Consider the following 54,674-nt stretch of genomic DNA (forward strand, 5'->3'; position numbering starts at 1 on the left):
TCTCGCGCCGGGCACTTTTACTACGTTACCCGCCGGTTTCCGCCCTGTCAAACCGGACCCTCCCGATCTGACCCGCTTCCACCCGAATCACGGGCGCCACGGAACCAATGCGGCTGTCGCCGTATCCATTCCATGACTTCCGGTAGGCCGGCCGCCGCGGTAGCCCGCAGCTCGCCCGGTTCCCCACCGGCGATGAACCATACCCGGTCGGCTCCGCCCCACCAAATCCGCCCTCCGGCAGATCCGGGGCCCCGCCCGGCACGGACTCGCGAGGAGATACAACCCCCGCGGCCCGAAGCTCATTCCCGCGCCCGGCCTTCAGGGATTCGCCCTGATTCGTCCGTTCCGCGCTGGCAGAGGAAAAGTTACGCCCCCGCCGGATTGATCGTCAAATCCGGCGGGGGCGTCCCGCGTCACACGTCTGCGTACGCCACTATCGGCGCAGCTCCACCCCGGCGAAGGACTTCTTGCCGCGGCGCAGCACCAGGTACCGGCCGTGCAGCAGGTCCTCCGGGCCCACCGTCGCGTCGACCTCGGCGATCCGCCGGTTGTTCACGTACGCGCCGCCCTCGGCGATGACCCGCCGGGCCTCCTTCGTGCTCGGCACCAGGCCCGACTCCTTCAGCAGGCCGGCCACGTCGGGCAGCTCGGCGAGGTGGACCAGGCCGGCCTCGGTGAGGGCGGCCCGCAGCGTCTCCGGGGAGAGGTCGTCCAGCGACCCGCGGCCGAACAGCGCCTGGCTGGCGACGACCGCCTGGGCCATCTCACGCTCGCCGTGCACCAGCGAGGTCAGCTCCTCGGCGAGGGCCCGCTGGGCGAGCCGGGCCTGCGGCCGTTCCGCGGTCTCCTTCTCCAGCTGCTCGATCTCCTGCCGGGAGCGGAAGCTGAAGTAGCGCAGGTAGCGGGTCACGTCCCGGTCGTCGGCGTTGAGCCAGAACTGGTAGAACGCGTACGGGCTGGTCAGCTCCGGGTCGAGCCAGACGGCGCCGCCCTCGGTCTTGCCGAACTTCGTGCCGTCGGCCTTGGTCACCAGCGGGGTGACGAAGGCTTGCACGGGCCCGGCCCCCCGGCGGCGGACGTAGTCCACGCCGGCGGTGATGTTGCCCCACTGGTCGGAGCCGCCGAACTGGAGCTGACAGCCGTGCCGGCGGTGCAGCTCGTAGAAGTCGTTGGCCTGGAGCAGTTGGTAGCTGAACTCGGTGAAGCTGATGCCGCTCTCCAACCGGGCCTTCACCACCTCCCGGGCCAGCATCTTGTTCACCGGGAAGTGCTTGCCGACGTCCCGGAGGAACTCGACCACCGACATCTCGCCGGTCCAGTCCAGGTTGTTCACCAGTTGCGCGGCGTTGTCCCCCGCGTACGAGACGAAGGGGGCGAGCTGCTCGCGGATGCGGGCCACCCAGCCGGCGACCACCTCGGGCGGGTTGAGCGACCGCTCGGCGCTCTCCTTCGGGTCACCGATCTGCCCGGTGGCCCCGCCCACGAGCAGCAGCGGCCGGTGCCCCGCGAGCTGGAGCCGGCGGGCGGTGATGACCTGCATGAGGTGGCCGACGTGCAGGCTGGCCGCCGTCGGGTCGAAGCCCACGTAGAAGGTGGCGGCAGGGCCGTCGAGCAGCGCGCGCAGCTCGTCGGGGCCGGTCGAGTCCTGGATCAGGCCTCGCCACTGCAGGTCTTCGGTCAGGGAGTCCCGCCCGGACGGCGGGAGGCTGCTGTCGGTCACGGTCACCGATTCTCCCCCATCCCCCGGGGCCCGCCGCACCCGGTTTCGCGCTGATCACTGCCGTTAGGCTGGGCCCGCTGCGCGGATGCGAGGAGGAGCGTCGTGGAGATGCCGGACCTGACCGGTGGTTTCGTGGCCCTGCTCGGCCTGGAGTTCGGCGAGGTGAGCGGGCACAAGGTCGTGATCCGGTGGCGGGTCCGCCCGGAGCTGCACCAGCCGCACGGGATCCAGCACGGCGGGGTGTACTGCGCGGTGGTGGAGACGGCGGCGAGCGTCGGTGGGTCGCACTGGCTCGGCGACAAGGGCCGGGTGGTGGGCGTGTCCAACCAGACGGACTTCCTGCGCGCGGTCCGCGAGGGGGAGCTGACCGCCGTCGGCACCCCGGTGCACCGGGGCCGCAGCCAGCAGCTGTGGCAGGTGGAGATCACCGACGAGGCGGGCCGGCTGGTGTCGCGCGGACAGGTCCGGTTGCAGAACCTCCCGCCCGCCTGAGCCGTCCGCCAATGCCCGGTTCAGGGCGAAAGTAGCGGTTTCGCCGGTTAGGGTCGCGGCGATGAGACGACCCGAATCGCGTCCGGCGTGAGGAGGCTTTTCGCCGCCACGCTCGGCATCCTCTCCGCCGTCGGCGGCTTCGTGGACGTCGGCGACCTGGTGGCGGCGAGTCAGGCGGGCGCCCGCTTCGGCATGGCGCACGCCTGGGTGCTGCTGCTCGGGGTGGCCGGCATCTGCGCGTACGCGGAGATGGCCGGACGGATCGCGGCGGTCAGCGGGCGGGCGGTGTTCGACCTGGTACGGGAGCGGCTGGGCCCACGGGTGGCGCTGCTCAACCTGGTGGCGTCGTACCTGGTGACCGTGCTGACGCTGGCGGCGGAGCTCGGCGGCGTGGCGCTGGCCCTGCAACTGGCGTCGGGGCTGAGCTACCTGGCGTGGGTGCCGGTGGCCGCCCTCGCGGTCTGGCTCGTGCTGTGGCGGGTGGGGTTCCAGGTGATGGAGCGGGTGTTCGGGCTCGCCGGGCTGGCGCTGGTGGTGTTCGCCGTGGCGCTGCTCTGGCTGCCGACCGACTGGGCGGCGCTGGGCCGGGGGGTGGTGCACGGCGGCGCGGCGGGGCACGGCTGGGGGGCGTACTGGTTCGTCGCGGTGGCGTTGTTCGCCTCCACCGTCAGCCCGTACGAGGTGTTCTTCTTCTCCTCCGGCGGGGTGGAGGAGCGCTGGGGCAGCGCGGACCTGGCCAACGCCCGGTCCAGCGTGCTGATCGGCTTCCCGGTCGGCGGGTTCCTCGCCCTGTCGCTGATCGCCACCGCGGCGGTGGTGTTCCATCCGGCGGGGGTGACGCTGGACTCCCTCGAACAGGTGGCGCACCCGGTGGTGCTGGCGTTCGGGGGCGTGGGCCTGGCGGTGGCGGTGGTGGCGTTCTTCGCGGTGACCTTCGGCGCGGCCCTGGAGACCGGGCTGTCGGCGGCGTACGCGGCGGCGCAGTACTTCGGCTGGCAGTGGGGCAAGTGGGTCCGGCCGCGGGAGGCGGCCCGGTTCCACGCCGTGCTGCTCGTCAGCGTGCTGCTCGGGGTGCTGATGCTGCTCACCACCGTCGACCCGATCCGGCTCACCGAGTACATGCTGGTGCTCAGCGCGGTGGTGTTGCCCCTGACGTACCTGCCGATCCTGATCGTGGCGAACGACCGGACGTACCTGGGCGACCGGGTCAACGGGCGGCTGGTGAACCTGCTCGGGTCGGTGTTCCTGCTGGTGATCGTCGCCGCGTCGGTGGCGGCGATCCCGCTGGCGGTGGCGACCGGGATGGGCCGGTGAGGCTCCAGCTCAACGGGCGGCTGCTCGACCGGCAGATCGTGGACCGGGACGGGCGGCTGGTCGGCAAGGTCGACGACGTCGAGTTCGCCTCCGACGCCGACGGCGTGCCGTACGTGCACGCCCTGCTGACCGGGCAGGTGGCGCTGGGGCAGCGGATCGGCGGGCGGGTCGGACGGCTGCTGGTGGCGGTGGCCCAGCAGTTCGTCGAGGACCTGCCGGCGGCCCCGGTGCGCATCCCGTACGGGCTGGTGGAGCGGGTGGACAGCGCGGTGCGGCTGCGGGTGCCGCTGGACGAGTTGCCCCCCTCCCCCGTCGAGGCCTGGCTGCGCCGGCACCTGATCGACCGGATTCCGGGGGCCGGGCGTGCGAGCGGGTGAGCTGCTCGGCCGCACGGCGTACGACCTGCACGGCCGGCGGCTGGGGCGGGTGGTGGACCTGGTGGTGCGCGGCGGCCCGGACGGGCGGCTGCGGCTGACGGACCTGGTGGTCGCCCGGCACTGGTACGGCGGGATGAGCGGCCGGCTGATCGGGCCGGAGCGGCACCCGTCCGGGCCGTGGCTGATCCGCGGCGTGGCGCGGCTGCTCAGCCGGGGCAGCCGGCAGGTGCCGGCGGACGTGGTCCGGTTGGTCCCTTCGGTGCCCGGCTTCCCGTTCGGTGAGCCGGGCGGCGGCCGGGGCTGAGCGTCCCGCCGGCCGCCGGGCCGTCCCGCGCCGCTCGCGGCGAGGTTCAGCCGTGGGGCCGGGTCGAGGACCGGGGCGGCGTAGGGCTGTAGGTGCCCCGCGGGCGCGCCGGCGAATCCTCCCGGCCGGGGCGCCGGTCAGGCCGGCGTGGGCCGTGGCAGGTCCAGCACGTACGAGCCGCCCTCGGGGCGGAAGCCGAGCCGGTGGTAGTAGGGGGCGATCATGCCGGGCGGGCTGACCACCCGGCGGTAGCCGCGTTCGGTGAACAGGCTGCTGCGCCGGTAGACGAACTCGCCGGGGGTGAAGTCGCGGAACCGTTGGGTCACGTAGTCCAGGTCGACCTGGACGACGTCGCCCTCGGCGTGGGCGAGGACCACCCCGACGACCTCGTCGGTACGCAGGACGAGGAACGCGGAGCGCCCGCCGGTGTGCGCGTCGAACTCGTCGAAGCGGAAGCCGGGGTTGAACCGGGCGATGTCGGCGGCGTGCACCCGCAGGGTGTGGGCGAGGAACTGGTCGTCGACGCCGACCTCGACCACCTGGTACGTCCGCGCGTCGTGCCGGGTGGCGAGCATTCCCCGCAGGTACCACAGGTTGATCACGGCGAGGACGACGTTCAGCCCGACCATCGGCCAGACCTCGAGGGCGGCGTTGTAGCCGATCAGCACGAAGCAGCCGACGAGGTTCAGCGCGCGCAGCCGGAGGATGCGCGCCTGCAGCAGGGACCAGACCAGCAGTGCGGAGCCGGTCCAGCCGATCATGTCCAGCCAGTTCACCCCGCGAGAGTAGTGCGCACCAGTTCAGCGCGCCTCCGCCGGCCGGATGCCCACGACGGGACGGCCGGCGCGGCAGGCCGGGTGAAACGGCCGGCGGGTCACCGGCCGGCGAGTTCGAGGACGTACTCCTCGACCTCGGTGCCGCGGCCGTTGGCGTACCCCTTGTCCTCGCCGCACACGACGAAGCCGCACTTGCGCAGGACGGCGAGGGAGGCGGCGTTGTCCTTGGCGGCGCGGGCGTGCACCGGGCGCTGGGGCAGCTCGGCCAGCAGCGCGGCCAGGGCCCGGGTGGCGTAGCCGCGGCCCCAGCGGGTGCCGTCGATCCAGTAGCTGACCTCGGTCCGCTCGTCGACGGGGAACGCGGCGACGTGGCCGACGACCGCGCCGTCGACGGTGATCGTGCGGTTGACGATCCTCGGGTCGGCGCGGATGCGCCGCCAGTGCGCGTCGAACGCCGCCCGGTCCGTCGGGTCGGCGGGGCCGAAGGCGGCCATCCAGTTGGCCTCCGGGTCCTGCTCGAAGGCGAAGAAGTGCGGCAGGTCGTCGTCGCGCACCGGGCGCAGGCGCAGGTCCTCGGTCACCGCCGCAGGCTACCGGTTGGCGCCCTGCCGCCGCCGCACCCCGGCGGCGTTGACGTCGCCCGCCCCGGCGGGTTGATCAAGAGGTTTGCGTCGGATTCCGGCCGGGCGGTGACGCGAACCTCTTGGTCGTCGAGCGTGGCGGGGCCGGCAGCAGGGCGATGATGGCCGGGAGTGCGTGGGCCAGTTACTAATGGTGCATGGCGCCCATCCCATCCCGCCCCGAGAACCTCGACCGGACCGCCGCCCTGGCCCGTGCGGTGGTGGCCCGGCTCGCCCCCGACGAGCTGCCGTCCTTCGACCTGCTAGCCGGCCCGTACCTGTCCGGGGTGGACGCCTCGGTCGAGGGTGGGCGACTGGAGTTCGGGGTGACGGAGGCCGTGGCCACCGTCACCCCGGTGGTCACCCTGGTCTGCGCCACCGTGACGGCCGCGCTGCTGCGGGGCGCCGAGGGGGAGCTGGAGCAGCTCGGCGGCGGGGCCACCCGGCGGCTGCTCGCGGCGTTCCGGCGCCGCCCGGCGCAGGCGCCGGCGCCGGAGGGGGCGCCGGAGGCGGCCCGGCCGCGGTGGTCGCGGGACCAGCTCGCCGAGGTGCGGGCGGTGGCCGCCGACCGGGCCGCCGCGCTGGGCGTCGAGCCGGCCCTGGCCGGGGCCATCGCCGACGCGGTGGTGGGCGCGCTGGCGCTCGCCGGGAAGCCGGAGACGTGAGCGGTCCGACGGGTGCGGACCCGTCCGGACGGATGCCCGGCGACGGCGACGAGACCGACGGGGAGGCGGGCTCGCTGAGCGACCGGCCCGACGTGGATCCGGCGTCGCTGTACGGCCGGCCCGCCGACACCGGCTTCCTACTGGCGCCGCTCGCGGTGCTGGTGTTCACCACGGCGGCGCTGCTCGCCACGACCTTCGGGCTGACCGTGCTGGTGCCGCCGGGGTGCGGGCTGAGCAACGTCTTCGACTACCCGTGCTCCGGCATGCTGCCGCGGATGTCGAACTTCTTCAACCTGCTCGTCGTGCCCGGGGCCGCGCTGTTCCTCTGGCAGAGCCGGCTGCACCGACGCCGCACCCGGCCGCTGGTGCCGGGGATGTTCCCCGCCGCCGAGGCGGTGATCGCCCGGATGCTCGCCTCCGTCGCGCTGCCCCGGCCGGTGCCCGTGGTGCTCGGCCCGAGGCTCGGCCGGCGGGCGTTCACCGGCGGAACCGGGGCGAAGCCGTACGTGGCGTGCGGCCCGGAGCTGCTGGCCCTGCCCGGCAAGGGCGCGGCGGGGCGGCAGGTCTTCGAGGCCGTGCTGCGGCACGAGCTGGCCCACGTCCAGAACCGGGACCTGCTGCGGCACCACTTCGCCAGCTCCCTGCGGATTTCCACCCGGACGGCGGCGCTACTGACCGGCCTGCTGCTTGTCGCCGAGCTGGCGTGGGCGGAGCGACCGCTGAGCCCGGGCGCCGTGGTCGGGGTGCTCGTACGGGCCGCGCTGCTGGCGGTCGCCGCCGAGCTGGTCGCCCGGGCGTTCTTCCGGACCCGGGAGCACCAGGCCGACGTGCGGGCGGCGGGCGGCGACCCGGCCGGCATCCGGGCGGCCCTGCACGGCGGCCGGGAACGCCGCCGCGGCCTGCGGGAGCACCTGCTGAGCCGGCATCCGACGGTGGCGGCCCGGCTCGCGGAGATCGACGGCGGCGCCACCGTGCTGGCGTTCCCTCTCGGCCAGGTCCTGGCGGGCGGGGTTTTCACCGCCGTCGGGCTGACCAACGTGCAGGCCTTCCTCGATCTGCTCGTGTACCAGGAGGTGCTGGAGCCGCCGGGCCCGTCGGACGCGGTGTCCTGGATCCCGCTGCTGGCCCTGCTGGGGGCGGCCGGGCTGCCCACCGGGCTGTTCCTGGCCCTGGGGGTGTCGCGGGACGCCCGGGGCCGACGGCTCACCGGCCGTCCGGTCCGGCCGTGGCGGATCGGACTGGTGTTCGCGGTCGGGCTGGTCGCCGGGCTGTTCCTGGCGCCGTACGCGCCGCTGCTGTACCGGACCGCGCCGGCGGGTCCACCGCCGCTGGCGGGCCTGGCCCTGGCCGCCGCGGCCGGGGTGGCGCTGTGCCACTGGCTGACGGCCACCGTCCGACCGCTCCGGTCGACGGGGCGGGTCCCCGGCGTCCTGCTCGTGGCGGCGCTGCCGGTCGCGGCCGGCGCCCTGGTGCTGTTCTGGGAGACGCTGCTGCGGTACCGGACCAACGAGGTCGGCTGCGAGCACCTGGCCGGATGCGGGCCGTGGGGCCTGTTCCGGATCGCGGTCGCCGGCCTGGCCTCCCCGTGGGTGGCCGCCATGCTGGTGCTGGCGACGGTGACCCTGCTGACCGTCGCGGTACGTCGGACCCGGCCGTCCCGGGCGGTGCTGCGTACGGCCGGGACGGTCACGCTCGCCGGCGCGCTGCTGGCGGCGCTGCCGCTGCTGCCCGGGGCCGACGCGCTCGCGGCGGACTGGTCCCGGCTGGACCCCCGGCTGAGCACCGGGTCGGCGCTGGTGCTCCAGGCGGCCCTGCTGGTCGCCGTGGCGGTGGCCGCCACGGCCCCGGTCGGCCTGGCCGGCCCGCTGGCGGGCGGCGCCGCGCTGGCCGTCGCCACGGCGGGGCTGATCTTCCGGCTGATCGATGCCGCCCGCGAGCCCGTGGCGCTGGGCGTGGAGAACCTGCGCTACCAGTCCGGCGTCCTGCTGGGCGAGGTGCTGGCCCTCGCGCTGCTGGCCGCGGTGGCCACGCTGGGCGTCCGCGCGCTGGCGGCCCGGCTGCGCTCCGGCCGGACCGGCCGGCCGCCGCTCCGGCCCCGGCAACGGGTCGCCGCCGGCCGCCCGGTCCGGCTCGACGCCGGGCCGGTCAGCCCGTCGGGGGCAGGGCCGTCGGGTAGCCGTACAGGTCGAGCAGGCGCACCCGGGCCGCCTGGAGACGGTCCACCACCACGCTCATGAAGCGGGTGGTGAGCTGCCGGCCGAACGCGTCGTCGGACTCCATCAGTCGGCGTACCCCGGCGGCGGTGAACTCGACGGCGGTGCTGCGCTGCACGGCGACCGCCCCGAACTGCCACCGGTACGGCGGGAACAGCCACGACCAGCCCAGCACGCCCCCGGGGCCGATCGCCTCGATCCCGACGTCGCCCCGGCCGGGCACGGGCACGTCCAGCGCCACCTCCCCGCCGCGGACCAGCCAGAACCGCTCGGCGGGCTGGCCGGCGCGGAACAGCCGGTGGCCGGGGTGCCAGACGACCGGGCGGGCGTATCCGGTCAGCCGGATCAGCCAGGGCTCCGGCACGCCGGCGAGGAACGGGTGGGCGCGGAGCATGTCGAGCGGGGTCATCATGGCGTCTTCCTCCGTCGGCGTGGCCCGGTGCGGCGCCGGCCGGCGCCGCGTCCCGCCCCTCTCACGGTGCCCGTTTCCGCCCCTGTTGTCGAGGGTCCCGACTCCTATCCGACCCGGCCACGGCGCGGCTTCTCCGGCCGCCGATCGGGCCGGTCAGCGGGTCGGGGGCGGGGCGGTCGGGTAGGCGTACAGGTATCAGGCCGAGTGGACGTGCACAATGATGACCTGGACGTCCTTCGAGCCGTCGTAACGAAGGTCGTACGTGATGCCTTGTAGTCCGTCAGGGACTCGGCCGTGAGGAAGTAGGTGACCTCGCGGAAGTCCGGCTTGGTGTTCATGCCGTTCAGGCGCAGCCGGTCCGTCCTGGCGCTGATCGTCCCGGTGGGCCCTTCGATGTCCAGCGCCATGACTCCGTCGGTGATGTGGACGTCCGGCGCCTGGCTCGTGCCGCTTTCCAAGCCGACGCTCTCCTTGGTCAGCCGCCCCGAGGTCATGTCCAGGCGGGCCACCCTGGAAGCCTTGATCTGTTCGATGCCGGCGGCATCCAGGGTCGCGTACCCGTCCGCCACTGGGGCTCTGACCGTGGGGGTTGCGTCAGCCCCGCCGTACGGCACGACGCAACCCGACAGAAGCAGCGGTACGAGCAGAAACAAGGCGGCGATGCGCTTCACACCCATTCCCCAGTGACGTGTGACGGTCAGACCAGTAGATCACCAGTGTGGGGCGGTGGACTCGTCGGCGGTGCCGCGACTCCTGTCCGACGTGGCCACGGCGCGGCGTACGCGGCGGCGTGTCCGGGCAAATGCCGGAGGTCGGCGGGCCGGGCGTCGACAATGGTCTCTGATCGGACCCGGGAGCGCTGATGAGCCGACCTGTCGTGGTGGGCGTGGACGGATCACCGTCCAGCCTGGCCGCCGCCGAGCACGCCGCGCGGGCCGCCAGTCGGCGGTCCCGTCCGCTGCTGCTGGTGCACGGCTACCTGCACCCGCTCGGCTACGGTGTGCCGCTCAACCCGTACGACCTGGGGGTGCCGGCGCCGACCGGGGAGTCCCGGCGGATGCTCGAGGAGGCGGCGGACGGGCTGCGCCGGCGCTGGCCGAGCCTCGACGTCGGCGTGCGCCAGGTCACCGGCGGTCCCGCCGCCAGCCTGGTGGAGGAGTCCCGCCGGGCGGAGCTGGTGGTGGTCGGCAGCCGGGGGCTGGGCGGCTTCGCCGGGCTGCTGCTGGGGTCGGTCGGCGCCCAGGTCGCCGCGCACGCGCACTGCCCGGTGCTGGTGGTGCGCCCCGCGGAGCAGCCGATCCCGGTGGACGGGCCGGTGCTGGCCGGGGTGGACGGGTCGGAGCGGGGGCGGCTCGCGGTGGCCCTCGCCGCCGACGAGGCGGCCCGCCGGGACGTCCCGCTGGCGTTGGTACACGTCCGGGCGGCCGACGACGCGTGGCCGGGGCCCGACGCGCTCGGGGAGGCGGGGGCGGCGTCCCGCGCCGAGTCGGACGACCTGCTCGCTGAGTCGGACGACCTGCTCGCCGGGGCGGCGACGGAGGTACGGGCGGCGCATCCGGGCCTGGCGGTCGAGGAACGGCCGGTCCGGGCGGCGAAGCCGGAGCGGGCGCTGGTCGAGGCCAGCGGCGGCGCGGCCCTGCTGGTGGTGGGCACGCGCGGGCGCGGCGGCTTCGCGGGGCTGCTGCTCGGCTCGGTCGCCCAGGCGGTGGTGCAGCACGCCCACTGCCCGGTGCTGGTCGCCCACCCGTACGAGGCCGGGGCGGACTGAGCCGGCCGGCGCGCGGTCCCCGGGCAGACCGGACGAGCCGTCGCGCGGTCAGCCGGGCGGCCGGGACGGTCGTCGCCCGCGAGCAGCTCGTCGAAGCTGGTGGTCAGCGCGAACGGGTCCGGCGGGACAGCGGCCGGACGGCGGCGTACCTGCTCGGCCAGCTCCGCCGCGGCCCGCACGATCCGGCCGCGCAGCGCGCCGTCGGCGGTGCCGCCCGACCAGTCCTCGGGCGCGGCGAAGACGGCCGTGGGCACGACCACCGTCCGCAGGTACGCGAACATCGGCCGGACGGCGTGCTCCAGTGCCAGCGAGTGCCGGGCCGTGCCGCCGGTGGCGGCGATGAGCACCGGCCGGTCCACCAGCGCCTTGGCGTCGAGCACGTCGAAGAACGACTTGAACAGCCCGTTGAACGACGCGTTGAAGATCGGGGTGACCGCGACGACGCCGTCGGCCCCGGCGACGGTGTCCAGGGCCTGCCGCAGCGCGGGCGACGGGAAGCCGGTGCGCAGGTTGTTCACCACGTCGTGGGCGTGGTCGCGCAGCTCGACCGTGCGCAGCTCGGCCTCGACGCCCCGGCCGGCCAGCTCGGCGCGGGCGGCCGCGGCGAGCTGGCCGGCGAGCAGCCGGGTGGACGAGGGCTGGCCGAGGCCGGCCGACACGACGGCCAGGGTGCGGCGGGTCACCGGCGGGCCTCCATCCCGGCGGCGGCCGGCGTCGCGTCGCCCGTCCGCGCGTCCCGGGCGGCCTTGCGCGAGGCGTGGGCGGGCGCCTCGGGCACGTGGGCGGGGCGCAGCGCGGCGAACTCGCGGCGCAGCACCGGCACCACCTCCTCGCCGAGGATGTCGAGCTGCTCCAGCACCGTCTTCAGCGGCAGGCCGGCGTGGTCGACGAGGAACAGCTGGCGCTGGTAGTCGCCGACGTAGTCGCGGAAGCCCAGGGTACGGTCGATCACCTGCTGCGGGCTACCCACGGTCAGCTGGGGTCTGCGCCGTGAACTCCTCCATCGACGGGCCGTGCCCGTACACCGGGGCGTTGTCGAAGTACGGCCGGAACTCGCGGACCGCGTCCTGCGAGTTCCTCCGCATGAACACCTGGCCGCCGAGCCGGACGATCGCCTGCTCGGGTGAGCCGTGGCCGTAGTGGGCGAAGCGCTGCCGGTAGAGCCCCACCATCCGCTGGGTGTGCTCCTTGGGCCAGAAGATGTGGTTGGCGAAGAAGCCGTCGCCGTAGTAGGCCGCCACAGCCGGTGCAGCAGGGCGTAGTTCTCGACGGCGAGGGGGATGCCGTTGCGGATGTCCTGGCCGAACCAGGGGTAGACCGGCCCGGTGTCGCCCCGGCCGAGCATCAGGTCGACGCGCCCGTCGGCCAGGTGCTGGAGCATCGCGTAGTCCTCGGCGATCTTCACCGGGTCGTTGGTGGTGATCAGGGTGGTCGCGGTGGACAGCAGCAGCCGCTCGGTGCGCGCCGCGATCCAGCCGAGCATGGTGGTCGGCGAGGACGTCGAGGCCGACCTCCCGGGGGCGCCATGTCGGCGGCATGGCGGGATCCGGCCGCCCACGACCGCCCCATGTCGCCGACATGGCGGCGCGACAGGCGCGGCGGGCGCGGCAGGCGCGGCAGGCGCGGCGGGCGCGGCAGGCGCGGCGGGCGCGACAGGCGCGGCGGGCGCGGCAGGCGTCAGGGCCGGGCGGCGCGGGGCACGTGCCGGCGGTACGCGCTCACGGTGGGGTCGCCGGCGATCCAGAACCGCCACGGCACGTCGTGCGCACCCGTCACCCCGACCCGCGGGCCGGCCACGACGGCCGCCTCGGGCACCGGCTGCACCGCCGGGCGCAGCCGTACCGGCCCGTCGCCGAGCAGGTAGGACCCGTACGCCGCGCGGTCGATGCCGAGCGCGGCGCAGAGCCGGGCGGGGCCGCGGGCGAGGTCGACGTCTCGGCGTACGGCGGGCCGCCGGGCGCGGACGACGTCCAGGCCCTCGACCACCTCACCGGCCCGCAGCAGGACGGCGGAGGCCTCCCCGTCCGGCCCGGTGACCACGTTCACGCACCAGTGCATGCCGTAGGTGAAGTAGACGTAGGCGTGCCCGGCCGGGCCGAACATCACCGCGTTGCGCGGCGTACGCCCGCGGTGGGCGTGCGAGGCGGGGTCGCCGGCCGTCCCCGCGTACGCCTCGACCTCGGTGATCCGGACGGTGGCACCGCCGGCGGACAGCAGGCAGCCGAGCAGGCCGCGGGCGGCCGGGACCACCGGGCCGGCGAGCAGCGCGGCGAGGTCGCCCGCCGGCCCGCCGTCGGGGTACGCGCCGGTCACCCCCGGCGTGGGGGCGGGCGGCGGGACGGCACGGCTCACGCCCCCGACCCTATCCGGCCCGCCGCCCCACCCGTCGGCGACGATCAAGAGGTTCGCGTCAGGGTGCCGGCACCGCGTGACAGAACCTCCTCGATCGGCCAGGCCTGTCGGGCTCAGCCGAGCGGCTGTTGGAGGTTCACCAGGTTGCCGCAGGTGTCGTCGAAGATCGCCATGAGCACCGGGCCGGTCTGCGTCGGTGGGGTGGTGAACCGGACGCCGCGACCGGTGAGCCGCTCGTGCTCCTTCGCCAGGTCGTCCACCCCGAAGATCATCACGGGAATGCCGGCCTCGCGCAGCCCGCGCTGGTACGCCTGGGCGATCGGCGTGCCGTTCGGCTCCAGCAGCAGCTCGACGCCCTCGGGGTCGGCCGGCGAGACGACGGTGAGCCAGCGGGCGTCCCCGCCGAGCGGGATGTCGTGCTTGACCGCGAAGCCCAGCACGTCGGTGTAGAACTGCTTCGCCTTCTCCTGGTCGTCGACGAAGACGCTGGTGACGGCCACCTTGATCATGAGATTCCCCCTTCTCCTCGTCGCCCAGCTTTCAGGGTCTACTTATATAAGTCAAGGACGTTAGAGTTAAACATCTTGTTGACATCACTTAGTTTGCATGGTCGGATGGCGGCATGACCGAGCAGGACCCGTTCGCCGTGCCGGACGCCGGACGGGCCCGGGCGCACCGCACCCACGCCGCCCTCACCCGGATAACCGAGCGACACGCGGGCGACGACACGCGCCGACGGCGCTACGCCCACCCGTACGTGCCGGACCCGTACGAGGCGGTGGCCCTGGTGACCGCGCTGGCCGCCGGCGGCGCCGAGCTCGCGCCCGACGAGGAGCCGGTGGACGCCGCCGACCTGGTCGCCGCGCTCACCCTCGTCCCCCACCTGCGGGCGGAGGTGGACGCGCTGGAGGCGGGGCTGCTGCGGCTCGCCCGGGACCGGGGGCTGACCTGGCAGGCCGTCGCCCACGGGCTGGGCCTCGGCACGGCACAGGCCGCCCGGCAGCGCTACGAACGACTCACCGGCCGCGTCGGCGGCGGTGCCGACGGGCAACAGGAGGCGTGATGGACCGCGCGGAGATGCTGGCGTACTGCCTGGCGAAGCCGGGCGCCTGGCTCGACCAGCCGTGGGAGGGCGACGTGGTGGTGAAGGTCGGCAGCAAGATCTTCGCCTTCCTCGGGTCGGAGACGGGCAACCGGGTGGGCGTGAAGTGCGGCCCGACCCGGGAGGTCGCCGACGAGTGGCTGCACCGGTTCCCCGACGACGCGGTCCCGTCGGCGTACATCGGGCGGTCGGGGTGGAACAGCCTGCGCCTGGACGGGGCGATCCCGGACGACGAGCTGCGCGAGGCCGTCGACGGCTCGTACGAGGCGGTGGTGGCGAAGCTGCCGAAGCGGGAACGCCCGGCGGCACCCTGACGACGGCCGAAGCGAAGAAAGGGTCCCTTGTCGACAAGGGACCCCTTCTTTCCGCGCGGCGGGCCGGGCGCAGGTCGCTCGCCCGGCCCGGCGTGTGTCAGCGGGGCACGACCCGCTCGGCGGCCCACTCCCGCCAGCCGGCGAGCTGGTCGGCGGCGGCGGCGAGCTGGTCGGCGACCGGCCCGGGGCCGGTGGAGCCGGGCGTGGTCCGCGCGGCGAGCGCGGAACGGACCGACAGCACGTCGCGCACCGACGGGTCGAGGTGCTCGCTGACGGCCGACAGGTCGGCGTCGGAGACCTCGTCGAGGGCACAGTCCCGGGCGGCGCAGAGCGCCACCAGCTTGCCGGTGATCTCGTGGGCGTCGCGGAACGGCACGCCCCGGCGCACCAGCCAGTCGGCGACCTCGGTGGCCAGGGAGAAGCCGACGGGCGCGGCGGCGACGAGGCGGTCGACGCGTACCGTCATCGTGGAGATCATCCCGGCGAGGGCCGGCAGCAGCAGCTCCAGGGTGTCGACCGCGTCGAAGGCCGGCTCCTTGTCCTCCTGCATGTCCCGGTCGTACGTCATCGGCAGGCCCTTGAGCATGGTGAGCACGCTCATCAGGCCGCCGACCAGCCGGCCCGACTTGCCGCGGGCGAGCTCGGCGATGTCCGCGTTCTTCTTCTGCGGCATGATCGACGAGCCGGTGGCGAACGCGTCGTCCAGCTCGACCCAGCCGAACTCCTGCGACGTCCAGAGCACCACCTCCTCGCCGAGGCGGGACAGGTGCACCCCGATCATCGCGGTGACGAACAGGAACTCCGCCACGAAGTCCCGGTCGGCGACGGCGTCCATCGAGTTGGCGAAGGACGTGCGGAAGCCCAGCTCCTTGGAGACCGCGACCGGGTCCAGCGGCAGGCCGGAACCGGCCAGCGCGCCGGCGCCGAGCGGGCTGATCGCGGCCCGGTGGTCCCAGTCGCGCAGCCGGGCCAGGTCGCGCAGCAGCGGCTGCACGTGCGCCAGCAGCCAGTGCCCGAAGGTGACCGGCTGGGCGTGCTGGAGGTGGGTCATGCCGGGGGCGGCCGTGTCGACGTGCCGCTCGGCCTGCTCCACCAGGGCGTCGGCCAGCTCCACCAGCCGGGCCGCCACGCCCCGGGCGTGGTCGCGCAGGTAGAGGCGCAGGTCGGTGGCGACCTGGTCGTTGCGGGAGCGGCCGGCGCGCAGCTTGCCGCCGAGGCTGCCGAGGCGTTCCAGCAGGCCCCGCTCCAGGGCGGTGTGCACGTCCTCGTCGTCGACCGTCGGGCGGAACGCGCCGGAGGCGCAGGCGGCCTCCAGATCGTCCAACGCGGCCAGGATCTTCCCCAGTTCCTCGGGGTCGAGCAGGCCCGCGCGGGCCAGCACCCGGGCGTGGGCCCGGGAACCGGCGATGTCGTACGGAGCGAGGCGCCAGTCGAACTGCACGCTGACCGACAGCCGGGCCAGGGCCTCGGCGGGTCCGCCGGCGAACCGCCCGCCCCACAGGCTCGTACGGTTGGTTCCGGCGCTGTTCTCGGTGAGGCTCTTGTCGTCCACGTCGCCCATTCTGGTTGTCACGCCGATCACCCGCCCAACCGGGCGTCCCGCGCGGCGGCGAGCCTGCTGGGCAGGCCCCACAGCTGCACGAAGCCCCGGGCGAGCGACTGGTCGAAGGTGTCGCCGGTGTCGTAGGTGGCCATGCCGAAGTCGTACAGGCTGGCCTCGGAGCGGCGCCCGGTCACGGTGGCCCGGCCGCCGTGCAGCGTCAGCCGCACCTCGCCGCAGACGTGCCGCTGGGCGTCGTCGATGAACGCGTCCAGGGCCCGCCTCAGCGGGGAGAACCACAGGCCGTCGTAGACCAGCTCGGCCCAGCGCTGCTCGACGCCGCGCTTGAACCGGGCCAGGTCCCGCTCGACGGTGACCGCCTCCAGCTCCTGGTGGGCGGTGATCAGGGCGATCGCGCCCGGGGCCTCGTACACCTCGCGGCTCTTGATGCCGACGAGGCGGTCCTCGACCATGTCGAGCCGGCCGACGCCCTGGGCGCCGGCGCGCCGGTTCAGCTCCAGGACCGCCTGGTACGGGGTGACCGTCTCGCCGTCGATCGCGACCGGTACGCCGGCGTCGAAGGTGATCACCAGCTCGTCGGGGTCGCGCGCCTCGGCCGGGTCGGCGGTGTACGCGTACAACGCCTCGACGGGCGCGTTCCAGATGTCCTCCAGGAAGCCGGTCTCCACGGCCCGGCCCCACAGGTTCTGGTCGACCGAGTACGGCGAGCGCGCCGACACGTCGATCGGCAGCCGCCTCTCCTCGGCGTACGCGATGGCCTTGTCCCGGGTCCACGCGAAGTCCCGGGCCGGGGCGACGACCCTGAGGTCGGGGGCGAGCGCGCCCAGGCCGGCCTCGAAGCGCACCTGGTCGTTGCCCTTGCCGGTGCAGCCGTGCGACACGATCGTGCCGCCGTGCCGGCGCGCGGCGGCCACCAGGTGTTTGACGATCAGCGGCCGGGACAGCGCGGACACCAGCGGGTACCGGTCCATGTAGAGGGCGTTGGCCCGGATCGCCGGCAGGCAGTACCCGGCGGCGAACTCGTCGCGGGCGTCGACCACCTCGGCCTCGACGGCGCCGCAGTCGAGGGCGCGCTGCCGGATGACCCCGAGGTCCTCGCCGCCCTGCCCGACGTCGACCGCGACCGCGATCACCTCCGCGCCGGTCCGCTCCGCCAGGTACGGGATGGCCACCGAGGTGTCCAGCCCTCCGGAGTACGCGAGGACGACCCGCTCGGTCATGGTGTCGTACCCCCTTCCGGGTTGCCCTCCCCGCGGGACCACGCGGCGAGCCTCTCGCCCAGCGCGGCCCCGCCGACGGCCTCGCGGGCCACGACCAGGACGGTGTCGTCGCCGGCGATCGTCCCGACGACCTCGGGCAGGCCCGCCCGGTCCAGGGCGCTGGCCAGGTAGTGGGCCGCGCCCGGCGGGGTGCGCAGCACGGTGATGTTGCCGCTGGAGTCCACCTCGTTGAGCAGCTCCCGCAGCAGGCGCACGAGTCGGGCGGGCGCCGCCTCGGCCTCACGCAGCGGGCGGTGGCCGTCCTCCGGGATCACGTACACGGCGCGCCCGTCGCCGCCGCGGGCGGTGACCGCGCCGAGTTCCTTCAGGTCCCGCGAGAGGGTGGCCTGGGTGACCTGGGCGCCCTCGGCGGCGAGCAGGTCGGCCAGCTCGGTCTGCGAGCGGACGGCCCGGTCGCGGATCAGCTCGACGATGCGGGCGTGCCGGGCGGCGCGGGTGAGCGGGGCGGTCATGGTCGGTCCTCGAGGAGAAACGTCAGCAACGCCTTCTGGGCGTGCAGCCGATTCTCCGCCTGGTCGAACACGGCGCTCTGCGGGCCGTCGAGCACCTCGTCGGTGATCTCCTCGCCCCGGTGCGCCGGCAGGCAGTGCAGCACGATCGCGTCCGGCGCGGCCTGCCCGAGCAGGGCCTTGTTCACCTGGTACGGCAGGAACGGGGTGAGCCGGTCCAGCCCGTCGGCCTCCTGGCCCATCGAGGTCCAGGTGTCGGTGGCCAGCACGTCGGCGTCCCGGGCGGCCTGCACCGGGTCGCGCAGCACGCGTACGGACCCGCCGGTGCCGGCGGCGATCTCCTCCGCCCGGGCCACCACGCCCGGGTCGGGGTCGAACCCGTCCGGCCCGGCGACCCGGACGTGCATCCCGGCGGTCGCCCCGGCCAGCAGGTACGAGTGGGACATGTTGTTCGCGGCGTCCCCCACGTACGCGAGGGTCCGGCCGTGCGTGCCGCCGCACCGCTCGCGGACGGTGAGCAGGTCGGCCAGGAGCTGGCACGGGTGGAACCCGTCGGTGAGCGCGTTGACCACCGGCACGGTGGCGTGCGCGGCGACCTCGGCGATCCGGTCGTCGCCGTGGGTGCGCAGCACGATCGCGGCGACGTAGCGGGAGAGCACCCGGCCGGCGTCGGCCAGGGACTCGCCCCGCCCGAAGTGGGTCACCTGGGTGTCCACGACGAGGGGATGCCCGCCCAGCTCCGCGATACCCGCGTCGAAGGAGATCCTGGTGCGCAGGCTCTGCTTGTCGAACAGCACCGCCACCGACCTCGGGCCGGCGAGCGGCCGGTAGGCGAACCGCTCGGCCTTCATCCGGGCGGCGAGGTCGAGCACGGCCGCCTGCTCGGCGGGCGTGAGATCGTCGTCACGCAGCAGGTGGCGGGTCATGCGATGGTCTCCGTCGTGGTCGGGCTCGACGCGGTCGAGATCTTGGCGGAATCCGGCCCCTCGGGTGGCCGTTTCGTACCAAGATCTGCCGCAGCTCCCCGCGTCGTGGCGTCGAGGACGGCGGGGAGGGCGGCCAGGAACGCGTCGGCCTGCTCGGCGGTGAGAATCAGCGGCGGGGCGAGCCGGACCACCCCGGGCTGCACCGGGTTCACCAGGAACCCGGCCTCGCGCAGCGCGGCGGCCACCGGGCCGGCCACGTCGGCGGTGAGCACGACGCCGAGCAGCAGGCCGGCGCCGCGCACCTGGCCGACCAGGGGGTGACCGAGCGCCTCGATCCCCCGGCGCAGCCGCTCACCGACCCGCTTGACGTGGTCGAGCAGCCCCTCGCCGGCGATGGTGGACACCACCGCGAGGGCGGCGGCGCAGCTGATCGGGTTGCCGCCGAAGGTGCTGCCGTGCGAGCCGGGGCCGAGCAGCTCGGCGGCCCGCCCGAACGCCAGGCAGGCGCCGATCGGCAGCCCGCCGCCGAGGCCCTTGGCGAGGGTGACGACGTCGGGCTCGACGCCCTCGGCCTGGTGGTAGAACCAGTGTCCCGTACGGCCGATGCCGGTCTGCACCTCGTCGAGCACCAGCAGCGCGCCGCGCCGGGCGGTGATCCGGCGAGCCTCCGCGAGGTAGCCGGCCGGGGGCACGACCACCCCGTTCTCGCCCTGGATCGGCTCCAGGATCACCATGGCGGTCGCGTCGGTGACCGCCGCGTCGAGGGCGGCGGCGTCGCCGTACGGGACGTGGGTGACGTCGCCCGGCAGCGGCCGGAACGGGTCGGCCTTGGCGGGCTGGCCGGTCAGCGCGAGCGCCCCCATGGTGCGGCCGTGGAACCCGCCGTGGGTGGCGACCACGTGGGTGCGGCCGGTGCGCCGGGACAGCTTGAACGCCGCCTCGTTGGCCTCCGCGCCCGAGTTGGCGAAGTAGACCCGACCGGGCCGGCCCGCCAGGGCCAGCAGCAGCTCGGCCAGGGCGACCGGCGGCTCGGCCACGAACAGGTTGGACACGTGGCCGAGGGTGGCGACCTGCCGGGACACGGCGGCCACCACGGCCGGGTGGGCGTGGCCGAGGGCGTTGACCGCGATGCCGCCGAGCAGGTCGACGTACTCCCGGCCGGCCTCGTCGACCACGACGGCGCCGGCGCCGGAGACCAGCGCGAGCGGCGGCGTGCCGTAGTTGTCCATCAGGGACGCGCCCCAGCGCTCCACGAGCGTGCTCATTTAGCGCTCACCATCGTTCCGAATCCTTCCGAGGTGAAGACCTCGAGCAGTGTGGAGTGGGCGACCCGGCCGTCGACGATGTGCGCGGCAGGCACTCCCCCGCGCACCGCCCGCAGGCAGGCCTCCATCTTGGGAACCATCCCCGACTCCAGGGACGGCAGCAGCCTCGCCAACTCGTCGGTGCTGATCTCGCTGACCAGGCTGTCGGTGTCGGGCCAGTTCGCGTACAGCCCGGGCACGTCGGTGAGGACCACGAGCTTGCGCGCGTCCAGCGCGATCGCGAGCGCGGCGGCGGCGGTGTCGGCGTTGAGGTTGTGCAGCACCCCGTCGGCGTCCGGCGCGACGGTGGAGATCACCGGGATGCGGCCGGCGGCGATCAGGTCCGCCACGGCGGAAACGTCCACCGACTCGACGTCGCCGACCAGCCCGACGTCGACCGGCTGCCCGTCGACGTACGCGGGGCGGCGCACGGCGGTGAACAGGCCGCCGTCCTCGCCGGAGAGGCCCACGGCGAACGGGCCGTGCGCGTTGATCAGGCCGACCAGTTCCCGGCCGACCTGACCGACCAGCACCATCCGGACGACGTCCATCGCCTCCGGGGTGGTGACCCGCAGGCCGCCCCGGAACTCGCTGTCGATGCCGAGCCGGCCGAGCATCGCCGAGATCTGCGGCCCGCCGCCGTGCACCACGACCGGCCGGAGGCCGGCGTAGCGCAGGAAGACCATGTCGGCGGCGAAGGCCCGCTGCAGCTCGGGATCGACCATGGCGTTGCCGCCGTACTTGACCACGACGGTGGCGCCGGAGAACCGGGCCAGCCAGGGCAGCGCCTCGATCAGCGCCTCGGCCTTGGCCTGGGCCCGGGTGAGGTTTGCGGAGAGACTCACTGCGCCGGCCTTCCGTTCGCGACTGCGGGACTCCGCTCCGCTGCGTTCCTCGCGCTCACGATGCCCCCGTTGTTCGCGACTGCGGGACTCCGCTCCGCTGCATTCCTCGCGCTCACGATGAGTACGCCGAGTTTTCGTGCACGTACGCGTGCGACAGGTCGTTCGTCCAGATCGTCGCCGCCGCGTCGCCGGCGTGCAGGTCGATCCGGATGGTGACGTCCCGGCCGGTGAGGTCGACCTTGGAGCGGTCCTCGGCGGCGGCGCCCGAGCGGCACACCCAGACCCCGTTGACCGCCACGTCCACGCCGTCCGGCTCGAACGCCGCGGCGGTGGTGCCCACGGCGGCGAGGATGCGGCCCCAGTTCGGGTCGTTGCCGAACAGCGCGGTCTTGACCAGGTTGTTGCGGGCCACCGACCGGCCCACCTCGACCGCGTCGTCCTCGTCGGCGGCGCCGACCACCTCGACGGCGATCTGCTTGGTGGCCCCCTCGGCGTCCGCGACCAACTGCTGTGCCAGGTCGTGGCACGCGGCGGTGACCGCGTGGGTCAACTCCGCCTCGGTGGGCTCGATGCCGGACGCCCCGCTGGACAGCAGCAGCACCGTGTCGTTGGTGGACATGCAGCCGTCGGAGTCGACCCGGTCGAAGGTGAGCCGGCAGGCGGCGCGCAGCGCGGTGTCGAGCGCGTCCGGCCCGGCCACCGCGTCGGTGGTCAGCACGCAGAGCATCGTCGCCAGGCCGGGGGCGAGCATCCCCGCGCCCTTGGCCATGCCGCCGACCGTCCAGCCGCCGCCGGCCACCACGGTGGTCTTCGGTCGGGTGTCGGTGGTCATGATCGCCTCGGCCGCCGCGGCGCCGCCGTCGCGGGACAGGCCGCGCGCGGCCGCCCGTACCCCGGAGAGCAGTTTCGGCATCGGCAGCCGCTCGCCGATCAGCCCGGTGGAGCAGACCGCCACCTCGCCCGCGCCGAGCATCAGCCGGGGGCTCAGCGAGGTCAGCACTGTGGCGGTGTGCTCGGCGGTGGCGTGGGTGTCCTGGAAACCGGCCGGGCCGGTGCAGGCGTTCGCGCCGCCGGAGTTGAGGATCACGGCCCGGACCACGCCGCCGCGGACCACCTGTCGGCTCCACAGCACCGGCGCGGCCTTGACACGGTTGGCGGTGAAGACGCCGGCGACCCCGGCGTCCGGGCCGTCGTTGACCACGAGGGCGATGTCGCCGGCGCCGCTGGCCTTGAGCCCGGCGGCGACGCCGGCCGCCCGGAAACCTCGGGGGGTGGTGACGGTCATGGTGCGACTCCGTAGATGGACAGCCCGCTGGTCTCGGGGAGGCCGAGCATGAGGTTGGCGTTCTGCACGGCCTGGCCGGCGGCGCCCTTGCCGAGGTTGTCGATGGCGCTGACCACGATCACCCGCCCGGAGTCCACGTCGACGGTCGCCTGCAGGTGGCAGGAGTTCGACCCGAGGGTGGCGGCCGTGTGGGGCCACGTCCCCTCGGGCAGCACGTGCACGAACGGCGCGTCCGCGTACGCCTCGGTGAGCACCGCGCGGGGGTCGGCGGCCCCGGTCGGCACGGCGGTGACCGTGGCGAGGATGCCGCGCGGCATCGGCGCCAGCACGGGGGTGAGCGACAGGCTGGCCGCTCCGGTGGCCTGCTTGATCTCCGGCACGTGCTGGTGGGCGCCGACCTTGTACGGCGACAGGTCCCCCATCACCTCGCTGCCGAGCAGGTGGGCCTTGGCGGCCCGGCCCGCCCCGGAGGTGCCGGAGGCGGCGACCGCGACCACGTCGGCGGGCGCGACCACGCCGGCCGCGACCAGCGGCGCGAGGGCGAGCGTGACGGCGACGGCGTAGCAGCCGGTGTTGGCCACCCGGGTCGCGGCGGAGATCGCCGCGCGCTGGCCCGGCAGCTCGGGCAGCCCGTACGTCCAGGCGCCCGCGTGGGCGCCGCCGTAGTACCGCGCCCAGGCGGCCCCGTCGCGCAGCCGGTGGTCGGCGCCGAGGTCGACGACCCGGACCGTCTCCGGCAGGGCCGCGGCCAGGGCGGCGGACTCGCCGTGCGGCAGGGCCAGGAAGGCCAGGTCCGCGTCGGCCAGGGCCGCCGGATCGGTCGCGCCGAACGTCAGGTCCAGCCCCGCGAGCTGCGGGTGTACGGCGGCGACGGGCTGGCCGGCCTGGCTGTGCGCGGTGGCGGCGACCAGCTCGAACTCGGGGTGACCGGCGATCAGGCGCAGCAGCTCGCCCCCGGCGTAGCCGCTCGCCCCGGCGACCGCAACTCGGATACCCATACCCACCTCCGCATGACTATACGGCAGAGATTAGCAGGGCCAGCAGCGACGCTGCAACTTCATACGGCGTGCTGCATGAACTTCGACCGTGGATTGCCTGAGCCCGGGCGGACAGAGCTCGGGGTCCTCATTCCTCGGGCGGCACGCCCGGCGGCGGCGCGATCTTCCTCGGGTACAGCCGCCAACTGATGGCGTTCGAGGTTGCCACGCCGGCCAGCACCAGGGCGGCGCCCGCGGCCACCAGCACGGGCGGCAGCAGGAGGGTCACCGGGGCCAGGGCCGCGAGCACCAGCAGGCCGATCGGCCGCGACCAGGAGACCCGGCTGAACGCCGCGTAGTCGAGCATCGACCGGCCGAGCAGGAACAGCGCCGGCCCGCCGAGGATGACGAAGCCCCAGGACGTCACGGTCTCGCCGGAGGGCTGCGAAATGATCAGCTTGTCCCCCACCGCGCTGACCGCGACGCCGATGACCATGACCAGGTGCGCGTACGACGCGACGTCGCCGACGTAGGCCGGCACCCGGGACGACGCGATGGCGGTGGGGAGGATCTCGCCCGCCCGGTAGTAGTAGATCTGCCAGAACAGCACGGTGATCACGAACGCCACCGCCAGGGCGAACGTCCGCTCACGCTCGAAGCCGTACGGGCTGAACTGGATGCCCGAGGTCAGAATGCTCTCCCCGAAGGCGATGATGAGCACCTGCCGGTAGCGCTCCGTCAGGTGCCCCTCCGCGATCGGCTGCCCCCGCAGCCCGGCCCGGCCCAGCCAGGGCGTCGGGAAGTCGAGCAGCCCGCCGGCGTAGTCGATGAGGACCGCCACGGTCCACCAGGCCAGTCGCGCCTCTCCGCCGGCGAAGATCCCGGCGAGCCACGGCACGGCCGACAGGAACGCCCAGAAGACGATCCGGATGCTGACCCGGCGCGGGTACGAGTTCCCGCCGAACAGCACGAGCCAGAGATGCCGGAGCACTCCGACGGCGACGTAGACCCCCGCGAAGACGCCCCCACCCTCCTCGAAGGCGCGCGGCACCGCGGCGGCCGCCAGCAGGGCGCCGAACATGGTCACGATGACCATGACCTGGACCATCGGGCGGGTGGGATCGTACCGGTTGGCCGTCCACGCCATGCGGTACCAGAGCCACCAGAGGGCCAGGGTCAGCACCAGCGCCGAATAGAAGCCGTGCCAGTTCAGCTGCTCGACCAGCCGGTCGGAGAGGCGGGTGAGGGCGAAGACGAGCACCACGTCGAAGAGCAGCTCGACGAAGCCCGCCCGGCTGGGGGGCTCGCGGCTCCCCGGCAACTCGGCCGCTTTACCCCGCGCATCCACGTGAGATTGCCCTACTTTTGCCCGTTTGGTCCAGTATCCCACCCGCGTTCGGAACGCGAGGTGGAGCCGGGAGATTCGACGGGCGCGGGCCGCTCGGGCGGCCTGGCACGACACCTGCGCCGGGCGCCGCGGATCCGGGGAGACCGTTGACAGGGGCCCCCTGCCCTACGCCGAGGGCGTCGACAAGGGGCCCCTGCTCACATCTCAGGCGCCGCGCAGGGTGGCGCCGAAGCGCTCCGCCGCGCGGGCCACCGCCGCGTCACGGGCAGCCACCGCCTCCTCGACCGTCAGCGTCCGGTCGGGGGCGCGGAAGGTGAGCTTGTACGCCAGCGACTTGCGCCCGGCGCCGAGCTGCTCCGAGGCGTACACGTCGAACAGGCGCACGGCCTCCAGCAGCTCCCCGGCGCCGGCGACCAGGGCCCGCTGGACCTCCGCCGCCGGCACCGACTCGTCCACCACCAGGGCCACGTCGATCAGCGCCGGCGGGAACGTGGAGACCGTCGGGGCCGGGACGACCGGCGCGGCCGGCAACGCGTCCAGGTCCAGCTCCATGGCGCAGGTGCGCCGGGGCAGCTCCAGCGACGCCACCACGGCGGGGTGCAGCTCGCCGGCGTGACCGACCACGGCCCCGTCGACCAGCAGCTCGGCGCAGCGGCCGGGGTGCCAGGGGGCGTACTCGGCGGCCCGTACCTCGACCTGGTCGGCCGGGATACCGGCGGCGGCGAGCACCGTCCGGCCGGCCTCGATCGCGTCCGCCCAGCCCGCCGGCCGGCCGGCGCCCCACCAGCCGGCGGGCTCGACGTCCCCGGCCAGCACCGCGGCGACGTGCCGCGGCTGGTGCGGCACGACCGCGTCGGCGACGGCGAACTCGGCGTCCGTCGGCCGCCGGTCCACGCCCATGGCCGGCGGGACGCCGGCACCGGGCCGCGGGTGGAACACCGTGCCGATCTCGTACAGGGACACGTCGCGCAGGCCCCGGCCGAGGTTGCGCTTGAGGATGCCGAGCAGCGGGCCGAGCAGCATGGTGCGCAGCAACGGCTCCTCCTCCGACAGCGGGTTGGCGACTCGCACCGCGGCGCGGCGCGGGTCGCCGGCCGGCAGGCCGAGCAGGTCGGGCAGCTCGCGGGACACGAACGGGTGGGCCAGCACCTCGACGTACCCGCGCTCGGCGAGCGACCGGGCCACGGCCCGGCGGCGCCGCTGCTGCCAGGTCAGCCCCCGGCCGGGCGGCGCGGTCGGCAGCACCGACGGCACCCGGTCGTACCCGTCGAGGCGGACCACCTCCTCGACCAGGTCGGCCGGGTCGGTGAGGTCCGGGCGCCAGCTCGGCGGCACGACGGTGAGCACCTCGGCGCCGCCGCCGGCCGGGACCCCGGCCGAGCCCGGGTCCTCGCCCATCCGGTCGGCGCCCCGGGTGACCGTGCAGCCGACCTGCTCCAGCAGGGACACCACCCGCTCCGGCGAGTACGGCACGCCCACCCGCCGGGTCGGCAGGTCCGCCGGGATGGTGACCGGGGTACGCGGCCGGACGTGGTCGATGTCGAGGACCTCGTCGCCGACCGTGCCGCCGGCGTGCTCCGTGAGCAGCCGCACGGCCCGCTCGATGGCGACCAGCGACATGGCCGGGTCGACACCGCGCTCCCAGCGCTTGGCCGCCTCGCTGAACAGCCTGTGCCGGCGGGCGGTGCGCCCGACCATCACCGGGTCCCAGTGGGCCGCCTCGAACAGCACGTTGGTGGTCGAGGCGACGACCTCGCTGGTCTCGCCGCCCATCACGGCCGCGAGGGAGATGGGGCCGGTGTCGTCGCAGATGATCATGTCCTCGGTGGTGAGGGTGCGCACCGTCCCGTCCAGGGTGGTCACCTTCTCCCCCGGCTCGGCCCGGCGCACCACCAGCGGCCCGCTGATCCGGTCGGCGTCGAAGGCGTGCATCGGCTGGCCCAGTTCGAGCATCACGTAGTTGGTGATGTCGACCGGCAGCGAGATGCTGCGGATGCCGGCCGCGGTGAGCCGCTGCTGCATCCAGCCGGGAGTGGCGGCCGTCGGGTCGATCCCGCGCACCATCCGGGCGGTGAACCGGTCGCAGCCGACCGTGTCACGCACCTCGACCGGGTACGCCGGCTCCGCCGTCCCGCCGGGGACGGGCACCAGGCCCGGGTCGCGGAACGGCACGCCGAGGGCGTGGGCCAGCTCGCGGGCGATGCCCCGGACGCTGAGCGCGTACCCCCGGTCGGGGGTGATCTCCAGCTCGACGACCACGTCGTCGAGGCCGACCACCGGCCGGGCGTCGTCGCCGGGCAGCGCCTTCGTGTCCTCGGGCAACACGATGATGCCCGAGTGGTCGTCGCCCAGCCCCAGCTCCTTCGCGGAGCAGATCATGCCGTTGGAGTTGCGTCCGTACGTCTTGCGCGCGCCGATGGCGAAGCCGCCCGGCAGCACCCCGCCGGGGAGGATCACCACGACCCGGTCGCCGGGGGCGAAGTTGCGCGCCCCGCAGACGATCTCCTGGGGCTCGCCGGTGCCGTTGGCGGCGCCCACGTCGACCCGGCAGAACCGGATCGGCTTCTTGAAACCGGTCAGCTCCTCGATCTCCAGGACCTCGCCGACGACCAGGGCGCCGCTGACCGTCGTCCGCAGGTCCACCACGGACTCGACCTCGATGCCGAGGTCGACCAGCGCCTGCTCCAGGTCCTCGGCGGGCAGGTCGGCGGGAAGGTCGACGTACTCCCGCTGCCAACTGACAGAAACTCGCATGACTATTGACCACCGTCTCCGTAGCTTGTGGCGGGCGCCTAGGACCCGGTCCCGAACGCGCAGGTGAACCGCAGATCCCCCTCGGCCATGTCCCGCATGTCGCTCACCCCGTGCCGGACCATCACCGTCCGGTCGATGCCCATGCCGAACGCGAAACCGGAGTAGACCTCCGGGTCGATCCCGCAGGCGCGCAGCACCCGGGGGTTGACCATGCCGCAGCCGCCCCACTCGACCCACTGCGGCCCGTCGCGGTGCTCCGGGAACCACACGTCGAACTCCGCCGACGGCTCGGTGAACGGGAAGTAGTGCGGCCGCCAGCGGGTCTTCGCCTTCTCGCCGAACATGGCGCGGGCGAAGTGGTCCAGGGTGCCGCGCAGGTGGGCCATGGTGATGCCCTTGTCCACCACCAGGCCCTCGACCTGGTGGAAGACCGGCGCGTGGGTGGCGTCCAGCTCGTCGGTGCGGTAGACCCGGCCGGGCACGACCACGTAGATCGGCGGCTTGCGGGTCAGCATGGTGCGCGCCTGCACCGGGGAGGTGTGGGTGCGCAGCACCAGGCCGGAGCTCTCGGCGCCGGAGGGCGCGGCGATGTGGAAGGTGTCCATCAGGCCGCGGGCCGGGTGGTCGGCGGGGATGTTGAGGGCGTCGAAGTTGGTCCACTCCAGCTCGGCCTCGGGCCCCTCGGCCACCTCGTAGCCCATCCCGACGAACAGGTCGCTGATCTGCTCCATCAGCACGCTCAGCGGGTGCCGGGCGCCGCGCGGACGGCGGTCGTACGGCAGGGTGACGTCCACCCGCTCCTCGACCAGCACCCGGGCGGCCTGCTCGCGCTCGAGCACCTCGGCACGGGCGGCGTAGCCGGCCTCGATCGCCCGGCGGGCCTCGTTGACCCGCTTGCCGGCGTCGGCCTTCGCGGCCGGCGGCAGCGCGCCGATCTCCCGGCGGGCCAGCGAGACCGGCGACCGGTCGCCGAGGTGCGCGGGGCGCAGCGCGGCCAGCGCGTCCGGGTCCGCGGCGGCGGCGAACGCCTTCTCGGCGGCGGCGACGGCCTCGGCCAGGGCGTCCGGGTCGAGCAGGGCAACCTGCTTCGGGTCGTACGGATCGTTGCGGTAGGTCATGGCGTACGGGTACTCCCTCACGGCGGCGCCAGCCCGTCACGGGCGGCGAAGCGAGTCTACGGACGCGCGGCTGTGCCGCAGCCCGCCGGTGGGAGATCGCGCAGGAGGAAGGGTCAGGCCTGCCGCCCGCCGACACCGGCGGGCTGGCTAAACGAACGCTGTGGCGCGTTCACCATGTGGACGACACTCCCCTGCTGTGATGACCGCGCACGCCCGGAACCGCAGACCTCGACTCGCCGTGTGGGGGCGTCAGCGCAGTGCTCTCGCTGAAGCGTACAGGCAGACGGCCGCCGCCGCAGCCAGGTTGAGGCTCTCGGCGCGCCCGTGCAGCGGCACCCGGACCCGGGCGTCGGCGGCGGCGGTCAGCTCCGCCGGCAGACCGTGCGCCTCCGAGCCGAACAGCCACGCCGTCGGGGTGGCGAGGGCCCCCGCGTCGGCGAGGTCGTCGAGGTCGCTGTCGCCGTACCCGGTGGTGGCCAGGACGGTGAGCCCCGCGGCCCGCAGGGCGGCGACCACCGCGACCGGGTCGGCGGCCCGGACCACGTCGAGGTGGAAGAGGCTGCCGGCGGAGGCCCGCACGCACTTGCCGTTGTACGGGTCGACGGCGTCGCCCGCGAAGACCACCGCCTGGGCCCCGGCGGCGTCGGCGGTGCGCAGGACGGTGCCGGCGTTGCCCGGATCACGGATCTCGGCGAGCACCGCCACCAGCCGGGGGTCACGGGTGAGGGCCCGCTCCAGCGGTACGTCCAGGTGCCGGCACACGGCGACGAGGCCCTGTGGGGCAACCGTCTCGGCGAGTGCGGCGAGGGCGTCGTCGGTGACCGGGGAGACCGGCACGTCGGCGCGGGCGGCGCCGGCGGCCAGTTCGGCGTACCGGTCGAGGGCGGCGGGGGTGCCGAACAGCTCGACGACGGTGTCCGGGCGGGCCAGGGCCTCGCGCACGGCCTGCGGCCCCTCGGCGAGGAACCGGCCGGTGGAGTCGCGGTCGCGGCGGCGGTGCAACCGGCGGGCGGCGGCCACCCTGGGGGTACGCGGGGTGAAGAGCATGGTGTCCGGTCCCGGGAGACGGCCGAGGCGTCCCCCGCGCGTCGCTGCAGACACGGGGGACGCCTCGACTCAGGTACGGCGGATCAGGCGGCCTGGGCCGCGGCGCCACCGGTGCCCTCGGCCGCCACGGCGGCGCGGGCCACCTCGACGATCCCGGCGAACGCCGTGGCATCGTTGACAGCCAGGTCGGCCAGGATCTTGCGGTCGACCTCGACGCCGGCCAGCTTCAGGCCCTGGATCAGCCGGTTGTAGGTCATCCCGTTCGCGCGGGCGGCCGCGTTGATCCGGGTGATCCACAGCTGCCGGAAGTCGCCCTTGCGGTCGCGCCGGTCCCGGTAGGCGTACTGCATCGAGTGCAGCACCTGCTCCTTGGCCTTGCGGTAGAGGCGGGAGCGCTGACCGCGGTAGCCGCTCGCGGTCTCCAGCAGAGTACGGCGCTTCTTCTGGGCGTTCACAGCCCGCTTGACGCGTGCCATCTCAACTCCTTCTTCGGTTCAGGTGGCGCGCGTCAGCGGCCGAGCAGCTTCTTGACTCGCTTGACGTCAGCCTTGGCCAGCTCGACCGTGCCGGTCAGCCGGCGGGTCCGGGTGGAGGACTTCTTCTCCAGCAGGTGCCGCTTGCCGGCCTGCTCGGCAACGACCTTGCCCTTGCCGGTCAGGCGAACCCGCTTGCCCATCCCCGTGTGGCTCTTCATCTTCGGCATTGGTACGTCTTCTCCCCTGTTACTCGCCGGTGGTCCCGGCGGGTCCGGCCGCCTCGGCCGGCGACGCCTCGGCGGCGCCAGTCTCCCGCTCGCGCGGCGCGCCACCGCGGGCCGCCGTGGCGGCCGCCTTCGTGGCGCGGTGCGGCGCGAGCACCATGATCATGTTTCGACCGTCCTGCTTCGGAGCGGCCTCGACGTACCCCAGCTCCGAGATCTCGGACTCGAGCCGGCGCAGGAGCCGGTATCCCAGCTCCGGGCGGCTCTGCTCCCGACCGCGGAACATGATCGTCACCTTGACCTTGTCGCCGGCCTTGAGGAACCGCACCACGTGACCCTTCTTGGTCTCGTAGTCGTGCGGGTCGATCTTCGGCCGGAGCTTCATCTCCTTGATGACGGTCTGCTGCTGGTTACGCCGCGCTTCGCGCGCCTTCAGTGCGCTCTCGTACTTGAACTTGCCGAAGTCCATGAGCTTGCACACCGGCGGGCGCGCCATCGGCGCAACCTCGACCAGGTCCAGGTCGACGTCCGCGGCCAGCTGAAGGGCGCGCTCCAGCGGGACGATGCCCACCTGCTCACCCTCAGGGCCGACCAGTCGGACCTCACGTGCCCGGATCTGCTCGTTCACGCGTGGTTCGACGCTGATGGGGCCTCCTCGAGTCGAGTTCTGTCACGGTGGCCGACTCCGCGGCTCCCGTGCTCTGTCACGGTGCCGACCCTTCGGCTCCCGTGATGGGAGCCGACCTGGAAAGCAGAAGGCCCTGGCGCATGCCAGGGCCCGCTCGACCGGTCGGCACGATCACATGATCGCGCATCCGGAGCCGGGGCGTACCCGGAACCGGTGACCGGACCCGGCCGCCGACTGGGGCGACTCGGGTGGGAGCGGGTGCTCCGCTTCAGGACCACCCACACGTACACGACGCGGGCAGTCTGGTCGACTCAGCAACACTACACCCTCGGCTGCCCGGGCCCCAACCCGGGTAGGCGGCGGGTCAGCGGCCCGCGGTGCCCTCGACGAGCGCCGCGAGGTGCGCCTGGTGCAGCCGGCGCAGCGCGCGTACGCCCTCGACCGCCAGCTCCTTGTCGGCGGCCTGGAGGGCGACCATCGGCAGCAGGTCGTCGTCGTGCAGCTCCAGGCTGGCCCAGGGCGCGCCCCGGTCGAAGCGCACCCCCCGGACGACCTCCCAGGGCAGCTCGTACGAGCCGATCACGTTGCGCACCCGCACCCCCCGGGCGTCCGCCTCGACGCGGGGCCGGGTGAACAGCAGGAAGCCCAGCGCGCCGAAGACGCCCAGGCCGACCATGGCGAGCTGGTCGCCGCGCTGGAACGTGCCGTAGCCGTCACCGGTGGGACCGGTCAGCGAGGTGGCCACCAGGCCGAACACGACGACCAGGGCGGCGGCCGACGCCCAGCAGACCAGCCGGATCCGGCGCGGCCGCAGGGTGACCAGTTCGGTGTCGCTCACCCCACCAGTCTGCCATCCGTCCCGGGCGACCTGCCGGCCGGCACACGAGTCCGTCCGGGGCGAGAGCGCCGCCATGTCGCCGACATGGCGGCAAGCACCCACGCCGGACCGCCCCGGGTCAGCGACATGGCGTCGACCCGCGCCGGACCACCCCGAGTCGCCGACATCGCGGCAACCGCCCGCGCCGGACCACCCCATGTCGCCGACATCGCGGCAACCACCCGCGCCGACATCGTGTCGACCGGGCGTCGACCGGGCGGCCACGGGCCGGCGCGGTCGACGAGGGCGCGCCGGGCGGGGGCGGTGCGGCCGGCGGGGGCGGTGCGCCGGGCGGGGGCGGTGCGGCCGGCCGGCGGGTGCCGCGGCCCGCGACCAGCACGGCGACCAGGGTGAGGGCGGCGCCGGCCAGCACGGGCAGCCGCAGGCCGGCCCCGCCCGGCAGCGCGACGTCCAGCAGCAGCGCGCCGCCGAGCTGGCCGGCGACCAGGGCCAGCCCGGTGCGCAGCACCCCCACCGCGCGTACGCCGACCATCAGGGCTAGGACGATCGCGACCCCGAGCGCGCCGCCCGCGTAGAGGTACCAGTCGCCCGGCCAGCTTGGCGCGGGCCCGGTGAACGATCCGGCGAGCGCGGCCACCGCCACGATCGCCGGGGTGCCGACGGCGAAGTTCACGGCGATGCCGGCGGTGCTACCGCCGGCCTGGGCGACCCGGCCGTTGAGCGCGGACTGCAGCGCGACGGCCAGCCCGCCGGCGACGGCGAGCAGGAGCGCCCCGACGGCGAGCCCGCCGACCGGCCGGCCGAGCTGGGCCAGGGCCACGGCCGCGACGCCGAGCAGCGCGCCGAGCACCCGGGGCAGGGTCAGCCGCAGCCGGCCGACCGGGGCGAGCCCGGCCCGGTCCACCCCGAGCCCGCCGAGGCTGCCGCCGGCCACCTGGGCGATGGTGAAGACCGCCACCCCGAGCACCGGGACGACGTACGTGGCCACCGTCACGATCCCCGCCCCGCCCAGCCCGCCGAGGTACGCCCACCAGGGCAGCCGGGCCCGCCGCAGCGCGGCGAACCCGGCCCGGGTGGACGGCAGCGCCAGCAGGCCGAGCACCAGCAGGCAGCCGCCGAGGTTGTTGACCAGCGCCCCGAGGACCGGCTCGCCGACCCGCTACCCCAGCTCCGCGTTGACCGCGCCCTGCACGGCACCCGCCCCGCCGCCGAGGACGACCATCGTCAGCGCGGCCGCCGGGGGCAGCGGCCTCACAGCCGGCACGCGTGGATGTTGGTGACCAGGATGGCCCGGGCGCCCAGCTCGTAGAGCTCGTCCATGATCCGGTGCACGTCGTCGCGCTGCACCATCGCCTGCACCGCCACCCAGCCCTCGCGGTGCAGCGGGGACACGGTGGGCGACTCGATGCCGGGGGTCAGCGAGCTGGCCCGGTCGAGCAGCCCGGCGGGAACGTCGTAGGCGAGCATGACGTAGCGCCGGGCGACCAGCACCCCGTGCAGCCGGCGCAGCAACTGCGCGGCCTGGGGGTGCCCGGGGGCCTCGGCCCGGCGGACCAGCACCGCCGAGGAGACCAGCAGCGGATCGCCGATGATCTCCAGGCCGGCCTGGCGCAGGGTGGCCCCGGTGGAGACCACGTCGGCCACCACGTCGGCGACACCGAGGCGGACGGCGTTCTCCACCGCGCCGTCGAGCCGGATCACGTCGGCGGTCAGCTCGTGCTCGTCCAGGTAGCGGCGGACCACCCCCGGGTACGCGGTGGCGATCCGGTGGCCGCCCAGTTCCTTTGGCGAGGTGAGGGTGCCCGGGCGGGCGGCGAAGCGGAAGGTGGCCCCGCCGAAGGCGAGGTCGACCACCTCCTCGGCCGGGGCGCCGGAGTCGACCAGCAGGTCCCGGCCGGTGATGCCGAGGTCCAGGTCCCCGGAGCCGACGTAGGTGGCGATGTCCCGGGGACGCAGGTAGAAGAATTCGATGTCGTTGGCCTCGTCGGCGCAGACGAGGTCCTTGGGGTCGCGGCGCTGCCGGTACCCGGCCTCGCGCAGCATCTCGGTGGCCGGCCCGGCCAGGGTGCCCTTGTTGGGAATGGCGACACGCAGCATGGTGGAGTGCTCCTTCGATCGGGTCTGATCAGCGGGTGGGGCACTCACAGATGTCGGTAGACGTCCCTGAGCTCCAGGCCGGTGGCCAGCATCAGCACCTGCGTCTGGTAGAGCAGCTGGGAGATCTCCTCGGCCGCCCGCTCCGGGCCCTCGTGCTCGGCCGCCATCCACGACTCGGCCGCCTCCTCGACGACCTTCTTGCCGATGAAGTGCACACCCTTCTCCAGCGCGGCGACCGTGCCGGAGCCCGGGGTGCCGGCCGCGGCCTTGTCCCGCAGCTCGGCGAACAACTCCTCGAACGTCTTCACGGAAGGCGATTCTTCCAGCTCGTCGCCCCCGGGCTGGGCAGCGGGTCCGGTGGGTCCGACCATCGGGACGCGCGGCGGTGGGTGTGCCGCAATTCCTATCAGCGTGGTGGGACGGCCCCCTGCCGCGACCGCCGTGGTCCTACGCTGTCCGCCATGGTCAGCACCTCCCGTACCCTCGCGCTCGGCGCGGCCGGCGCCGTCCTCGTCGCGGTCGCCGCCTGCGCGCCGCAGGACGACAACTCCCCCGCCACGACCGCCACCACCGCCGCGGCGTCCTGCACGAAGGACAGCCTGCGCACCCGGACCCCCGGCAAGCTCACCATCGCCACCGACGAGCCGGCGTACGAGCCGTGGTTCACGGACAACAAGCCGGACAACGGGGAGGGCTTCGAGGCCGCCGTGGCGTACGCGGTGGCCGAGCAGCTCGGGTACGTCCGCGGCGACGTCACCTGGACCCGGGTGAAGTTCGACGCCGCCATCGCCCCCGGCCCGAAGGACTTCGACTTCGACATCAACCAGTTCTCCGTCACCGAGGAGCGTAAGCGGGCGGTCGACTTCTCCGCGCCGTACTACCAGGTGCGGCAGACGGTCATCGCGCTGAAGTCGTCCAAGATCGCCGGGAAGACGTCGCTGGCGGACCTGCGCGGCGCGAAGCTCGGCGCGCAGGTGGGCACCACCAGCTACCAGGCGATCACCGAGGTGATCAAGCCGACGGTGCAGCCGCAGGTCTACAACAGCAACGACGACGCCAAGAAGGCCCTCCAGAACGGGCAGCTCGACGGTCTCGTGGTCGACCTGCCGACCGCCTTCTACATCACCGGCGCGGAGCTGACCGACGCGACGATCGTCGGTCAGGTGCCGCAGGTCGGCACGCCGGAGGAGTTCGGGCTGCTGCTGGACAAGGGCTCGCCGCTGACCGCGTGCGTGAGCGACGCCGTCGGCAAGCTCACCGCCGCGGGCACGCTCAAGCAACTGGAGCAGAAGTGGCTCGCCCAGGCGGCGGGGGCGACCGAACTCACGTGACCCTCGCCCCGCACATCCCCTCCGAGGCACAGCAGCGGCGGGCCGCGTACCGCCGCCGGCAGACGGTCTCCAGCGTGCTGGTCGCCGCCGCGTCCACGGCGGCGCTCGGCACGCTGCTGGTCGTCGCGGTGACCGGCGCGCCCGGCTGGGATCGGGTCCGCGAGTCGTTCCTGGACCCGGCGATCGCCCGGGACGCGCTGCCGGCGGTGCTGTCCGGGCTCTGGCTCAACCTCCGGCTGCTGGTCGCCTGCGCGGCCGGGGCGCTGCTGCTCGGGCTGCTGGTCGCGGTCCTGCGTACGCTGCGCGGGCCGGTGTTCTTCCCGGTCCGGGCCCTCGCGGCCGGGTACACGTACACCTTCCGCGGCCTGCCGTTGATCATCGTGCTGTACGTGCTGACGCTCGGGGTCCCGGGGCTGCGGCTGCAGGGCATGCCGTCGGTGCTGGTGCTCGGCGGGCTCGCCCTGGTGCTCACCTACGGCGGCTACCTGGCCGAGGTGTTCCGGGCCGGCATCGAGTCGGTGCACCCCAGCCAGCTCGCGGCGGCCCGCTCGCTCGGGCTGACGTACCGGCAGACGATGCGGCACGTGGTGCTGCCGCAGGCCGTCCGGCGGGTGGCCCCGCCCCTGCTCAACGACGTGGTCGCGCTGCAGAAGGACGTCGGGCTGGTCTCCCTGGCCGGCCCGATCGACGCCGTACGCGCCGCGCAGATCGCCACCGCCGAGACGTTCAACTACACGCCCTACATCCTGGCCGGGGCGCTGTTCGTGCTGCTCGCGATCCCGCTGATCGCCGTCACCGACTGGGTGACGCTGCGCTCGGCCCGGCGTCAGGGAGGTACGCGATGACGCTGCTGCGGTGCCGCGGGCTGCGTAAGGAGTTCGGCGGCCACGTGGTGCTCGACGGCCTGGACCTGACCGTCGCCGAGCACCAGGTGGTGGCGCTGATCGGGGCGTCCGGATCGGGCAAGTCGACGTTGCTGCGCTGCGTCAACCTGCTGGAGGAGTTGGACGACGGCACCATCGAGCTGGACGGGGAGGACATCTCCGACCCGCGCGTCGACCCGGACCGGGTACGCCGGCGGATCGGGATGGTCTTCCAGTCGTACAACCTCTTCCCGCACCTGAGCGTGCTGGAGAACATCACGCTCGCCCCGCGCCGGGTGGACCGGCGGGCCCGGGCGGAGGCCGAGGCGCAGGCCCGGGAGCTGCTCGACCGGGTGGGGCTGGGCGGGAAGGCGGACGCGTACCCGGACCGGCTCTCCGGCGGGCAGCAGCAGCGGGTGGCGATCGTCCGGGCGCTGGCCAACTCCCCCCGCCTGATCCTGCTCGACGAGGTCACCTCCGCGCTCGACCCGGAGCTGGTGGGCGAGGTGCTGGCGATGATCCGCGACCTGAAGGCCGACGGGATGACGATGGTGCTGGCCACCCACGAGATGGGCTTCGCCCGGGAGGTCGCCGACCAGGTGTGCTTCCTCGACGGCGGGCGGGTGGTCGAGTCCGGGCCGCCGGAGCAGGTGCTCGGCGAGCCGACCCAGCCCCGGACCCGGCAGTTCCTGCGCCGGATCATCGAGGCCGGCCGACTCTGACGGCCGGCCCGCGCGCCGGGCCGCGCGCCGGGCCGCGCGCCGCCATGTCGGCGACATGGCGGCATCGCGCCGGCCCGGATAGCGCCATGTCGGCGACATCGCGCCCGCCCGCCGGCCCGCGCCCGCCCGGGCCGGTGGGCGAAGGTCAGCCGGCGAAGCCGACCCGCTGCCCGGGCGTGGCGGACAGGCCGCGGATCGCCAGCGCGGCGTCCAGCGCCGCCACCGTCGCCGCCCAGCCCTTGTCCTCGGCGGAGCCGGGCAGCCCGGCCCGGTCCTTGGCCTGCTCGATGGTGTCCACGGTGAGCACGCCGTGGGCGACCGGCTTGCCCTCGTCCAGCGCCACCCGGGTCAGCCCGTCGGTGACCGAGCGGCAGACGTAGTCGAAGTGGGCGGTCGCCCCGCGGACGACCACGCCGAGGGCGACCACCACGTCGAACCGGCGGGCCATCGCCTGCGCCACCACGGGCAGTTCCACCGACCCGGCCACCCGGGCCACCACCGCCCGCGCGCCGCACGCCTGGGCGGCGGCGACCGCCCGGTCGACCATGTGGTCGGTCAGCTCGCCGTGCCAGCGCGCCGCGACCACCCCGACGGTCATCCCGGCGGCGTCGACCGCCTCGACCCCGGGCTCGCCGAATCCCGCCATGGCTACGCTCCGATCTCGTCGCCGGTGGCCGGGCGCCCCGACGGCGCCTCGGTCACCTCGTCCAACTCGTCCAGCAGGTGACCCATCCGGTCCCGCTTGGTGCGCAGGTAGCGCACGTTCTCCGGGTGCGGGCGCACCGGCAGCCCCTCGCGGCCGGTGACCGTCAGCCCGTACCCCTCCAGCCCGGCCCGCTTGGCCGGGTTGTTGGTCAGCAGCCGCATCGACCGGACGCCGAGGTCGTAGAGGATCTGCGCGCCGGTGCCGTAGTCCCGGGCGTCGGCCGGCAGCCCCAGGTCGAGGTTGGCGTCCACCGTGTCCCGGCCCCGGTCCTGGAGCTGGTACGCCTGGAGCTTGTGCAGCAGGCCGATCCCCCGCCCCTCGTGTCCGCGTACGTAGAGCACCACCCCGCGCCCCTCCTGGGCGACCCGGGCCAGGGCGGCCTGCAACTGTGGCCCGCAGTCGCAGCGCAGCGAGCCGAACACGTCCCCGGTGAGGCACTCGGAGTGCACCCGCACCAGCACGTCCCGCCCGTCGCCAAGGTCGCCCATGACCAGGGCGATGTGCTCGGCGGGATCGTGCTCGGCGCGGTAGCCCAGCGCCCGGAACACCCCGTACGGGGTGGGCATGCGGGCCGACGCCACCTGCTCCACCTGCTTCTCCGTGCGCCGCCGGTGGGCGATCAGGTCGGCGATGGTGACCAGGGTCAGCCCGTGCTCGGCGCAGAACTTCTCCAGGTCGGGCAGGCGCATCATGGTGCCGTCGTCGTTGACCAGCTCGCAGAGCACGCCGGCCGGGCGCAGGCCGGCCAGCCGGGTCAGGTCGACCGCCGCCTCGGTGTGCCCGGGCCGGCGCAGCACCCCGCCCTCGCGAGCACGCAGCGGCACGACGTGCCCGGGCCGCGCCAGGTCGGTCGGTACGGTCGACGGGGCGGCGAGCAGCCGGATGGTGTGCGCCCGGTCGGCCGCCGAGATGCCGGTGCTGACCCCCTCCCGGGCGTCCACCGTCACCGTGTACGCGGTGCCCCGGCGGTCCTGGTTGGTGTGGTGCATCGGCGGCAGGTCCAGCCGGTCGCACTCGCTCTCGGTGAGCGGCACGCAGATGTAGCCGGAGGTGTAGCGGACCATGAACGCGACCAGCGCCGGGGTGGCGAGCTCAGCCGCGAAGATGAGATCCCCCTCGTTCTCCCGGTCGGCGTCGTCGACCACGACCACGGGACGGCCGGCGGCGATGTCGGCCACCGCCTGCTCGATGCTGGCGAAGGTGGTTCGCTCGCTCATGCCGGCACTCCACTTCGTTCCGCGCCGTCATGAGCCACCACGGCACTGAGCCTGATGATTCGCTCGCTTCGCTCGCTCATGCCACTGCCTCCGAGTAGGTGGGCGGGATCGGGGCGTCGGCCGGGCGGGCGGTGCGGGACGTCCGCCACCAGGCGAGGAGGCCCCACACGCAGAACCCGCCGTAGACGAGGTACATGGCGGCCGACGGGTAGAAGCCCCCGCGCAGCAGCAGCGGCACGCCGACGGCGTCCACCGCGATCCAGACCAGCCAGAACTCCACCCAGCCGCGCGCCATGCCGTACGTGGCCAGCAGGCTGCCGGTGAGGATCCAGGCGTCCGGCAGCGGCCCCCAGGAGCCGAGCGCGGCCAGCACCGGGTACGCGGCGGCGGTGCCGGCCACGGCGGCCGCCAGCAGGCCGAGGCGCTCCCGGCCGGTGGCCCAGCGCGGCGCGACCGCCCGGTCGCCGGCGACCCCGAGGCGGCGGTTGCGCCGCCAGCGCCACCAGCCGTAGAGGCTGACGGCGAAGAAGAAGACCTGCCGGCCGGCCTGGCCGTACAGGTCGTGCTCCTGCGGGGTGGCGAACACCCCGCCGAGGAAGACGGTGAACAGCAGCGCGTTGCCGACCATGCCGACCGGCCAGGCCCAGACCAGCCGGCGCAGGCCGAGCAGGGCGGAGGCCAGCCCGAAGACGTTGCCGACGATCTCCCGGACCAGCACCGGCGAGCCGGCGACGTCCACCTGGGCGTCGAGCAGCCAGCCGAGCGGGCCGATCACCGCGCGCCCCCGCCGGCCAGCCGGTCGCCGAGCAGCCGCTCGACGTACTTGGCCAGCACGTCGACCTCCAGGTTGACCGGGGCGCCGACGCCCCGGGAGCCGAGGGTGGTGAGCTTGAGCGTGGTGGGGATCAGCCCGACGGTGAACCAGTCCGCCCCGACCTGCGCCACGGTCAGCGAGACCCCGTCGACGGTGACCGAGCCCTTCTCCACCACGTACCGGGCGAGGTCGGTGGGGAGGCGGAAGCGGACCGTCTCCCACTGCGCGGCCGGCTCCCGGGACAGCACCTCGCCGACGCCGTCCACGTGGCCCTGCACGATGTGCCCGCCGAGCCGGCTGTTCAGCGCGGCGGCGCGCTCCAGGTTGACCGGGTCGCCCGGGCGCAGGGCGCCGAGGGCGGAGCGGCGCAGGGTCTCGCCCATCACGTCGGCCGTGAAGACGCCGCCGTCGACGTCGACCACGGTGAGGCAGACCCCGTTGACGGCGATGGAGTCGCCGTGCCGGGCGTCCGCGGTGACCAGGGGGCCGCGGATGGCGACCAGCGCGGAGTCGCCCCCCGTGTCGGCGACCCGGACGACCTCGCCCAGCTCCTCGACGATGCCGGTGAACATGTCAGCTAACCCTCCTTCTTTCGGGGCAGCGCGGTGATCCGCAGGTCGGGGCCGACCTGCGTGACGTCGGTGAGTTCCAGGTCGATGGCGTCGGCGATCGTGCCCACGCCGGCGTCGAGCAGCGCGGTCGGGCCCGCGCCGAGCAGCTTCGGCGCGACGTACCCGACGATCCGGTCGACGAGGCCGGCGGCGAGGAACGCGCCGGCCAGCCGGGGCCCGCCCTCCAGCAGCGCCGCCCGCACGCCCCGGTGGTGCAGTTCCGCGAGCAGCGCCGGCAGGTCGACCCGGCCGTCCGGGTCGGCCCCGACCTCGGCGGCGGTGGCGACCCAGGTCCGGGCGGCGCCGTCGCGGACCCGGGCGTCGGCGGGGGTACGCCCCGACGAGTCGACCACGACCCGCAGCGGCTGCCGGATGGCCAGGCTGCCGTCGCGCAGGTTGCGGGCGGTGAGCCGGGGGTCGTCGGCCAGCACGGTGCCCACCCCGGCGATCACCGCGTCGACGGTGCCGCGCAGGGCGTGCACGTCGATCCGGGCCGCCTCGGAGGTGATCCACATGCTGGTGCCGTCGGCGGCGGCGGAGCGCCCGTCCAGCGTCGCGGCGTACTTCCAGATCACGTACGGCCAGCCCCGGCGCATCGAGGTCAGCCAGGCGACGTTGCCGGCCTCGGCCTCGGCGGCGCGCAGCCCGACCTCGACGGCGACGCCGGCGGCGCGCAGGGTGGCGGCCCCGCCGGAGGCGACGGGGTTGGGGTCGGGCACGGCGACCACCACCCGGGCCACGCCGGCCTGGATGAGGGCGAGGCTGCACGGGCCGGTGCGGCCGGTGTGGTCGCAGGGCTCCAGGGTGACCACGGCGGTGCCGCCCCGGGCCCGTTCGCCCGCCTGGGCGAGCGCGACGATCTCGGCGTGCGGCCCGCCCGCGTACGCGTGGAAGCCCTCCCCGACGACCTCGCCGCCCGCGTCGAGCAGCACGCAGCCGACGACCGGGTTGGGACTGGTCGTGCCGAGCCCGCGGGCCGCGAGCGCGATCGCCCGACGCATCGCCTCGTCGACGGGGACGCTGGCCATCCGCCCTGTCCTGCCCTCTCGCTCGCCGGTCCGGCGCTGGCGGTCAGGGGGATGGCCGCGGGCAGGCGGCGGCGGAGCCCGGAAACGGCGGAGCCGGCCCCGGGGAGCCCGCGCGGCGGCCGACACGCAGCGGCCGACACGGACCCGCCCCGTCCCGCGCGCTGTCTCCCATCCGGACTGTCTGGGGCGGCAGCCGCCCCAACCGTCGGCCCTGGATTCTCACCAGGTCCACCGGGCGGCAGAGCCGACCGGGTCGCGGGCTTACCACGGTCGGACCGTGGATCACCGCCGGTTCGGAATTACACCGAGTCCCGCCAGCGCGTGGTGGGTACCCCCGAAGTGTTGCACGCCGGGCGGCAAGCGTCTGCCTGGAGGCGACCTACCTCACAGTCACCCGGAGGCTCAGGTGACTCCGCGCCGCCGGTCGACGGCCACGTACGACCCGGGTTGGCTCTTGGCGACCGACTTCATCTCGGAGGCGACGGCGATGGCCTCAAGTGGGTTGGTGAACCGCTTCTGCGCGTCGGAGACGCAGACCCCGATCGAGAGGGTGACCAGCGCCGCGCGCCGGATGTTGCCCCGGCGGTCCTTCAACTCGACGTAGCCGCGCTCGGCGTCGGCCGGGTCGTAGAGCCGGTCGGCCGAGGTCTCGAAGTCCACGACGGCGCGGGAGGTGAGCGGCCGGATCTGCTCCGGGCTGCACACGATGACGAAGTCGTCGCCGCCGACGTGGCCGAGGAAGGCCGGCGGCAGCCCGAGCGAGACGACCGCCCGGTGCAGGCTGCGGGCCAGCGCCGAGATGAACTCGTCGCCCCGGACGAAGCCGTACCGGTCGTTGACGCTCTTGAACCGGTCGATGTCGACGTAGCCGACGGCGTAGTCCACGCCGCTGCGTACCCGGTCGCTGATCTCCCGGCGGATCCGGCTGTTGCCGGGCAGGCCGGTCAGCGGGGAGACCTCGCGGAACTCCTTGTTGCGGCGCAGGGTGGAGCTGACCCGGGCCACCAACTCGGCCGTGTCGAACGGCTTGACCAGGTAGTCGTCGGCGCCGGCGCTGAGGCCGTTGACCTTGTCCGAGGTCATGCCCTTGGCGGTCAACATGATCACCGGCAGGGCGGAGGTCATCGGGTCGGCGCGCAGCCGGCGGGTCAGCTCCAGGCCGTCGATGCGCGGCATCATCAGGTCCACCACGGCCAGGTCGGGCCGCTGCCGTTCGATGACCTCCAGGGCCTCCTGGCCGTCGCTGGCGTGCAGCACCTCGAAGCCGTGCAGCCGGAGGTTGAACTCGACGAACCGGGCGATGTCCGCGTCGTCGTCGACGACGAGGATGACATCGGGTCGCTCGCCGGACGGTTCCATCTCAGGCCCCGGCGACCGCGCGTCGTGCCAGGTCCCGCAGTTTGCGGACCGCCTCGGCGGGGTCCTCGGCGCCGTAGACCGCGGTGCCGGCGACGAAGGCGTCCGCGCCGGCGGCGGCCGCCTGCTCGATGGTGTCGGCGGCGATCCCGCCGTCGACCTCGATGCGCAGCTCCAGGTGGCCGGCGTCGACGTGCCGCCGGGCGGCGCGGACCTTGTCCAGCAGCTCGGGGATGAACCGTTGCCCACCGAAGCCGGCCTTGATCGTCATGATCAGCAGGGTGTCGAAGCTGGGCAGCAGCTCCAGGTACGGCTCGATCGGGGTGTCCCGGTCGATCGCCAGCCCGGCCTTCGCCCCGGCCGCCCGCAGGTCCTTGGCCAGCGCCACCGGGTTGTCGCACGCCTCGGCGTGGAAGGTGACGTTGTACGCCCCGGCGTCGGCGTACCCGGGGGCCCACCGGCGCGGGTCGGTGATCATCAGGTGCACGTCGAACGGGAGCCTGGTCGCCGCCCGCAGGCTCTGCACCACGGGCAGCCCGATGGTCAGGTTCGGCACGAAGTGGTTGTCCATGACGTCCACGTGCAGCCAGTCCGCGGCGTCCTCGACGGCGCGGACCTCCTCGGCGAGGCGGGCGAAGTCGGCGGCGAGGATGCTGGGTGCGACGATCGGCGGCGGTACGGTCACCGGGCAAGTGTACGAACGCGCGATCGGCCGCTCGCCGCGGCCGGTACGTGCGCGGTCTCCCGGGCGGCGACGGCCGTGGGCTCACCCGTTCGGTGCGGGGCGCCGAGCCGCAGGGGCTACCCGCGATCCGGGCGTCGGTGCCGTATGCTCGCGCTCCGTGGGCGCCGGAGGCCGACGGTCCGTGGGGCCGGGCCGGGCGGTGGCACCGCACCACGAGCGACGGGGAGGTCGACCAATGCGGCGATGGTGGACGGCGGTCGCCGTCGGTGCGACGGTGGCGGCGCTGGCCGGCTGCGGCGCGCCGGGCGGGGTGGACGGCGATCTCGTCGACGACTGGAAGGGGATGGCCGCCCCGGCGCCGTTCGTGCCGGCTGTCGGCACCTGTCACCCCGCGGTCCAGGAGGTCGGCTATCTCTCCGCCTACAACCCGGTGGACTGCGGGACGTCCCACCGGGTGGAGACGATCCACGTCGGAACGGTGACCGGGGCGGCCGCCGACCGGAGCACTCCCCCGGCCGCCGGGTCCGCCGGGATCAAGGCGGTGCGCGCCGAGTGTGACCGGGAGGTCAACAAGGCGGTGGGCGCCGACTGGCGCTCGGGCCGACTCTTCCTCTCCACGGTCTTCCCGTCGCGGCAGGCGTGGAAGGGCGGGGCCCGGTGGTTCCGCTGCGACCTCAACGAGGTGGAGAGCGTGGACGACTCCAGCGTCGTCCCGCGCACCGCCAGCCTCAAGGGCGCGCTGAGCGGCAACTCCCCGCTGGCGCACCGCTGCTTCCAGCCGAAGATCAAGAACAGCACCGTGGACGAGATGACGGCGGTCCCGTGCACCAGGAAGCACCGGGCCGAGTTCGTCGGCGTCTACCAGGCCCCGGACGTCGCCTTCAACCAGATCGACAACAACCGGCTGCGCATCCACCGGGGCTGCCGCTCCCTGATCGCCTCGTACGTGAAGGTGCCGAACAACGGGGACCTGGAGTACCGGGCGGGGACGATCTTCTACCACGCCTTCGAGGCGGCGTGGACGGACGGCAACCGGGGCGTGCAGTGCTTCCTCTGGGTCGACCGCGACCTCACCCGCTCGCTCAAGGGCGCCGGCACCAAGGGCCTGCCGATCCGCTGATCCCGCCCGCCCGGGCGGGACAGGGCTGACCCGCCCGGGCCGGAGCAGGACTCTGAACCCCACCCGGGTCGGAGGCGAGGCTGAGCCCGGCCGGCCGGAACAACGCTGAGCCCGGCCGGGGCGGGGACCTGCCGTAAGCCGCGGGGCGGGACACAGATGGTCGCCGGGGCCGAGCTATCCCGCTCGGCCCCGGCGTCGTTCCGTCACCCGACCCCGGCGGGGCCGGTGCCGCTCAGCCGCGGCGCAGCACCGCGAGGAACATGGCATCCGTGCCGTGCCGGTGCGGCCACAGCTGCACGCTCGGCCCGTCCCCCAGCCCGGGCATGCCGGCCGGCAGCAGCGGCCGGGCGTCGACGAAGTCCGCCGGCACCCCGGACCGGCGGGCCGCCTCGGTCACCGTCACATGCGTCTCGACGGTGTGCGGGGAGCAGGTCACGTAGGCGACCAGGCCGCCCGGACGCGCCGCCCGCAGCGCCGCCGACAGCAACTCCCGCTGCAGCCGGGTCAGCGGCGGCAGGTCCGACGGCTGCCGCCGCCAGCGGGACTCCGGCCGGCGGCGCAGCGCGCCCAACCCGGTGCACGGGGCGTCCACCAGCACCCGGTCGAAGTGCCCCTCCGGCAGCTGCGGATCGCCGCCGACCGTGCGCCCGTCGGTGTTCAGCACGGTCACCGGCAGCCCCCGGGTGGCCTGGGCGACCAGCCGGGCCCGGTGCTCCGCCACCTCGACCGCGGTCAGCTCCGCGCCGCGCTGCGCGGCCAGCGCGCCGAGCAGGCCGGACTTGCCGCCCGGCCCGGCGCACAGGTCGAGCCAGTGCGCGTCCGGGCCGTCCAGGGGCGCGTCCGCGAGGGCGTTGGCGACCAGCTGGGAGCCCTCGTCCTGGACGTGCGCCCGTCCCTCGGTCACCGCCCGCAGGTCGCCCGGCGCGCCGCCCGGCAGGTAGACCGCGTACGGGGAGAAGGCGCCGGGCGCGCCGCCGACCTCGTCGGCCAGCTCGGCCGCGTCGGCCCGGCCCGGCCGGGCGCACAGGTGCACCGGCGGGCGCTCGTTGTCCTCGATCAGCAGGCGGGTGGTCTCGCCCAGGTCGCCGCCGAGCGCCTCGGCGAACGCCCGGACGATCCACTGCGGGTGGCTGTACGCCAGGGCCAGGTGCCCGATCGGGTCGGCCTCCGCGTCCGGGGCGAGCTTCGCCACCCAGGTGTCGACGTCGCCGGTGGCGACCTCGCGCAGCACCGCGTTGGCGAACCCGGTGGCGCCGGGGCCGACCGCGCGGACCAGGTCGACCGTCGAGGAGACCGCCGCGTGCGGCGGCACCCGGGTGTGCAGCAGCTGGTACGCGCCCAGCCGCAGCGCGTCGCGCACCGGCGGGTCGATCCGGGCGACGTCCCGCCCGGCGGCGGCCCCGAGGATCGCGTCGAGGGTGCCGGTGTGCCGCAGGGTGCCGTACGTCAGCTCGGTGGCGAAGGCGGCGTCCCGGCCGGTGAGCCCGGCGTCGCGCAGCATCGCCGGCAGCACCAGGTTGGCGTACGCGTCGTCGCGGTGCACCGCCGCGACGGCCTCGTACGCGACGTGCCGGGGCAGGTCGGCCACCGGCCGCGCGGGCCGACGGCCGCCCTGCCGGTCCCCGCCGCCCCGCCAGCCCCCGCCGCCCCGCCGGTCCCCGCCGCTCGGCCGGTCTGCGCCGCCCCGCCGGTCTGCGCTACCGCGGCCGCCGGCAGGTGCCTGTCGCGGGCTCTCCGCCGGCCCCGTCACGCGAGCTCCTCCCCGGCGGCGACCCGGGCGCCACGCGCCCAGTCGACCGCCGGCATGACCCGCTTGCCCGCGGCCCGCACCTCGCCGAGGCGGACCGGGGCGGTGGCCGTGCCGGCCAGCACCCGGGACTTCCCCACCAGCAGCTCGCCGGGCTTCAGCTCCGGGCCCCCGGCCGGCGACGCCACCGGCGTGACCGGGCCGAGCTTGACCCGCTCGCCGCGAAACGTGGTCCACGGGCCGGGCGCCGGCGTGCAGGCCCGGATCCGCCGGTCCACCGCGAACGCCGGGTCGGCCCAGCGCACCCGCGCGTCCTCCACCGTCAGCTTCGGCGCCAGCGACACCCCGTCGGCGGGCTGCGGCTCGGCCCGCGCGGTGCCCGCCCCGATCGCGTCGAGGACCGCGACCAGCAGACCGGCCCCGGAGTGGGCGAGCCGCTCCAGCAGGTCCCCGGAGGTGTCCGTCGGGCGGATCTCGTCGGTGAGGGTGCCGTAGACGGGGCCGGTGTCCAGCCCCTGTTCCAACTGGAAGACGCTGGCCCCGGTCAGCTCGTCGCCGTGCAACACGGCGTGCTGGACGGGGGCCGCCCCGCGCCAGGCGGGCAGCAGGGAGAAGTGCAGGTTGATCCAGCCGTGCCGGGGGATCTCCAGCGCGGCCGGCGGCACCAGCGCGCCGTACGCCACGACCGGGACGCAGTCCGGGGCCAGCTCGCGCAGCCGGTCGAGGAACTCGGGCTCGCGCGGGCGCGCCGGGGTGAGCACCTCGACGCCGTGCTCGTCGGCCCACGCGCCGACCGGCGAGCGGACGAGACCCCGGCCCCGACCAGCCGGGGCGTCGGGGCGGGTGACCACGGCGAGCAGCTCGTGGCCGGAGGCCGCGACGGCGGCCAGGGCGGGTACGGCGACGGCCGGCGTGCCGGCGAAGATCAGGCGCACCGGATCACCGCCCCAGGCCGAACGGGTTGCCGGCGGCGTGGGGGGTGAGCTTGACGGTCGGCGGGGCGGCGGGGTCGTACCACTCCGCCTGGCGGATCGCCTTCATCGCCTCCTTGCGGCCGGCCGGGTCGAGCCGGTCGACGAAGAGCACCCCGTCGAGGTGGTCGGTCTCGTGCTGCACGCAGCGGGCCATCAGGCCGGTGCCGACGATCTGCACCGGGTCCCCGTAGCCGTTGAAGCCCTTGGCGACCACGTTCTGCCGGCGCTTGGTGTCGAAGTAGAGCCCGGGGATGGACAGGCAGCCCTCCGGGCCGTCCTGTTCCTCCTCGTCGGGGAACTCCAGCACCGGGTTGACCAGGTGGCCGAGCACGTCGTCGACGTCGAAGGTGAACACCCGCAGGCCCACGCCGAGCTGGGGCGCGGCGAGGCCGGCGCCGCTCTGCTCACGCATCGTGTCGGTCAGGTCGGCGATGAGCCTGCGCAGCTCGGCGTCGAAGTCGACCACCGGGTCGGCCGGGGTGCGCAGCACCGGATCGCCGAACAGACGGATGGGCTGGACGGTCACGCGGGGTGGCTCCTTCGGCTGGGCGGCGGTGATACGACAGTGGCCGGACCCAGTCTACGAAAGTGGCCGGAGCGGCCCCGGCCGGCGTACGGCGATCGGTGGCGCTCAGGCGCCGGGTGCGGAATCGCCGGCGAGCACGGCGTCCCCGGCGAGCAGGCAGTGCTCCGGCAGCGGCAACCGGGTCCCGTGCGCCGCCTCCCAGTCGTACACGGTGCTGGGGCGGACCTGGGCAGCGAAGTAGTCCACGGCGCGCATCCCGCCGACCACCGGCTCGTCGGCCTCGGCGACCAGCCGGGCCGGCACCAGCGGGAAGCCGTTCTGGATGGCGGCGCTGAGGCGGCGGTGACCGTCGACGACGTAGAAGTACCGCCCCGTGTAGCCGATCCCCAGCGGCTCCAGCGCCTCGTCCCCGGCGCGGGCGACCTCGCCGACGAACCCGGAGTCCCACAGCCCGCGCAGGGCGCCGACCTCCTCGGTCGGGTAGACCCGGGTCGGGTCGAGCAGCAGCAGCGGCGCGCCGTCGCGGAGCACGTCGGCGCCGAGCCGGCCCTCGTACACGTCGACGATGTGCTCGATCACCTGCTCCGGGTTGGCCCGGGTGGTGTCGCAGATCAGGTCGTAGTTGCGCAGCCGGGCCTTGTCGACGCCGTAGCGGACGATGAACCGGCCCCGCTCGCTCTCGCTGCGCTCGTGCAGCTTGACCTTCGCCTCCTCCAGGGAGGTGTAGCTCTCGGCCGGGCCGGAGGGGCGGGCCAGCACCCGGCGGGCCGCCTCGCTCGGCTCGGTGATCATGTGCACCTTGAGCGCGTCGGTGAAGAAGTGCCACGCCAGCCGGGAGTCCATGACGAGGCGTTCGCCGGAGGCGGCGATGTCCTGCTGGAGCTGGTCGACGTAGCCGTCGACGGCGTGGTCGAGCTCGGCGTGCAGGTTGAGCTGGAGCGCGGTCATCTGCCGCTCCTGCGCCATCTGGCGGTAGAGGTCGCCGACGCTGACCCGGCGCAGCCCCAGCCGCTTGGCGATCTCGATGGAGACGGTGCTCTTGCCGCTGCCGAGGTCACCGTTGAAGACGATCGACTGACGAAGGGTCACGACTGGTCCACCCCTGCTCACCGGCTGATTGACATCATCGAATGGCGTCGCTTCCGACGCCCTTTCCGCCATCGTCACGATCCTGCGACGACTCCGGCTTGGCGCGTCTGGCACCGTGCCGCGACCTGGAGCCGCCGTACGCCCGGGCATGACGGGCGATGCTATCACGCTTACCCAACACGGATCGTGACGACGCCCGGAACGGAAGGGTGGCGGTTTCAGAACAGCGTCAGCGGGTCGACCTGGAGGCGTACCGGGTCGGCCGCCTTGCGGGCGGCGCGGACCCCGGCCGCGGTGTGCAGCGCCCCGGCGAGCGCCGCCGCCCGGGCCCGGGGCACCCGGACCAGCATCCGCTCCCGGTCGCCGTCGGCGGGAACCGGGCCGAGCACCTCGGCGTCCTCGGGCAGCCGGGCCTCGGCCAGCAGGTCGGCCACGGCGTCGGCCGGGCCGGTGACGCTGGCCATCCGCACCGCGGGCGGGAAACCCAGCTCGCGCCGCTCGGCCAGCTCCCGGGCGGCGAACCAGGCGGCGTCCCAGCGCAGCAGCGCCTGCACCGGCGCCAGCGCGCCGTCGGCGACCACCACCACCCGGCCGCCGGCCGCGGCGGGCCGGGCCAACGCGGCGGCCGCGAGCCAGCGCCGCAGCGCCTCCTCCCCGGCCCGCAGGTCGGCCCGGGTGAGCAGGGCCCACGAGTCGAGCAGCAGGACCGCGCCGTAGCCACCCTCGGCGACCGGCTCGGCCCCCGGCGTGGCCACGACGAGGCCGGCCCCGCCGGGCACGGTGGTCAGCACCTCCTCCCGGCCGGACGTGCGCACCGGCACGCCGGGGAAGGCCCGGCCCAGCTCCTCGGCGGTCCGCCGGGCCCCAGTGACGGCCGCGCGCAGCCGCCGCCCGTCGCACTCGGGGCAGGCGTACGCGGCGGTCACCCGCCCGCACCAGCGGCAGGTGGGCGGGCCGGCGGCCGAGGGCAGGGCCAGCGGGCCGGCGCAGTGCGGGCAGCGCGCCGGGGCGCGGCAGTCGGCGCAGGAGACCGAGGGCACGTAGCCACGGCGGGGCACCTGGACCAGCACCGGGGCGTCGGCGCGCACCGCGTCCCGGGCGGCGGCCCAGGCCAGGCTGGGCAGCCGGGCGGTCGCGGCGCCGGGGTCGCGGGCCAGTTGCGGGTCGTCGCCGGTCGGCGTGATGGCCGGGGTACGCGCCCGCAGGGTGGCCCGGTCGGCCACCACCTCCCGGGCCCAGCCGGTCTCCACCAGCAGCTGCGCCTCGGCGCTGCGGGCGTACCCGCCGACCAGGGCCGCCGCGCCGGCGAGCTGGGCGCGGGTGAGCAGCACCTCCCGGGCGTGCGGGTAGGGAGCGCGCGGCTCGGCGTGCAGGTCGTCGCCGTCGTCGACGATGGCGACGAGGCCGAGCCGGTGGACCGGGGCGAACATCGCGGCGCGGGTGCCGGCCACCACGGCGACGTCGCCGCGGCGGGCGGCCAGGAACGCCCGGTAGCGCCGGGCCGGGCCGGCCGCGGCGGCGAGGCTGACGTGCCGGCCGGGGCCGAGCGCCGCGGTCAGCGCCGCGTCGAGGCGGTCGAGGTCCCGGGCGTCGGGCACCACGACCACCGCGCCGCGCCCGCCGGCCACGGTGGCGGCGACCGCCTCGGCGTACCGGGCGGGCCAGTCCTCGCCGGGCAGCGCGGACCAGACCGCGCGGGCGGTGCGGCCGTCGGTCAGGGCGCGCAGGAAGGCCGGCCCGGCGGGGTACGCGCGCCAGCCGGCCGCCTCCGGCGGGTCGAGGGGGGCGGGGGGCTGCGCCGGGGCGTGGGGTTCCTTCTCCACGCGGGCGTGCCGGGGCGGCACGGCCAGCCGGAGCACGTCGGCGAGGCTGCCGGCGTACCGGTCGGCGACGGCCCGGGCGAGCCGGGCGATCTCCGGGGCGAGCACGGGCTCCGGCGAGACCACCTTCTCCAGGTACGCCAGCCGCCCGGTGTGCCCCGAGTCGTCGGCCCGCTCCAGCAGCCAGCCGTCGACGAGCTGGCCGGCGAAGCGCACCTTGACCCGGACGCCGGGCGCGGCGACGGCGTCCAGCTCGGCGGGGACCAGGTAGTCGAAGGGGCGGTCCAGGTGGGCGAGCGGCACGTCCACGCAGACGCGAGCGACCGGCGACCCGTCCGCGGGCCGCCGGTCGCTACGCCTGGTGCCGGTCAGGCTCCCGCGGCCGACTTGAGGTCGGCGGCCCGGTCGGTGCTCTCCCAGGTCAGGTCGGGCAGTTCCCGGCCGAAGTGGCCGTACGCCGCGGTCTGCCGGTAGATCGGGCGGAGCAGGTTCAGGTCCCGGATGATGGCGGCCGGACGCAGGTCGAACACCTCGCCGACGGCCTTCTCGATCGAGGCGACCGGCACGGTCTCGGTGCCGAACGTCTCGATGAACAGGCTCACCGGGTGGGCCTTGCCGATCGCGTACGCGACCTGCGCCTCGCAGCGCTCGGCCAAGCCGGCGGCGACCACGTTCTTGGCCACCCAGCGCATCGCGTACGCGGCCGACCGGTCGACCTTGGACGGGTCCTTGCCGGAGAACGCGCCGCCGCCGTGGCGGGCGTACCCGCCGTACGTGTCGACGATGATCTTCCGGCCGGTGAGACCGGCGTCACCCATCGGGCCGCCGATCTCGAAGCGCCCGGTCGGGTTGACCAGCAGCCGGTAGCCGTCGGTGTCCAGGCCCAGGCTCTCCAGCTCGGGGGCGATGACGTGGTCGCGCACGTCCGGGGTGAGCAGCGACTCCAGCGAGATGTCGGCCGCGTGCTGGCTGGACACGACGACCGTGTTCAGCCGGACCGGGCGCAGCCCCTCGTACTCGATGGTGACCTGCGTCTTGCCGTCCGGGCGCAGGTACGGGATCGTGCCGTCCTTGCGCATCGCGGTCAGGCGGCGGGCCAGCCGGTGCGCCAGCGCGATCGGCAGCGGCATCAGCTCGGGCGTCTCGGAGCAGGCGAAGCCGAACATCATGCCCTGGTCGCCGGCGCCCTGCGCGTCCAGCGCGCTCTCCGACGTCCCGGTACGAAGCTCCATCGCGTTGTCGACGCCCTGCGCGATGTCCGGGGACTGCGCGCCGATGGAGACGCTGACACCGCAGGACGCCCCGTCGAAGCCCTTCTTCGAGGAGTCGTAGCCGATGTCGAGGATCGTCTCCCGGACGATGCTCGGGATGTCTGCGTAGGCCTTGGTCGTCACCTCACCCGCGACGTGCACCTGGCCGGTGGTGATCAGGGTCTCGACGGCCACGCGACTGTGCGCGTCCTGGGTGAGCAATGCGTCGAGAATGCCGTCGCTGATCTGGTCTGCGATCTTGTCCGGGTGGCCTTCCGTGACCGATTCGGACGTGAAGAGGCGGCGTGTCACGGCACTCCTAAGTTAAGGAAAAGTCGTTCCGCGGAAGTGTAGTCACCCATACTTGCGAAGAACATGATCCGTCAGGTTGGAGTCACCGTTCGGGCATGCCAGCCAGGCGGGGCACCACGAGGTCCCAGACGGCGTCGGCGAGGTCCTCTTTGGAGCGCTCCGGTATGACGCACACGGAGCCGTCCGCGCCGATGACGGTCGCCGCGTTCGTCTCGGCGCCGAAGACCTTGTTCAGCCCGACCTCGTTGACGACGATGAGGTCCGCCCGCTTGCGGGCGAGCTTGGCCCGGCCGTTGGCCTCGGCGTCGCCGGTCTCCGCGGCGAACACCACCAGCACCTGACCCGGCCGGCGCCGCCGGCCGAGTTCCACAGCGATGTCCGGGTTGGTGACGAGATCGATGGTAGGCGGCCCGGCGTCCGATTTCTTGATTTTCGCCGGGGCGTAGCTGGCCGGGCGAAAATCGGCGGGCGCCGCCGCCATCACCACCACGTCCGCCCCGGCCGCCGCGTCGAGGGTGGCCGTCCGCAGTTCCTCGGTGGTGCCGACCCGGACCAGGTCGACGCCGGCCGGGTCGGCGAGCGACACGTTGGCGGCGATCAGGGTGACCCGGGCGCCCCGGGCGACCGCCGCGCGGGCGAAGGCGTAGCCCTGCTTGCCGGAGGAACGGTTTCCGAGGAACCGCACCGGGTCGAGCGGCTCGCGGGTGCCGCCGGCGGTCACCACCACGTGCCGACCGGCCAGGTCGGCGGGCGCGTCAACGCCCCGGGCGAGGGCCCGCCGGGCGACGGCGAAGATCTCCGCCGGGTCGGGCAGCCGGCCCTTGCCGGTGTCGGCGCCGGTGAGCCGGCCGACGGCCGGCTCGATCACCCGGACGCCCCGGGAGCGCAGCGTGGCGACGTTGGCCGCCGTGGCCGGGTGCTCCCACATCTCGGTGTGCATCGCCGGGGCGAGCACCACCGGGCACCGGGCGGTGAGCAGGGTGTTGGTGAGCAGGTCGTCGGCGAGGCCGTGGGCGGCCTTGGCGAGCAGGTCGGCGGTGGCGGGGGCGACCACGACCAGGTCGGCCCGCTGGCCGAGCCGGACGTGCGGCACCTCGTGCACGTCGGACCAGACGTCGTCGGCCACGGGCTGGCCGGACAGGGCGGCCCAGGTCGGCGCTCCGACGAAGCGGAGCGCCGACGCGGTCGGCACGACGCGGACGCGGTGGCCCGACTCGGTGAACAGCCGCAGCAGCTCACACGCCTTGTAGGCGGCGATGCCGCCGCCGACCCCGAGGACGATCTCGGCGGACATCGACGCGCGGCGGGGTTACGGCTGGTCGGTCGGCTCGGCCGTGAGCAGCCCCGCGTTGATCTCGCGCATCGCGATGGAGAGGGGCTTCTCCTGGGGCGTGGTCTCCACGAGCGGGCCCACGTACTCGAGCAGACCCTCGCCGAGCTGGCTGTAGTAGGCGTTGACCTGGCGGGCGCGCTTCGCGGCGAAGATCACCAGGGCGTACTTCGACGTCGTCTTCTCGAGGAGCTCGTCGATCGGCGGGTTGGTGATGCCCTCGGGGTTGGTGGCGATGGATCCCACGAAATAACCTCTGCGTCTCTCCACCGCGCGGACGCGGTGGTCGGGCAACCGCGCGGCCGCGGTTGAGTGGTCTGGCAACCACGTCGGCGCGGTTGAGTCGTCTCTCAACTGAGCCGTCTCTCAACCGGTCGGGCGCGGTTGGGCCGGAGCCAGGAAGGAAGAACCGAGCAAGCCTACCAGCTCGTCCACCGCCTGCCCGGTCAGGTCGTGCGTCACGAGGTGGTCCGCCGCCGCCGCGACGGCCGGGTCGGGCCGCCAGCCCGGAGGGGCGAGCAGGACCAGCCGGGCGCGCGGCCACGCCGCCCGCAGGGCGAGCGCCCCGGGGAGGTCGAGCGGGAGCATCGCCGGGTGGCCGGCGGCGAGCCGGGCCCACACGGGCCGGGCCGGCGTGCCCCGCCGGTACGGCCCGATCCGGGCCCACTCCAGCAACTCCCCGGCGGCGGCCAGGCGGTCGAACTCCGCCGAGTCGAGGAAGCACCGGTCGACGCCGTCCACCTCACCGTCGCGGCGCGCCCGGGTGGTGGCCGGCACCGGCGTCCAGGCCGATGGGAAACGCGCCCGGAACAGCTCCGCCACACGGTCCGCGCCGGCCCCGGAAGGGCCGGACAGGACGGTGAGCCGAGCTGCCGGGCGCGCCTCGTCATCCGTGCTCACGGCTCGTTTCTACACGCCTGCCGTGGCCAGGTCGCGGCGAACCGCCGCGGTCAGTTGGCGCTGAACTCGCCGAGCAGGGCCTTGCGCTGCTGCTCGCCCAGGCCGCGCAGGCGACGGCTGTCGGCGATCTTCAGCTTCTCCATGATCTGGGTCGCCCGGATCTTGCCGATGCCCGGCATCGCCTGGAGGACGGCCGAAACCTTGAGCTTGCCGACGACGTCGTCGCCCTCCGCCCGCTCGAGGACGGCGGCGAGGGTGGTCTTGCCCTGCTTGAGCTGCTCCTTCAGCTCAGCGCGGGCCTTGCGGATCTCCGCGGCCTTTTCAAGCGCAGCGGCACGCTGCTCGGGGGTCAGTGACGGGAGGGGCACCAGTTCTCCTCAGGTCCTATCGCGACGGACGGGATGCCACGCCGCATCTGTGAAACGTGGTGTCGCTGAAAACCAAAGGGGTCCGTGGTTCCCAGCGCGGGGAAAACTAGCGGTCGCGCGCGCATTCGGCAACGTGGGCACGCGGCGGGCGCGGCAGAGTTACCGAGCCGCGACTCAGTCGGGGACGCCCAGGGCCGCGCGGCAGTCGGTCAGGACCCGGTCGGCGGCGGCCCGCAGCGCGGCCACGTCCGGCCCGGCGTGCAGCACCTCCCGCGAATAGGACGGCAGCACCCACGGAAGGCCAAAACCGAAGACGGTA

57 protein-coding genes, 3 pseudogenes and 1 riboswitch (1 of these 61 running past the window's edge) are annotated in these 54,674 nt (G+C 74.6%); of the genes and pseudogenes, 13 read left to right on the top strand and 47 right to left on the bottom strand.

Going from position 1 to position 54,674, the window contains the following annotated elements:
- Positions 1 to 433: 433 nt before the first annotated feature.
- The gene (tyrS, locus tag ACGFIZ_RS19385; RefSeq protein WP_393421221.1) at positions 434 to 1,720 is read right to left on the bottom strand and encodes a tyrosine--tRNA ligase; all 1,287 of its coding nucleotides are present in this window, start codon (positions 1,718 to 1,720) and stop codon (positions 434 to 436) included.
- A gap of 108 nt (positions 1,721 to 1,828) precedes the next feature.
- On the opposite strand from tyrS, the gene ACGFIZ_RS19390 reads away from it, so the two are divergent.
- The 4 genes from ACGFIZ_RS19390 (at position 1,829) to ACGFIZ_RS19405 (ending at position 4,207) form a co-directional block, all read left to right on the top strand.
- The gene (locus ACGFIZ_RS19390; RefSeq protein WP_393421223.1) at positions 1,829 to 2,212 is read left to right on the top strand and encodes a PaaI family thioesterase; all 384 of its coding nucleotides are present in this window, start codon (positions 1,829 to 1,831) and stop codon (positions 2,210 to 2,212) included.
- An 87-nt stretch (positions 2,213 to 2,299) separates the two neighbouring features.
- Entirely contained in the window at positions 2,300 to 3,526 is a 1,227-nt protein-coding gene (locus ACGFIZ_RS19395) for an NRAMP family divalent metal transporter (protein WP_393421040.1), read from the top strand.
- Positions 3,523 to 3,903: a hypothetical protein gene (locus ACGFIZ_RS19400; RefSeq protein ID WP_393421042.1), complete on the top strand. Its 381-nt coding sequence runs from the start codon at positions 3,523 to 3,525 to the stop codon at positions 3,901 to 3,903. The genes ACGFIZ_RS19395 and ACGFIZ_RS19400 overlap by 4 nt, the downstream gene beginning before the upstream one ends.
- Complete coding sequence (locus tag ACGFIZ_RS19405; RefSeq protein WP_393421043.1) at positions 3,890 to 4,207, top strand: PRC-barrel domain containing protein; 318 nt, start codon at positions 3,890 to 3,892, stop codon at positions 4,205 to 4,207. Before ACGFIZ_RS19400 ends, ACGFIZ_RS19405 begins: the two co-directional genes overlap by 14 nt.
- A gap of 137 nt (positions 4,208 to 4,344) precedes the next feature.
- Here the strand turns inward: ACGFIZ_RS19405 and ACGFIZ_RS19410 are convergent, their stop codons facing one another.
- A complete protein-coding gene (locus ACGFIZ_RS19410; protein WP_393421045.1) occupies positions 4,345 to 4,983 on the bottom strand; it encodes a hypothetical protein in 639 nt (212 codons plus the stop codon).
- 98 nt (positions 4,984 to 5,081) lie between these two features.
- Positions 5,082 to 5,564 (bottom strand): GNAT family N-acetyltransferase, encoded by a 483-nt coding sequence (locus ACGFIZ_RS19415; RefSeq protein WP_347671600.1) that lies wholly within the window; start codon positions 5,562 to 5,564, stop codon positions 5,082 to 5,084.
- 197 nt (positions 5,565 to 5,761) lie between these two features.
- Here ACGFIZ_RS19415 and ACGFIZ_RS19420 point away from each other — a divergent pair, with 197 nt between their 5' ends.
- Both ACGFIZ_RS19420 and ACGFIZ_RS19425 read left to right on the top strand, forming a co-directional pair.
- On the top strand, positions 5,762 to 6,268 hold the full coding sequence (locus ACGFIZ_RS19420; protein WP_393421047.1) for a hypothetical protein: 507 nt from the start codon (positions 5,762 to 5,764) through the stop codon (positions 6,266 to 6,268).
- Positions 6,265 to 8,505 carry a M48 family metalloprotease gene (locus ACGFIZ_RS19425; protein WP_393421049.1) on the top strand — a complete coding sequence of 747 codons (2,241 nt, stop codon included), beginning with the start codon at positions 6,265 to 6,267 and terminating at the stop codon, positions 8,503 to 8,505. Before ACGFIZ_RS19420 ends, ACGFIZ_RS19425 begins: the two co-directional genes overlap by 4 nt.
- Here the strand turns inward: ACGFIZ_RS19425 and ACGFIZ_RS19430 are convergent.
- Together ACGFIZ_RS19430 and ACGFIZ_RS19435 are read right to left on the bottom strand one after the other, a co-directional pair.
- Positions 8,414 to 8,893, bottom strand: a complete 480-nt coding sequence (locus ACGFIZ_RS19430) for a cyclic nucleotide-binding domain-containing protein (protein WP_393421051.1) — start codon at positions 8,891 to 8,893, stop codon at positions 8,414 to 8,416. The genes ACGFIZ_RS19425 and ACGFIZ_RS19430 overlap by 92 nt on opposite strands.
- A gap of 104 nt (positions 8,894 to 8,997) precedes the next feature.
- Positions 8,998 to 9,564: a hypothetical protein gene (locus ACGFIZ_RS19435; protein ID WP_393421053.1), complete on the bottom strand. Its 567-nt coding sequence runs from the start codon at positions 9,562 to 9,564 to the stop codon at positions 8,998 to 9,000.
- A gap of 191 nt (positions 9,565 to 9,755) precedes the next feature.
- Here ACGFIZ_RS19435 and ACGFIZ_RS19440 point away from each other — a divergent pair, with 191 nt between their 5' ends.
- On the top strand, positions 9,756 to 10,661 hold the full coding sequence (locus ACGFIZ_RS19440; RefSeq protein WP_393421055.1) for a universal stress protein: 906 nt from the start codon (positions 9,756 to 9,758) through the stop codon (positions 10,659 to 10,661).
- Between the two features lie 68 nt (positions 10,662 to 10,729).
- Here ACGFIZ_RS19440 and ACGFIZ_RS19445 read toward each other — a convergent pair.
- The 4 genes and pseudogenes from ACGFIZ_RS19445 to ACGFIZ_RS19460 form a co-directional block, all read right to left on the bottom strand.
- Positions 10,730 to 11,344: pseudogene (locus ACGFIZ_RS19445) on the bottom strand (CE1759 family FMN reductase); the annotation flags it as partial.
- Positions 11,341 to 12,159 (bottom strand): annotated as a pseudogene (locus ACGFIZ_RS19450) (LLM class flavin-dependent oxidoreductase); the annotation flags it as partial. The pseudogenes ACGFIZ_RS19450 and ACGFIZ_RS19445, both read right to left, overlap by 4 nt.
- Before the next feature lie 179 nt (positions 12,160 to 12,338).
- Positions 12,339 to 12,974: a DNA-3-methyladenine glycosylase gene (locus tag ACGFIZ_RS19455; protein ID WP_393421225.1), complete on the bottom strand. Its 636-nt coding sequence runs from the start codon at positions 12,972 to 12,974 to the stop codon at positions 12,339 to 12,341.
- A gap of 152 nt (positions 12,975 to 13,126) precedes the next feature.
- Positions 13,127 to 13,522, bottom strand: coding sequence for a VOC family protein (locus tag ACGFIZ_RS19460; RefSeq protein ID WP_393421057.1), 396 nt, complete (start codon positions 13,520 to 13,522; stop codon positions 13,127 to 13,129).
- A gap of 113 nt (positions 13,523 to 13,635) precedes the next feature.
- Between ACGFIZ_RS19460 and ACGFIZ_RS19465 the strand changes: the two genes are divergently transcribed.
- The gene (locus tag ACGFIZ_RS19465; protein ID WP_393421059.1) at positions 13,636 to 14,076 is read left to right on the top strand and encodes a DNA-binding protein; all 441 of its coding nucleotides are present in this window, start codon (positions 13,636 to 13,638) and stop codon (positions 14,074 to 14,076) included.
- A complete protein-coding gene (locus tag ACGFIZ_RS19470; RefSeq protein ID WP_393421061.1) occupies positions 14,076 to 14,429 on the top strand; it encodes an MmcQ/YjbR family DNA-binding protein in 354 nt (117 codons plus the stop codon). Before ACGFIZ_RS19465 ends, ACGFIZ_RS19470 begins: the two co-directional genes overlap by 1 nt.
- Positions 14,430 to 14,526: 97 nt before the next feature.
- On the opposite strand, the gene argH is transcribed toward ACGFIZ_RS19470, so the two are convergent.
- The 20 genes and pseudogenes from argH to ACGFIZ_RS19570 form a co-directional block, all read right to left on the bottom strand.
- Entirely contained in the window at positions 14,527 to 15,990 is a 1,464-nt protein-coding gene (gene argH / locus ACGFIZ_RS19475) for an argininosuccinate lyase (protein ID WP_393421227.1), read from the bottom strand.
- A gap of 17 nt (positions 15,991 to 16,007) precedes the next feature.
- Positions 16,008 to 17,210 (bottom strand): argininosuccinate synthase, encoded by a 1,203-nt coding sequence (locus ACGFIZ_RS19480; protein ID WP_393421063.1) that lies wholly within the window; start codon positions 17,208 to 17,210, stop codon positions 16,008 to 16,010.
- On the bottom strand, positions 17,207 to 17,722 hold the full coding sequence (locus ACGFIZ_RS19485; protein WP_393421065.1) for an arginine repressor: 516 nt from the start codon (positions 17,720 to 17,722) through the stop codon (positions 17,207 to 17,209). Before ACGFIZ_RS19485 ends, ACGFIZ_RS19480 begins: the two co-directional genes overlap by 4 nt.
- Positions 17,719 to 18,645, bottom strand: coding sequence for an ornithine carbamoyltransferase (argF, locus tag ACGFIZ_RS19490; protein ID WP_393421067.1), 927 nt, complete (start codon positions 18,643 to 18,645; stop codon positions 17,719 to 17,721). Before argF ends, ACGFIZ_RS19485 begins: the two co-directional genes overlap by 4 nt.
- Positions 18,642 to 19,910: an acetylornithine transaminase gene (locus ACGFIZ_RS19495; protein WP_393421069.1), complete on the bottom strand. Its 1,269-nt coding sequence runs from the start codon at positions 19,908 to 19,910 to the stop codon at positions 18,642 to 18,644. The genes argF and ACGFIZ_RS19495 overlap by 4 nt, the downstream gene beginning before the upstream one ends.
- Entirely contained in the window at positions 19,907 to 20,794 is an 888-nt protein-coding gene (argB, locus tag ACGFIZ_RS19500; RefSeq protein ID WP_393421071.1) for an acetylglutamate kinase, read from the bottom strand. Before argB ends, ACGFIZ_RS19495 begins: the two co-directional genes overlap by 4 nt.
- 112 nt (positions 20,795 to 20,906) lie before the next feature.
- Complete coding sequence (gene argJ, locus ACGFIZ_RS19505; protein WP_393421073.1) at positions 20,907 to 22,079, bottom strand: bifunctional glutamate N-acetyltransferase/amino-acid acetyltransferase ArgJ; 1,173 nt, start codon at positions 22,077 to 22,079, stop codon at positions 20,907 to 20,909.
- Positions 22,076 to 23,077, bottom strand: coding sequence for an N-acetyl-gamma-glutamyl-phosphate reductase (gene argC, locus ACGFIZ_RS19510; RefSeq protein ID WP_393421075.1), 1,002 nt, complete (start codon positions 23,075 to 23,077; stop codon positions 22,076 to 22,078). Before argC ends, argJ begins: the two co-directional genes overlap by 4 nt.
- Before the next feature lie 127 nt (positions 23,078 to 23,204).
- The gene (locus ACGFIZ_RS19515; protein WP_393421077.1) at positions 23,205 to 24,377 is read right to left on the bottom strand and encodes a low temperature requirement protein A; all 1,173 of its coding nucleotides are present in this window, start codon (positions 24,375 to 24,377) and stop codon (positions 23,205 to 23,207) included.
- Between the two features lie 231 nt (positions 24,378 to 24,608).
- Positions 24,609 to 27,158 carry a phenylalanine--tRNA ligase subunit beta gene (pheT, locus tag ACGFIZ_RS19520; RefSeq protein ID WP_393421079.1) on the bottom strand — a complete coding sequence of 850 codons (2,550 nt, stop codon included), beginning with the start codon at positions 27,156 to 27,158 and terminating at the stop codon, positions 24,609 to 24,611.
- Positions 27,159 to 27,196: 38 nt separating this feature from the next.
- Positions 27,197 to 28,276, bottom strand: a complete 1,080-nt coding sequence (pheS, locus tag ACGFIZ_RS19525; RefSeq protein ID WP_347670153.1) for a phenylalanine--tRNA ligase subunit alpha — start codon at positions 28,274 to 28,276, stop codon at positions 27,197 to 27,199.
- A 249-nt stretch (positions 28,277 to 28,525) separates the two neighbouring features.
- Positions 28,526 to 29,323, bottom strand: coding sequence for a TrmH family RNA methyltransferase (locus tag ACGFIZ_RS19530; protein WP_393421081.1), 798 nt, complete (start codon positions 29,321 to 29,323; stop codon positions 28,526 to 28,528).
- An 83-nt stretch (positions 29,324 to 29,406) separates the two neighbouring features.
- A complete protein-coding gene (gene rplT / locus ACGFIZ_RS19535; protein WP_347670118.1) occupies positions 29,407 to 29,799 on the bottom strand; it encodes a 50S ribosomal protein L20 in 393 nt (130 codons plus the stop codon).
- 32 nt (positions 29,800 to 29,831) lie between these two features.
- Positions 29,832 to 30,026, bottom strand: a complete 195-nt coding sequence (gene rpmI, locus ACGFIZ_RS19540; protein WP_393421083.1) for a 50S ribosomal protein L35 — start codon at positions 30,024 to 30,026, stop codon at positions 29,832 to 29,834.
- Positions 30,027 to 30,045: 19 nt separating this feature from the next.
- Positions 30,046 to 30,651 (bottom strand): translation initiation factor IF-3, encoded by a 606-nt coding sequence (gene infC, locus ACGFIZ_RS19545; RefSeq protein WP_347670120.1) that lies wholly within the window; start codon positions 30,649 to 30,651, stop codon positions 30,046 to 30,048.
- Between the two features lie 364 nt (positions 30,652 to 31,015).
- Positions 31,016 to 31,489 carry a PH domain-containing protein gene (locus ACGFIZ_RS19550; protein WP_393421085.1) on the bottom strand — a complete coding sequence of 158 codons (474 nt, stop codon included), beginning with the start codon at positions 31,487 to 31,489 and terminating at the stop codon, positions 31,016 to 31,018.
- A 118-nt stretch (positions 31,490 to 31,607) separates the two neighbouring features.
- Complete coding sequence (locus tag ACGFIZ_RS19555; protein WP_393421229.1) at positions 31,608 to 32,339, bottom strand: DMT family transporter; 732 nt, start codon at positions 32,337 to 32,339, stop codon at positions 31,608 to 31,610.
- A pseudogene (locus ACGFIZ_RS19560) lies at positions 32,313 to 32,633 on the bottom strand (DMT family transporter); the annotation flags it as partial. The pseudogene ACGFIZ_RS19560 and the gene ACGFIZ_RS19555, both read right to left, overlap by 27 nt.
- A gap of 107 nt (positions 32,634 to 32,740) precedes the next feature.
- Positions 32,741 to 33,586: an ATP phosphoribosyltransferase gene (gene hisG / locus ACGFIZ_RS19565; protein ID WP_393421087.1), complete on the bottom strand. Its 846-nt coding sequence runs from the start codon at positions 33,584 to 33,586 to the stop codon at positions 32,741 to 32,743.
- 44 nt (positions 33,587 to 33,630) lie between these two features.
- Positions 33,631 to 33,957 carry a phosphoribosyl-ATP diphosphatase gene (locus tag ACGFIZ_RS19570; RefSeq protein ID WP_393421089.1) on the bottom strand — a complete coding sequence of 109 codons (327 nt, stop codon included), beginning with the start codon at positions 33,955 to 33,957 and terminating at the stop codon, positions 33,631 to 33,633.
- A gap of 90 nt (positions 33,958 to 34,047) precedes the next feature.
- Between ACGFIZ_RS19570 and ACGFIZ_RS19575 the strand changes: the two genes are divergently transcribed.
- Genes ACGFIZ_RS19575 through ACGFIZ_RS19585 form a run of 3 tightly spaced genes read left to right on the top strand, consistent with a single transcriptional unit; the run spans position 34,048 to position 36,502 of the window.
- Positions 34,048 to 34,917: a transporter substrate-binding domain-containing protein gene (locus tag ACGFIZ_RS19575; RefSeq protein ID WP_393421091.1), complete on the top strand. Its 870-nt coding sequence runs from the start codon at positions 34,048 to 34,050 to the stop codon at positions 34,915 to 34,917.
- Positions 34,914 to 35,762 carry an amino acid ABC transporter permease gene (locus tag ACGFIZ_RS19580; protein WP_393421093.1) on the top strand — a complete coding sequence of 283 codons (849 nt, stop codon included), beginning with the start codon at positions 34,914 to 34,916 and terminating at the stop codon, positions 35,760 to 35,762. The genes ACGFIZ_RS19575 and ACGFIZ_RS19580 overlap by 4 nt, the downstream gene beginning before the upstream one ends.
- Positions 35,759 to 36,502 (top strand): amino acid ABC transporter ATP-binding protein, encoded by a 744-nt coding sequence (locus tag ACGFIZ_RS19585; RefSeq protein ID WP_393421095.1) that lies wholly within the window; start codon positions 35,759 to 35,761, stop codon positions 36,500 to 36,502. The genes ACGFIZ_RS19580 and ACGFIZ_RS19585 overlap by 4 nt, the downstream gene beginning before the upstream one ends.
- 145 nt (positions 36,503 to 36,647) lie before the next feature.
- Here the strand turns inward: ACGFIZ_RS19585 and ribH are convergent, their stop codons facing one another.
- From ribH to rpe, 7 genes are all read right to left on the bottom strand, one after another.
- A complete protein-coding gene (ribH, locus tag ACGFIZ_RS19590) occupies positions 36,648 to 37,148 on the bottom strand; it encodes a 6,7-dimethyl-8-ribityllumazine synthase (RefSeq protein ID WP_393421097.1) in 501 nt (166 codons plus the stop codon).
- A gap of 2 nt (positions 37,149 to 37,150) precedes the next feature.
- On the bottom strand, positions 37,151 to 38,425 hold the full coding sequence (locus ACGFIZ_RS19595; RefSeq protein WP_393421099.1) for a bifunctional 3,4-dihydroxy-2-butanone-4-phosphate synthase/GTP cyclohydrolase II: 1,275 nt from the start codon (positions 38,423 to 38,425) through the stop codon (positions 37,151 to 37,153).
- Between the two features lie 76 nt (positions 38,426 to 38,501).
- A complete protein-coding gene (gene pnuC, locus ACGFIZ_RS19600) occupies positions 38,502 to 39,197 on the bottom strand; it encodes a nicotinamide riboside transporter PnuC (protein ID WP_393421231.1) in 696 nt (231 codons plus the stop codon).
- Positions 39,197 to 39,811 carry a riboflavin synthase gene (locus tag ACGFIZ_RS19605; RefSeq protein WP_393421101.1) on the bottom strand — a complete coding sequence of 205 codons (615 nt, stop codon included), beginning with the start codon at positions 39,809 to 39,811 and terminating at the stop codon, positions 39,197 to 39,199. Before ACGFIZ_RS19605 ends, pnuC begins: the two co-directional genes overlap by 1 nt.
- Before the next feature lie 5 nt (positions 39,812 to 39,816).
- On the bottom strand, positions 39,817 to 40,878 hold the full coding sequence (gene ribD, locus ACGFIZ_RS19610) for a bifunctional diaminohydroxyphosphoribosylaminopyrimidine deaminase/5-amino-6-(5-phosphoribosylamino)uracil reductase RibD (protein ID WP_393421103.1): 1,062 nt from the start codon (positions 40,876 to 40,878) through the stop codon (positions 39,817 to 39,819).
- A 156-nt stretch (positions 40,879 to 41,034) separates the two neighbouring features.
- Positions 41,035 to 41,201, bottom strand: a riboswitch (FMN riboswitch).
- 79 nt (positions 41,202 to 41,280) lie between these two features.
- On the bottom strand, positions 41,281 to 42,237 hold the full coding sequence (locus tag ACGFIZ_RS19615) for a response regulator (protein ID WP_393421105.1): 957 nt from the start codon (positions 42,235 to 42,237) through the stop codon (positions 41,281 to 41,283).
- A 1-nt stretch (position 42,238) separates the two neighbouring features.
- On the bottom strand, positions 42,239 to 42,919 hold the full coding sequence (gene rpe, locus ACGFIZ_RS19620; RefSeq protein ID WP_393421107.1) for a ribulose-phosphate 3-epimerase: 681 nt from the start codon (positions 42,917 to 42,919) through the stop codon (positions 42,239 to 42,241).
- 235 nt (positions 42,920 to 43,154) lie between these two features.
- Between rpe and ACGFIZ_RS19625 the strand changes: the two genes are divergently transcribed.
- A complete protein-coding gene (locus ACGFIZ_RS19625) occupies positions 43,155 to 44,039 on the top strand; it encodes a septum formation family protein (RefSeq protein WP_393421109.1) in 885 nt (294 codons plus the stop codon).
- 232 nt (positions 44,040 to 44,271) lie between these two features.
- On the opposite strand, the gene ACGFIZ_RS19630 is transcribed toward ACGFIZ_RS19625, so the two are convergent.
- The 11 genes from ACGFIZ_RS19630 to pyrF all read right to left on the bottom strand — a co-directional run.
- Positions 44,272 to 45,789, bottom strand: a complete 1,518-nt coding sequence (locus ACGFIZ_RS19630) for an RsmB/NOP family class I SAM-dependent RNA methyltransferase (RefSeq protein WP_393421111.1) — start codon at positions 45,787 to 45,789, stop codon at positions 44,272 to 44,274.
- On the bottom strand, positions 45,786 to 46,721 hold the full coding sequence (gene fmt, locus ACGFIZ_RS19635) for a methionyl-tRNA formyltransferase (RefSeq protein WP_393421113.1): 936 nt from the start codon (positions 46,719 to 46,721) through the stop codon (positions 45,786 to 45,788). Before fmt ends, ACGFIZ_RS19630 begins: the two co-directional genes overlap by 4 nt.
- A gap of 4 nt (positions 46,722 to 46,725) precedes the next feature.
- Positions 46,726 to 47,286, bottom strand: coding sequence for a peptide deformylase (gene def, locus ACGFIZ_RS19640; RefSeq protein ID WP_393421115.1), 561 nt, complete (start codon positions 47,284 to 47,286; stop codon positions 46,726 to 46,728).
- Positions 47,287 to 47,391: 105 nt separating this feature from the next.
- Positions 47,392 to 48,375: an AAA family ATPase gene (locus tag ACGFIZ_RS19645; protein WP_393421117.1), complete on the bottom strand. Its 984-nt coding sequence runs from the start codon at positions 48,373 to 48,375 to the stop codon at positions 47,392 to 47,394.
- 218 nt (positions 48,376 to 48,593) lie between these two features.
- Positions 48,594 to 50,504: a primosomal protein N' gene (locus ACGFIZ_RS19650; RefSeq protein WP_393421119.1), complete on the bottom strand. Its 1,911-nt coding sequence runs from the start codon at positions 50,502 to 50,504 to the stop codon at positions 48,594 to 48,596.
- A gap of 59 nt (positions 50,505 to 50,563) precedes the next feature.
- Positions 50,564 to 51,757, bottom strand: coding sequence for a methionine adenosyltransferase (gene metK / locus ACGFIZ_RS19655; protein ID WP_393421121.1), 1,194 nt, complete (start codon positions 51,755 to 51,757; stop codon positions 50,564 to 50,566).
- An 82-nt stretch (positions 51,758 to 51,839) separates the two neighbouring features.
- On the bottom strand, positions 51,840 to 53,051 hold the full coding sequence (gene coaBC, locus ACGFIZ_RS19660; protein WP_393421123.1) for a bifunctional phosphopantothenoylcysteine decarboxylase/phosphopantothenate--cysteine ligase CoaBC: 1,212 nt from the start codon (positions 53,049 to 53,051) through the stop codon (positions 51,840 to 51,842).
- A gap of 15 nt (positions 53,052 to 53,066) precedes the next feature.
- On the bottom strand, positions 53,067 to 53,333 hold the full coding sequence (rpoZ, locus tag ACGFIZ_RS19665) for a DNA-directed RNA polymerase subunit omega (protein ID WP_013285517.1): 267 nt from the start codon (positions 53,331 to 53,333) through the stop codon (positions 53,067 to 53,069).
- 120 nt (positions 53,334 to 53,453) lie between these two features.
- On the bottom strand, positions 53,454 to 53,987 hold the full coding sequence (locus ACGFIZ_RS19670; protein WP_393421125.1) for a guanylate kinase: 534 nt from the start codon (positions 53,985 to 53,987) through the stop codon (positions 53,454 to 53,456).
- A gap of 50 nt (positions 53,988 to 54,037) precedes the next feature.
- Entirely contained in the window at positions 54,038 to 54,355 is a 318-nt protein-coding gene (mihF, locus tag ACGFIZ_RS19675) for an integration host factor, actinobacterial type (protein WP_347670142.1), read from the bottom strand.
- Positions 54,356 to 54,529: 174 nt separating this feature from the next.
- Positions 54,530 to 54,674: the final stretch of an orotidine-5'-phosphate decarboxylase gene (gene pyrF / locus ACGFIZ_RS19680; RefSeq protein ID WP_393421127.1), read on the bottom strand. The gene runs 695 nt beyond the window's last position; only the last 145 of its 840 coding nucleotides appear in the window; its start codon lies off the right edge, out of view — the gene reads right to left on this strand; its stop codon occupies positions 54,530 to 54,532.

This window comes from Micromonospora sp. NPDC048830 (genome assembly GCF_043198215.1).
Classification (GTDB): domain Bacteria; phylum Actinomycetota; class Actinomycetes; order Mycobacteriales; family Micromonosporaceae; genus Micromonospora.

What these genes read in the sequence shown, in the direction of transcription:
- ACGFIZ_RS19480 (WP_393421063.1), bottom strand. Translation starts at nt 17,210, where the DNA reads ATGACCGAGCGGGTCGTCCTCGCGTACTCCGGAGGGCTGGACACCTCG.
- ACGFIZ_RS19420 (WP_393421047.1), top strand. Translation starts at nt 5,762, where the DNA reads ATGGCGCCCATCCCATCCCGCCCCGAGAACCTCGACCGGACCGCCGCC.
- ACGFIZ_RS19570 (WP_393421089.1), bottom strand. Translation starts at nt 33,957, where the DNA reads ATGGTCGGACCCACCGGACCCGCTGCCCAGCCCGGGGGCGACGAGCTG.
- argC (WP_393421075.1), bottom strand. Translation starts at nt 23,077, where the DNA reads ATGGGTATCCGAGTTGCGGTCGCCGGGGCGAGCGGCTACGCCGGGGGC.
- ACGFIZ_RS19460 (WP_393421057.1), bottom strand. Translation starts at nt 13,522, where the DNA reads ATGATCAAGGTGGCCGTCACCAGCGTCTTCGTCGACGACCAGGAGAAG.
- ribD (WP_393421103.1), bottom strand. Translation starts at nt 40,878, where the DNA reads ATGGCCAGCGTCCCCGTCGACGAGGCGATGCGTCGGGCGATCGCGCTC.
- ribH (WP_393421097.1), bottom strand. Translation starts at nt 37,148, where the DNA reads ATGGCGGGATTCGGCGAGCCCGGGGTCGAGGCGGTCGACGCCGCCGGG.
- ACGFIZ_RS19595 (WP_393421099.1), bottom strand. Translation starts at nt 38,425, where the DNA reads ATGAGCGAGCGAACCACCTTCGCCAGCATCGAGCAGGCGGTGGCCGAC.
- ACGFIZ_RS19575 (WP_393421091.1), top strand. Translation starts at nt 34,048, where the DNA reads ATGGTCAGCACCTCCCGTACCCTCGCGCTCGGCGCGGCCGGCGCCGTC.
- ACGFIZ_RS19430 (WP_393421051.1), bottom strand. Translation starts at nt 8,893, where the DNA reads ATGATGACCCCGCTCGACATGCTCCGCGCCCACCCGTTCCTCGCCGGC.
- ACGFIZ_RS19585 (WP_393421095.1), top strand. Translation starts at nt 35,759, where the DNA reads ATGACGCTGCTGCGGTGCCGCGGGCTGCGTAAGGAGTTCGGCGGCCAC.
- ACGFIZ_RS19485 (WP_393421065.1), bottom strand. Translation starts at nt 17,722, where the DNA reads ATGACCGCCCCGCTCACCCGCGCCGCCCGGCACGCCCGCATCGTCGAG.
- ACGFIZ_RS19390 (WP_393421223.1), top strand. Translation starts at nt 1,829, where the DNA reads ATGCCGGACCTGACCGGTGGTTTCGTGGCCCTGCTCGGCCTGGAGTTC.
- ACGFIZ_RS19605 (WP_393421101.1), bottom strand. Translation starts at nt 39,811, where the DNA reads ATGTTCACCGGCATCGTCGAGGAGCTGGGCGAGGTCGTCCGGGTCGCC.
- ACGFIZ_RS19495 (WP_393421069.1), bottom strand. Translation starts at nt 19,910, where the DNA reads ATGAGCACGCTCGTGGAGCGCTGGGGCGCGTCCCTGATGGACAACTAC.
- pheS (WP_347670153.1), bottom strand. Translation starts at nt 28,276, where the DNA reads ATGACCTACCGCAACGATCCGTACGACCCGAAGCAGGTTGCCCTGCTC.
- argH (WP_393421227.1), bottom strand. Translation starts at nt 15,990, where the DNA reads ATGGGCGACGTGGACGACAAGAGCCTCACCGAGAACAGCGCCGGAACC.
- coaBC (WP_393421123.1), bottom strand. Translation starts at nt 53,051, where the DNA reads ATGTCCGCCGAGATCGTCCTCGGGGTCGGCGGCGGCATCGCCGCCTAC.
- ACGFIZ_RS19625 (WP_393421109.1), top strand. Translation starts at nt 43,155, where the DNA reads ATGCGGCGATGGTGGACGGCGGTCGCCGTCGGTGCGACGGTGGCGGCG.
- ACGFIZ_RS19615 (WP_393421105.1), bottom strand. Translation starts at nt 42,237, where the DNA reads ATGGAACCGTCCGGCGAGCGACCCGATGTCATCCTCGTCGTCGACGAC.
- ACGFIZ_RS19530 (WP_393421081.1), bottom strand. Translation starts at nt 29,323, where the DNA reads ATGCTCTTCACCCCGCGTACCCCCAGGGTGGCCGCCGCCCGCCGGTTG.
- rplT (WP_347670118.1), bottom strand. Translation starts at nt 29,799, where the DNA reads ATGGCACGCGTCAAGCGGGCTGTGAACGCCCAGAAGAAGCGCCGTACT.
- ACGFIZ_RS19440 (WP_393421055.1), top strand. Translation starts at nt 9,756, where the DNA reads ATGAGCCGACCTGTCGTGGTGGGCGTGGACGGATCACCGTCCAGCCTG.
- ACGFIZ_RS19465 (WP_393421059.1), top strand. Translation starts at nt 13,636, where the DNA reads ATGACCGAGCAGGACCCGTTCGCCGTGCCGGACGCCGGACGGGCCCGG.
- argJ (WP_393421073.1), bottom strand. Translation starts at nt 22,079, where the DNA reads ATGACCGTCACCACCCCCCGAGGTTTCCGGGCGGCCGGCGTCGCCGCC.
- rpmI (WP_393421083.1), bottom strand. Translation starts at nt 30,026, where the DNA reads ATGCCGAAGATGAAGAGCCACACGGGGATGGGCAAGCGGGTTCGCCTG.
- hisG (WP_393421087.1), bottom strand. Translation starts at nt 33,586, where the DNA reads ATGCTGCGTGTCGCCATTCCCAACAAGGGCACCCTGGCCGGGCCGGCC.
- pheT (WP_393421079.1), bottom strand. Translation starts at nt 27,158, where the DNA reads ATGCGAGTTTCTGTCAGTTGGCAGCGGGAGTACGTCGACCTTCCCGCC.
- ACGFIZ_RS19470 (WP_393421061.1), top strand. Translation starts at nt 14,076, where the DNA reads ATGGACCGCGCGGAGATGCTGGCGTACTGCCTGGCGAAGCCGGGCGCC.
- argF (WP_393421067.1), bottom strand. Translation starts at nt 18,645, where the DNA reads ATGACCCGCCACCTGCTGCGTGACGACGATCTCACGCCCGCCGAGCAG.